Origin of the sequence: Streptomyces sp. NPDC060049, assembly GCF_042736715.1 — a bacterium.
Taxonomy (GTDB): Bacteria; Actinomycetota; Actinomycetes; order Streptomycetales; family Streptomycetaceae; genus Streptomyces.
In genome coordinates this window covers 1-56,740 of sequence record NZ_JBHWVV010000025.1, presented here as the reverse complement: position 1 = coordinate 56,740, position 56,740 = coordinate 1, and the positions used below count along the sequence as shown (strand labels likewise).

Here is a 56,740-nt window from a genome sequence, read left to right as displayed (position 1 = left end):
CCGGCGTCGGCGATGCTCCATGAGGCCGGCTACCGGATGCGCAAGGAGTCCAAGGAGCTCGTGGTCGTCGACCCCGACAACGAGGTGGAGTTCTTCTACCTCCGCCCCAAGGACATCGCGATCTACGTGTCCTCCGGCAAGCTCGACATCGGCATCACCGGCCGCGACCTGCTGCTCGACTCCGGCGCCAGCGCCGAGGAGATCCTCGCGCTGAACTTCGGCCGCTCGACCTTCCGCTACGCCACCATCCCCGGCACCGCGAAGGGCCCCGATGACTTCCACGGGATGACCATCGCGACCTCGTACGAGGGAATCGTCGCCAAGCACCTCGCCGACAAGGGCATCGAGGCGTCCGTCGTCCACCTCGACGGCGCGGTCGAGACCGCCATCCAGCTCGGCGTCGCACAGATCATCGCCGACGTGGTCGAGACCGGCACCAGCCTGCGCAACGCCGGCCTGGAGGTCATCGGCGAGCCGATCATGACCTCCGAGGCCGTCGTCATCCGCGGCAACGGCACCGACCCCGAGGACCCGCGGGCCCAGCAGTTCCTGCGCCGCCTCCAGGGCGTCCTGGTGGCCCGCAGCTACGTGATGATGGACTACGACTGCCGCGCCGAGCACCTGGAGCGAGCCGTCTCCCTCACCCCGGGCCTGGAGTCGCCGACCGTCTCCCCGCTGCACAACGAGGGCTGGGTCGCCGTCCGCGCGATGGTCCCCGCCAAGGAGGCCCAGCGCATCATGGACGACCTGTACGAGCTCGGCGCCCGCGCGATCCTCACCACCTCGATCCACGCCTGCCGCCTCTGACCCAGGCCCCCGCGGGTCCCCCGGCCCGCCGGCGCCCGCCCCCCACACCGCTACGCTCCGCCACCCGAAGGCACCAGACGAACATGGCCGACGCCACCGCCCAGCCCGCACCGCCCGCCCTGCCGGTCACCTTCCGGCCGACCCGCAGCCGGGCCGTCCTGCTGGGCGTCGGCGCCGCCATGTTCGTCACCATCACGGCGATCGCCCTGATCCTCGAAACCCTGCACCCCGGTGAGCGGATCGCCTTCGTCTTCACCGCGGCCCTGCTGACCTCCGTCCTCGTCCTGCTCAGCCGACCCAAGGTGGTCGCGGACCAGGGCGGCCTCACGGTCGTCAACCTCACCAACACCCGGCGCCTGGAGTGGGCGCAGATCCTGCGCGTCAACCTCCGCCCGGGCGACGCGTGGGTCTTCCTCGACCTGAGCGACGGCACCAGCCTGCCCGCCCTCGGCATCCAGCCCGGCGTCGCCAAGGCACAGGCGATCGCCGACGCCCGCGCCCTGCGCGCCCTCGTCGAAGCCCACGGCACCGGCCCGACGAACGACTGAGCCCGGCGGGCCCCGTCGCTGCGTCCCATTGCGGCGGCGATCTCAATGACTACCCTGGTGTGGGGGCGCGACGGTGCGCCCTCCCACCGGCCCCGGACCCCGCGGCCCGTGGGCACCTGCGACTTGAGGAGTGACTCCCTCCAGCAATGGACGGATCGTCCGGTAGTACCCGCGCCGCCCTCCCCATGGGGCCGGCGGCATGACCATCCCGCTACTCCTGCTCACGGCGGCATTCGCCCTGATCCTCGCCAACGGTTTCTTCGTGGCGGCCGAATTCGGCCTCGTCACGGTGGAGAGACCCGAGGCCGAACGCGCAGCCGCCGAAGGCGACCGCCGTGCCCGCACGGTCGTCCGGGCCCTTCGGGAGCTTTCCTTCCAGCTCTCCGGCACCCAACTCGGCATCACCATCACCTCCCTCGTGGTCGGCATGCTCGCCGAGCCCGCCCTCGCCGCCCTGCTGGCCGGGCCGCTCGCCGCGACCGGCCTCCCCGGGGGCGCCGTCCCCGGCGCGGCCGTCGTCATCGGCATGCTGCTCGCCTCCGCCGTCCAGATGGTCGTCGGCGAGCTCGTCCCGAAGAACTGGGCGGTCTCCCGGCCGCTCCAGGTCGCCCGCTTCGTCGCCGGCCCGCAGCACGCCTTCTCCAGCGCCTTCCGGCCGGTCATCGCGGCCCTCAACGCCGTCGCCAACCGGCTCGTCCGGGCGCTCGGCGTCGAGCCCACCGACGAGATGGACTCCGCACGCACCCCCGGCGAACTGGTCTCCCTGGTCCGACACTCGGCCCAGGCCGGCGCCCTCGAACAGGACACCGCCGACCTCTTCGTACGCACCCTCTCGCTCGGCGAGCTCACGGCCCAGCTGGTCATGACCCCCCGGGTCAAGGTCAGCGCCCTCCAGCACACGGCCACCGCCGCCGACGTGCTCAACCTGACGCGCGCCACCGGCCTGTCCCGCTTCCCCGTCTACCGCGAGCGCATCGACGAGATCACCGGGGTCGTCCACCTCAAGGACGCCCTCGCCGTGCCCGAGTCCGAGCGCGCCCGCACCAGCGTCAGCCGGATCTGCGTCGCCCCGCTGCTGGTGCCCGGCTCCCTGCCGGTGCAGCCGCTGCTGGAACGGCTGCGCAGCGAACAGCCCATGGCCGTGGTCGTCGACGAGTACGGCGGCACCGCCGGCGTCGTCACCCTGGAGGACATCGTGGAGGAGCTCGTCGGCGAGGTCCGCGACGAGCACGACCTCGCGGAGGACCAGAGCCCCGAACTGGCCGCCGTACCCGCCGAGGACGGCCGCCCGTCCTGGGAGGCCGACGGCAGCTGCCGCGTGCAGACCCTGCGCCGGATAGGCCTCGAGGTCCCCGAAGGCCCGTACGAGACCGTCGCCGGACTCGTCGCCGACCTGCTCGGCCGCATCCCCGCCCCCGGGGACCGCGTGGAACTGCCCGGCTGGAAGCTCTCCGTCCGCCGGGTCGGCCGCTACCGCGCCGAACGGGTCCGCCTCGTGCGCACCGCCCCACAGGGTTCCGGCGCGCCGGGTCACGTACCCGCCCCCGCCGAGCTGGAAGCGGTGGGTGGCCGGTGACCCTGCTCCAGCTCCTCTTCGCCCTGCTCCTCGTCCTGGCCAACGGCTTCTTCGTCGGCGCCGAGTTCGCGCTCGTCTCCGTCCGCCGCAGCCAGATCGAACCCCTGGCCGCCGGCTCCAAGCGGGCCCGCCAGGTGCTCCACGGCCTGGAGAACCTGCCGCGCATGATGGCCGCCGCACAGTTCGGCATCACCATGTGCTCGCTCACCCTCGGCGCGGTCGCCGAACCGACGGTGGCCCGGCTGCTGGAGCCCGTCTTCCACGCCGCCCACGTGCCCGAGGGCCTGGTCCACCCCCTCGGCTACGCGTTCGCGCTCGCCGCCGTGGTCGTCCTGCACCTGGTCATCGGCGAGATGGTCCCCAAGAACCTCGCCATGGCCGCGCCCGAGAAGACCGCCCTGTGGTTCAGCCCCGGCCTGGTCGCCTTCGCCCGCCTGTGCGGGCCGGTCACCACGGCCCTGGGCGCCTGCGCCACGCTCGTCCTGCGGCTGTTCAAGGTCGAGCCCAAGGACGAGGTCGAGGCCGTCTACACCTCCGCCCAGCTCGGCCGCCTGCTCAAGGACTCCCGGCGGGCCGGGCTCCTGGAACCGGTCGAACAGGAGCGCCTGGAGGACGCGCTCGAACTGGGCAGCCGCCCCGTCACCGACGTCCTCCTCGCCCCGGACCGGCTCGTCACCGTCGGGCCCTCCGTCACTCCGCGCCAGATCGAGCAGCTGACGGTCCGCACCGGGTACTCCCGCTTCCCCGTCCGCGCCGAGAGCGGCGCCTTCATGGGCTACCTGCACGTGAAGGACGTACTGGACCTGGAGGACCGGGAACGGGCCGTCCCCCAGCGGGTCTGGAGGCGGATGACCACCGTCTGCTCGACCCTCCCGCTCGACGACGCCCTCAGCGTCATGCGCCGGGACGCCACCCACCTGGCGCAGGTCGCGGATCCGGCCGGTCGGGTCCTCGGCCTGGTCGCCATGGAGGACGTACTCGAAACCCTGGTCGGCGAGGTGCGCGACCCCGCGCACCGCACGGCTCCGCCCGCCCGCCGGGCGTCGGCGCCCGCTCCCGTCCCGGTCTCGCAGGACGCCCTGGCCCGCTGACCCGCTGCCGGCCGGCTGGAGCCCCCCGCCCTCTACAGGGGTGGGGGCTCCGGCCGTTCCTGGGGGCCCCGGCCCGAAAGGACCTCCCCGTAGGCCTGCATCAGGTCCGCCAGCCGCAGCGTCGACAGATCGTCCCGCGACGGCTCGCCCGCGAAGCCCGCCAGCCGCAGGTCCCGGTAGGCGCAGCTCTTCTCGTACAGGGTGCGCAGGAACCGGCCGTTGCCGAGCTCGTCGATCCAGCCCTGCTCCACGACGTGCCCGCTGATGCTCCGCAGCTCCTCCAGCGCCTCGTCGTCCCACCGGTCGCCGTTGGAGTCCGCGAGCACCCCGCCGATCGAGGAGAGCTCCAGCGGCCGGTAGCTGGGGAAGTCCACCCGCGTGGTGAACCGCGAGGACAGCCCCGGATTGGTGGCCAGCAGCCGGTCCATACCCGCCGGATAGCCCGCCAGGATCACCACCAGGCGGTCGCGGTTGTCCTCCGCGCGCTTCAGCAGCACCTGCAGGGCCTCGTCGCCGTACGCGTCGCCCTTGCTGTAGCCGGAGTTGGAGAGGCTGTACGCCTCGTCCACGAACAGGACCCCGCCGATCGCCGAGTCGATCAGCTCGTTCGCCTTGACGGCCGTCTGCCCGAGGAACTCGCCGACCAGGTCCGCGCGGCCCGCCTCCACCAGATGGTCGCCGCCGAGCAGGCCCAGCGCGTAGAACACCCGGCCCAGGATCCGCGCCACCGTCGTCTTGCCCGTACCCGACGGCCCCGAGAACACGAAGTGCCGCTTCGGCGGCTGCACCGGCAAACCCTGGACCGCCCGCAGCCGGGCCATGTGCAACTGCGCCGAGAGTGCCTTCACCTGCCGCTTGACCGGCTCCAGGCCCACCATCCGCTCGAGCTCCGCGAGCGCCTCGGCCAGCGCCGCCGGATCCGCCGGCCCGGCAGGCAGTCCCACCGGCCCCGGCTGGGCCGGCAGCGCCGTCTTCTGCCGTACACCCGCCGGCCGGCCCGGGCCGGGTCCGGGGGGCGCCCCCGGGCCGTGCCGCGGCTCCGGCGGCTCCGCCGTCAGCGGATCCGGCTCCGACTGCCCGTCCGCCGCGACGTCCTGGACCGGGCCGCCGCCTAACGCCACCGCCGCGAAGTCCCCGCCCGAGGGGGAGGGGCCGTGCCCGCCCAGACCCTCGTAACCCGGGCCCCCCGCGTAGCCGGCCAGCCCGTCGGCGTCCTCGCTGTCCTCGATCGCCGTCAGCCGGGCCGCCGTGTCCATGAACGCCGGGTCCACCCGGTGCACCGCCCGGTAGAGCGGCAGCGCCGCGGCGCTGCGCCCGGTCCCCTCGTGCGCCCGCGCCAGCCAGTACCGCAGCTCCTTGCGCTGCGGCTGCTCGCTGCGGCAGCGCATCAGCGAGGCCGACAGCAGCGGCTCCGCCTGCCCGTACATCTCCAGCCGGACCCGCGCCATCCCGCCGAACAGACCCGCCTCGATGCCCAGCAGCGGGTCGTCCACCAGGGATTCGGTGTGGCGGACCAACTGCTCCCAGTCCTTGACGAGATAGGCCCGGCACGCGTGCAGGAAGCGCACCTGCGGATCGGTGTCCACGGGCGGCAGGGCGGCGAGCGCCTGGTCCAGCTCGGGCACGTGGCGGCCGTCCAGCCAGTGCGAGGCGTGCGCCAGCAGCAGGTCGCGCCGGCTCTCCAGTACGGGCTGTACCCACCAGCCGAGCCAGTACCAGGAGTTGAGGGTCCGCCGGTGGCGGGCCCGCTGCTCCCCGAAGCGGTCCCGGTGGGCGTACATCCGCAACAAGGCGTCGGTGGTGTCGACCCGGAGCGCGTGCAGGCCCAGCCAGGCGTCGGCCATCGCGGGATCCAGTCGTACCGCCGTCCGGAACTCCTCCTCGGCCTGCGGGTAGGCGCCCATCGTGCAGGCGTCGACGCCCCGCAGCCAGGCGAGTTCGGCCGGGGCGTGTGCGCTGCCCACCGCGGCGAAATCCATCACGTCCCCCACAAGCCTGCCCCCGTGGTGCGCGACAACCCCCGCGTCACGCACGCGAGTTGTCCCAGCGCTGATGAAATCAGGGGTGCATCGTACCTGCGGTTACGCACCTTACGTAGGGTGCGTCGAAGACGGGTCGGGTGATCGTCCGCGTCACGCGTGGTGACACAGGGTGAGGTGCCGGCGCGGATTCGCCCGCGCGAGGCCGCCGCGACGTGCGGTCGCCGGGCGGCCCGGAGACAGGACGAAGCCCCCGATCACGGGGGAATGGTCGGGGGCTCCGCATCCGCGGCAGCCTGTGAGGGCCGCGCATTCAGAACGTAGGACCGCTGCCGTCCCCCGGTCAAGCGGTGCGTTCGAGCCTCGGCGTAGTGGACCCGCAGGGGCCGTCAGGCCCGGGGGAGCCCGTGACCCTCGGTGACGGAAGGCGCTGTTGCCGCGGTCCCGGCAGTCCCGGAAGTCCACTCGTATCCCGTACCGCTCTGCCGCACCAGGATGTCGGCGAAGGGGCGTGAAGGATCATCCGAGAAGTGCGCGCGCTCCGCGCGCTCCCATCCGTCCCAGAAGTCGGAGAGTTCACGCCCGTCCCGGTTTCGCCCGCGCCCCCAGGACTCCGCCCGCGGCGTCTCCATCCACAGCAGCCGCGCCAGCCGCGGCCGCAGCGCGCGCCGCCCGGCACCGACGCCCTCGACGAGCAGCACCGGAGCGGGCTCCAGGACCCGCTCCGGGCCGAAGTGGCGCAGGGTCCAGTCGTACGGGGCCCAGTGCGCGGGCCGGCCCGCGGCGAGCGGCTCCAGCACCTGCGCGCGCAGCCGCGCCTCCCAGTCGAAAAGCTCCTCGTGGGTGGCCACCTCGTCCAGGTGCAGTACGGGAGCACCGCCCAGCGCCCGCGCGAGCAGCCCGGCGAGGGTGCTCTTCCCGGAACCGGCGTGCCCGTCGATCCCGATCAGCCGCACCTCACCGAGGGAGGGCGGCAGGGCGGCGAGTTCGCGCGCGAGGGGCCGAAGCGAGGGGTGCGACACGGGGGACTCCACCGCCCCAGCCTATGACCCCCACCCACGCCCCCACCCCCACCCCCACCCCCACCCCCACCCCCACCCCCACCCCCACCCACGCCCCCGCCCTCGGCGCCGCGTCACCCCGACACGGGCCTCCTGCTTCGCCGCCCGGCGGGCGGGAACTGGAAGGGTGGAGCCGTCGACACCGCACCGACCCCTGGGGGCCACGCCGATGACCGCAGCCACACCACGCCGGGCCCTGCTGGCCGTAGCCCTCGCGGCCGCCACGGCGGTCACCGTGCCGGGCGGCCGGGCCAGGGCGGCCGGCCCGGCGCCGGCCGCCCGCCCGAACGCCGGCGCGGGACCCGAGGCCGCGGTCCCGGCGTCCGTACCCCCTGACGCAGCCGCTGCCGCGGCCACCCGCAAGACCGTGGACAACCGGTTCTGGTACTCCCACGCCCACTGGACCGCCGGCACCCACCGGGGCACGACCGCCGTCGCCGGCGCCCGCCCCGGCCTGGAGATCAAGACGGCGGTCGGCCGCAGCGAGTACGCCGACCCGCACACCGGGAAGAAGAGCACCTGGGAGTACGCCACCTGGACCTCCCCGGTGCACGCCTCCGCCGTGCCCGCCACCGAGGCCGTCGCCTCCTGGAACGCCCGTACCCCGGCCGGCACCTGGATCCAGATCGAACTGCGCGGTACCTACACCGACGGCACCGCCACCCCCTGGTACGTGATGGGCCGCTGGGCCGCGGGCGACGGGGACATCCGCCGCACCTCCGTGGACGGCCAGACGGACGGCAAATCCACCGTCTGGACCGACACCCTGGGCGTCGACGCCCCCGCGACCGGGCTGCGGATCAAGGACTGGCGCCTGCGCCTGACCCTCTACCGCAAGCCCGGCGCCCAGCGCGGACCGACGGTGTGGCTCGCGGGCGCCATGGCCTCGGACGTCCCGGACCGCTTCACCGTCCCGGCGTCCGCACCCTCCGGCACGGCCCACGAGCTGAAGGTGCCGAGGTACTCGCAGGAGACGCACGCCGGCCAGTACCCCGAGTACGACAACGGCGGCGAGGCCTGGTGCAGCCCCACCTCCTCACAGATGATCATCGAGTTCTGGGGTCGCAGGGCCAGTACCAAGTCCCTGACGTGGGTCAAGAAGGGCTACGTCGACCCGCAGGTCTGCCATGCCGCCCGCTCCACCTACGACGCCGCGTACAAGGGCTGCGGGAACTGGCCCTTCAACGCCGCATACGCCGCCACCTACCGGCAGCTGGCGGGGGTCGTCACCCGGCTGGGCTCCCTCACCGACCTGGAGACCCTGGTCCGGGCCGGCGTCCCGGTCATCACCTCGCAGTCCTTCACCGCCGAGGAGCTGACGGGAGCGGGCTACGGCACGGCGGGCCACCTCATGACGGTCGTCGGTTTCACCGCGGCCGGAGACGTGATCGCCAACGACCCGCACTCGCCCGACAACCCGGCCGTGCGCCGCGTCTACCGGCGCCGGGAATTCGAGAACAACTGGCTGCGCACGAAGCGACGTAACGCCGCGGGCAAGGTCGTCTCCGGAACCGGCGGCATCTGCTACCTGTACGGACCGGTCCGGCCGAACGCCGCCCAGATCGTCGCGCTGCGAGCGGTCGGAGTGGCCTGAAAATCACGACCACCGGAATGTATGACAAGCGGACCATAGGGGAATAAAGGGCACATAAAGGTTAGACGCTTCACTAGGAGGCGGCCCGACATGACCACCCACTCCATCGAACACCACCCCGACCTCGCTGAGATGCGCACGCGGTTCGAGCGCGTCACCAGCACTCCGGCCGCCCAGGCCGTCGAGGCGCTTGCCCTCCTCACGGGCCTGTTCCTGGCGGCCTCGCCCTGGATCGTCGGATTCAGCGTGCTCAGCTCGCTGGCGATCAACAACCTGATCGCCGGCCTGGCGTACTGCCTGTGCATGGGCGGGCTCGGCTCCGCGTACGAACGCACCCACGCGATGGCGTGGACCGCGGTCGGTCTCGGTGCTTGGACGATCATCGCGCCCTGGGTCATCGCCGGCGAGGTCGACACGACCCGCACCGTGCTGACCAACGTCATCACCGGCGCCGTCGCACTCTGCCTCGCCCTGGCCATGGCGGCCATGGCGGGCCGCGACCGCGCCACCTGATCCGCACGCTCGCTCCTCGCGCCCCCGGCTTCCCTCGTGACCGCCGGGGGCGTGAGGCATGCCACGGCGTGAGCATCGTCTCTACCGCGAACGCCGTCCCCGCTGTCACATTGGAAGGCATGACCGCACACAGCGCCCCCCTGACCTCCGACGCCCGCGACCTGGTCCGTACCGGCGGGCCCGAGGACGGCTCCTCCTCCTGGCTGGAGCACGTACTGGGCTGGACCCTGGTGGTCGTCGTGGCCATGTTCGTCACCCAGGTGGGCTGGTTCTTCTAGGCCGTCTCCTTTCGGATCTTGCCGGGCCGCGGCGATCCCGCCGAGGCCCGGGCCGACCGGCGCGGGAGCGGGGGAGGATCGTCCGGCGGGAGCCCTCCGGTGCGCAGGGGAGGGCGAGGAGGAGTGCGCGCAGGTCTGCGATACTTCGGCCATCCTGTGGCAGTTCGAGGCTAGGGCTGAATTTGAACAATAGTCAACAACGCGGAACGACCGGGCGTTCGCAGGTTCGGCGGGCCGAACTGATAGCGATCGGACGCGCGTTGTTCGCCGACACCTCGTACGACGCGCTCTCGATGGACGACATCGCCAAACAGGCGGGCGTCGCCAAGGGGCTCATCTACTACTACTTCAAGAGCAAGCGCGGCTACTACCTGGCCATCGTCGAGGACTCCGTGGCCGAGCTCGTCGCCCGGGCCGCCGCCGACGGCGAGGTGGTGCCCGCCGCCGAGCGCGTGCGCACCACCATCGACGGCTACCTCTACTACGCCGAGCACCACCAGGCCGCCTACCGCACCATCGTCACCGGCGGCGTCGGCTCCGACTCCGAGGTCCTCGCCATCCGCGACGCGGTCCGCGAGGAGCTCGTCGCGACCATCGCCGAAGGCGCGTACGGCCGCCGATCCGTCCCTCCGCTGGCCCGGCTGGCGCTGGTCGGCTGGCTGTCGGGCGTCGAGGGCAGCACGCTCGAGTGGATCGGCTCGCCCGAGGCCCCGGGGCCCGGAGCGGCGGAAGCAGGCGGAGCGATGAGAGCGGGCGGCCCGGCGGGCACGGTCACGGTGTCGGCGGCCCCCGGCCGCCCCGGACGGGACGAGGTCGGAGCCCTCCTGGTGCGCACCCTGCGCGCGACGCTGACGGTGATCGGCGAGTTCGTCCCCGAGTGCCCGGCCCCGCCCGTCCCCGAGGGCGATCTCCTGCCCGTGACGGGAAGCCCCTGATCGGGCATACTCAACCGCCGCAGCCCCTTGAACTGGTCCTTCCCGTGATCCGGGAGGGACCATCGGCTGTGAGCCCCGAGACCCGGCGTCGCGTAACACCCTCACGCGCCGCCCCGTGCTTGACGAGTGAGGAGAGCGCCGCCATGACCGACCGCGCGCAGCAGCCGGTGGAACGTCAGCTGCCCACCGAGGAGTCCCGCGACCTGCTCGCACTCGTACGCGAGATCGCGCAGCGGGAGATCCGCCCGCGAGCGGCCGAGGAGGAGGACGCCGGCCGCTTCCCCCGGGAGGTCTTCACCCTGCTCTCCGAGTCCGGCCTGCTCGGTCTCCCGTACGCCGGCGAGGCCGGCGGCGGCGACCAGCCCTACGAGGTCTACCTCCAGGTGCTGGAAGAGCTGGCCGCGGCCCGCCTGACCGTCGGACTCGGCGTCAGCGTGCACTCGCTGGCCTGCCACGGCCTGGCCGGCTACGGAACCAAGGAGCAGCAGGCCGCCCACCTGCCCGCGATGCTCGGCGGCGGTCTGCTGGGCGCGTACTGCCTCTCCGAGCCGGGCGCCGGCTCGGACGCGGCCTCGCTGGCGACCAGAGCGGTCCGGGACGGCGACGACTGGGTCATCGACGGCACCAAGGCCTGGATCACCCACGGCGGGGTCGCCGACTTCTACACCGTCCTGGCCCGCACGGGCGTGGACGGGCCCAAGGGCATCACGGCGTTCCTGGTGCCGGGCGACGCGGCGGGGCTGACCGCCGCCGTTCCCGAGAAGAAGATGGGCATGAAGGGCTCGCCCACCGCCCAGCTGCACTTCGACGGCGTACGGGTCCCCGACACGCGTCGCATCGGCGAGGAGGGCCAGGGCTTCACCATCGCCCTCGCGGCCCTGGACGCCGGCCGCCTCGGTATCGCCGCCTGCGCGATCGGCGTGGCCCAGGCCGCCCTGGACGAGGCCCTGGTCTACGCGCTGGACCGCAAGCAGTTCGGCCACCCCATCGCGGACTTTCAGGGCCTGCGGTTCATGCTGGCCGACATGGCGACGAAGATCGAGGCGGGCCGCGCGCTGTACCTGGCGGCGGCGCGGCTGCGGGACGCGGGCAAGCCGTTCTCCCGTCAGGCGGCGATGGCCAAGCTGTTCTGCACCGACGCGGCGATGGCCGTCACGACGGACGCGGTCCAGGTCCTGGGCGGCTACGGATACACGGCGGACTTCCCGGTCGAGCGGCTGATGCGCGAGGCGAAGGTCCTCCAGATCGTGGAGGGCACCAACCAGATCCAGCGCATGGTGATCGCCCGCCACCTGGCGGGCCCCGAGTCCCGCTGAACAGCTCGGACCCGGTCCGGCTGGGCCCGGCAGGCTGGGCGCTGCCCGGCTGCCGCCTGGCCGGCTGCCGCCTGGGCCTGCCGCCTGGGCGCCTGCCGCCTGGCTTTTGGGTGTCTGGCCGCCTGAGCCCAGCTGCCTGCCGCCGGGGCGCTTGCACATGGATCCCGAGCCCGCGCCGCGGCGAACCTCTCCGCTCCCGCGCGGTTCCCGGCCGACGGCGGCGGGCCGGCCAGGGCCTCGCTTTCGGATCTTGCCGGGCTCGCGGTGTTCGGTACGGCACCTGGCCGCGTTGCCGTCGGGGCAGGGGGGTCTCCAGTACGCGGACGCCGCTGCGCCTTGCCGTGTGCGGCACCAGGTACCGCAGGCTCGGCCGACGGATCCGAAGGGGTCTCCCTAGTGCTGTGGCCGGGAAGATTCACCGGGTCGCGGCGCCCGGCACGGCGCCTCGCCGCGTTGTCGGGCCACGGCGGTACGTCCGCTACGAGCCGTGGCCCTCCGCCCCGGGAGCACCTCCCAGCGGTAGCTGGGGGAGATGCACCGCACCGAACACCGCGACCCGGCACGCCTTCCCGGCCACAGCACTAGCCCTCCGAGCGGTCAGCCGCCGCCGAAGAGGGGGCCGCTCGGCCAGATGGGCGAGGAAGCGATCTTGGACCACTCCGGATCGCGCCGCCCGGGCACGGTCCGGCCGTCTTCGGCCCAGCGGGCGAGCAGCGCACTGTAGATGGGCGGGTCGGCGGCGAGCGGAACCGATTCTTCGTGCCCTGCCGCCGGCGTCCGTCGACGACGCCCCGCCCTCGGGCTGGAAGTCTCCATCGTGGTCATGCCGGGCCAACGCGCCACCGGACCCGCGGGTAACCCCGCCCATCCGTTCGACGCTTCAACGGCGCTCCCGTCCCACCGCCCCGACCTGCCGCCGCGCTGCCCCGCCGTTGCTCCGTAGCGCCCCGCTCAGGGTGACTTCCCGTGTCGCAGCCCGCAGCCCGCAGCCCGCAGCCCGCAGCCCGCAGCCCGCGGCCCACTCTGCGCCACCCCGCCCTTGCTCCGTGTCGCCCCGCTCGGTGCGGCCGCCCTGTGTCGCCGCCCCGGCGCCCGCCGCTGCCGCAGCCCCCGCCGGCCAGGCGACCGGCCCAGGCCCGCCCCCCGTCGCACGACGTGTCGCCCTGACAGTCCGTGCCACGACTCTGGCCCCCGACAGGCAATCTGACGTACCGTCATTTTCGCCCAGGTGCCGTCCCGCGCACCCGTCCCAGGAGGTTCGCCATGCCCGCCGACCGGCCTGTTTCGCTCGACGAGTACCCCATCCACCAGGCCCCGTTGTCGATGAAGCACCTCGTCACCGGCGACCGCAACGCATACGACCGCTGCATCTTCCACGTCTTCGACCACGCCGGCCGCGCCGTCCTCATCCTCGGACTCGGCGTCTACCCCAACGCCGGCGTCATCGACGCCTACGCGACTCTCCGCCTGGGCGACGAACTCCTCGCCGTCCGCGCCTCCGACGCCCTCGGCGACGACCGGATGAACCTGGCCGTCGGCCCGCTGCGGATCACCGTCGACGAACCCCTCAAGCGCATCACGCTCAGCTGCGCCGCCGACCCCGCCGACCCCGACGGGCTCGCCTACGACATCACCTGGACCGCCGAGTTCCCCGCGCTCTGGGAGCCGCACCACACCCAGCGCCGCGGCGACCGGCTCATCCTCGAAGGCCGCCGCTTCGTCCAGGCGGGCAACGTCACCGGCACCATCCGCGCCAGGGGTGAGCGGTTCGTCCTCGACGCCGCCGAGTGGACCGGCACCCGCGACCGCAGCTGGGGCGTGCGCCCGATCCCCGGCGAGGACGGCGGCCGGGCCGCCGAGGAGCACCGGCCCGAGGGCTTCCACTGGCTCTGGATACCCGTCCGGTTCGAGGACCGCTTCCTGATGGTCATCGCCCAGGAGGACGCCGACGGCCACCGGAACCTCAGTGAGGCCGTCCAGGTCTTCCCCGAAGGCAGCGGCCTCGGCGACGTCCAGCTCGGCTGGCCGCACACCGACATCCGCTACCGGCCCGGCAGCCGCCATCCGCAGAGCGCCGTCGTCCACCTCACCGACCCGGCCGGACGCAAGCCCCTCGAACTCGGCGTGGAGATCCTGAACGCCTCCCCGCTCGCCGTCGGCGCCGGCTACCCGCCCGCCTCCGACTGGCAGCACGGAAGCTGGCAGGGCCGCGGCTGGACCGACCGCCGCGCGTACGACCTGTCCGACCCCGCCGCCCACCCCATGGCCGCCTTCGGGGTCACCGACCACTCGGCCCGCTTCACCCTCGAGGGACGCACCGGCTTCGGCATTTTCGAGCACGGCAGCTTCGGCCGCCACGACCCGAGCGGCTTCACCGACTACGGCTCCGTGGCCCCGTAGGACGCCACGTCCGCGGCAGAGCCGGCCCCGCCGGCCGACCGGCCGCTCCGGGCCCGGCGTCCGCGGACACCGAGCCGACACCGAGCCGACACCGAGCCGACACGGAGCGGGCACGAGCCGACACGGAGCGGGCACGGAAGAGGCAGCAGCAGCCACGCCAGAGAAGGGGTACCCCATGGCAGGACCGGCACCACGCCCCCGCACCTCCACCCGCGAACCAGAGGAGCTCGCCCGGCGCCTCGCCGCCTGGCTCGACGCCGAACTACCCGGCGCGAAGGTCACCAACGTCTCGGTGCCCGGCTCCAACGGAATGTCCAGCGAGACCCTGCTCTTCGACATAGAGCACCCCGACGCCCCGATCCGCGCCTGCGCCCTGCGCCTCGCCGCCGATCCGGCCGCCTACACCGTCTTCCCCTCGTACGACATGCCCCGCCAGCACCGCGTGATGAGCCTGGTCGCCGCCCACACCGACCTGCCCGTCCCCCGCGTGCAGTGGCTGGAGGAGGATCCCGGGCCGCTCGGGGCGCCGTTCTTCGTCATGGCCCGCGCCGAAGGCCGCGTACCGCCCGACGTGATGCCCTACACCTACGAGGGCAACTGGCTGCACGCCGCGAGCGACGCCGAACGCGCCGCGCTCCAGGAGTCGAGCGTTTCCCTGCTGGCGCGGCTGCACGACCAGTTCCCGCCCGGTGAGGCGGAGTTCCTCCTGCCGGAGGGCGACGGCAGCCCGCTGCGCCGCCACGTGGAGTCCCAACGCGCCTACTACCGATGGGTGGTGGCCGGCACCTCCCGGTCCCCGCTGCTGGAACGGGCCTTCGACCGCCTCGAAGAGCTCTGGCCCCGCGACGAGGGCGGCCCTGCCGTCCTCAACTGGGGTGACGCGCGCATCGGCAACGTCGTCTACGAGGCGGACGGCTTCGAGCCGGTCGCCGTGCTCGACTGGGAGATGGCGGCCTGCGCCCCGCGCGAGGTCGACCTCGGCTGGACCGTCTACCTGCACCGCTTCTTCCAGGACCTGACCGTCGGGTTCGGCCAGCCCGGCCTCCCCGGGTTCCTGCGCCGCGAGGACATCGAGCGCGAGTACGCACGACTGACCGGCCACACACCGCGGGACATGGAGTTCCACACGCTCTACGCCGCCCTGCGGCACGGGATCGTGATGCTGCGCATCGCCTACCGGCAGGCGCACTTCGGCGAGGTGGAGGTCCCGGCGGACCCGGACAGCCTGATCCTGCACCACGCCAGCCTGGCCGCCATGGTGCAGGGGGCGTACTGGTAGTCCGCTCAGGCCGCCTGCGCGTGCTGCCGCATCTGCGGCAGCACCGCCGGGGCGGGTGTCCGTACCGGACGCGACCCGGGGCCGCCGACGTGCGAGAACGGCTGCGTGCGCCAATCCAGGCCCTGCGGCAGCGCCAAGTGCACGACGGGTTCCAGCTCGTGGACTTCGTCGGAACCGAAACCGAGCGTGGGCAGCGCGTCGGAGGCGGGGCGCCCCGTACCCGCGCACACCGTGAGTCCGAAGGGGTTCCACGGGGTCAGGCACAGCGCGTGCTCCGGCAGGTACTCCTCGCCGGCGACGAGGGCGATCGACTGCCCGCAGTCGGGGCAGGTCGCGTGGTGGATCTCGAACGCCTCGGAGTATTCGAGGTAGTCGTCATCGTCGGCGTAGTCGCCCTCGACGGCTTCCAGGGGCTCCGGTTCGATGCGACCGGCGCGCTTGGTGTTCAGCATGGATGTACTCCCCCTTGGGTGGGCCGGGCGGGCAGGTTCCTCGGCCACGGCCACCCCAAGCATTTCCCGCCACTCGGCACGAGTAACCACTTCCGGCCGCCGTACGCCCGCATACCCTTGTGGCATTGGTCACATGACCGCCTCGGGCGCCACCCCAATCCGTGGACACGGCTGTGCCAGAAGCGGTTCAGGGCCGTAGGTTGTGCGGCTATGAGCGCAATGGAGGAGCTGGACCGCCAGATCGTGGATCTGCTCGTGCGGGACGGGCGGATGAGCTACACGGACCTGGGCAAGGCCACCGGACTGTCGACGTCGGCCGTCCATCAGCGAGTACGCCGCCTGGAACAGCGCGGGGTCATCCGCGGCTACGCCGCCGTGGTCGACCCCGAAGCCGTCGGGCTGCCCCTGACGGCGTTCATCTCGGTCAAGCCCTTCGACCCGAGCGCGCCGGACGACATCGCGGAGCGGCTGGCCGGGGTCCCGGAGATCGAGGCCTGCCACAGCGTCGCGGGCGACGAGAACTACATCCTCAAGGTCCGCGTCGCGACCCCGCTGGAGCTGGAAGACCTCCTGGGCCGCCTGCGCGCCCTGGCCCACGTCTCCACCCGCACCACGGTGGTCCTCTCCACCCCGTACGAGTCCCGCCCGCCGCGCGTCTGAGTTCTTACGCGCCGCTCGCGCGGCTCGGCCCTCAGGGGCCTCCCCGGCTTCGGGCCACAGCGCCGGACTCCGTCCGGCGGGGGCGGTCCGCCGAGGCCGCCACGACCCGACCGGCCCGGTCCGGCGGTACCGGGCCGTGCCCGTGCTCTTGGGCGGTCCACCGCGCGCGAGCGGCCGGGGTCCGGGGCAGCGGTGCGAGTACCGCGTCCCAAAGGAGAGACTGTCGGCATGACAGACCGCACCGCCGACTCAGACTCCGCCACCGCCGCCGGAGGCACCCGCACCGTCCTCCTCCGCGGCGGAGAGGTCCACAGCCCCGCCGACCCCTTCGCCACCGCCATGGTGGTCGAGCGCGGCCGCGTCGCCTGGGTCGGCTCAGAGGGCGCGGCCGACGCGTTCGCCCAGGGCGTGGACGAGGTCGTCGACCTCGACGGCGCGCTGGTCACGCCCGCCTTCACCGACGCCCACGTCCACACCACCTCCGCCGGCCTCGCCCTCACCGGCCTGGACCTGTCCACGGCCGCCTCGCTCTCCGAGGCCGTCGCGCGCGTGCGCGCGTACGCGGAGAGCCGCCCGGCCGACCGGGTGCTCCTCGGCCACGGCTGGGACGCCTCCCGCTGGCCCGAGCGGCGCGCCCCGCGCCGCGGTGAGCTCGACGAGGCCACCGGCGGACGGCCGCTCTACCTGAGCCGCATCGACGCGCACTCCGCCGTGGTCACGACCGCCCTGCTCCGGCTCGTACCGGGTGTCGAGGCCGCCGACGACGAGCCGCTGACCCGCGACGCCCACCACGCCGTACGCCGCGCCGCGCTCGACGCCCTCACCCCGGCCCAGCGCGCCGAGGCCCAGCGGGCCGCCCTCGACCGGGCCGCGTCCCTCGGCATCGGCTCGGTCCACGAGTGCGGCGGCCCCGAGATCTCCTCTCCGGAGGACTTCACCGCCCTCCTGGAGCTGGCGCGCACCCGTCCCGGCCCGCGGGTATTCGGCTACTGGGCCGACCTGGACCTCGGCCGGGTCAAGGACCTCGGGGCGGTCGGGGCCGCGGGAGACCTCTTCGTCGACGGCGCCCTCGGCTCGCACACCGCCTGCCTGCACGCCCCGTACGCCGACGCCGGGCACACCGGCACCGACTACCTCGACGCCCGGGTCGTCGCCGGGCACGTCGCCGCCTGCACCGAGGCGGGCCTCCAGGCGGGCTTCCACGCCATCGGCGACGCGGCGATCACCGCTGTCGTCGAGGGGTTCCGGGCCGCCGCCGACAAGGTCGGCCTCGACCGCGTCCGCGCCGCCCGGCACCGCGTCGAACACGCCGAGATGATGACCCCGGCCACCATCGCCGCCTTCGCGGAGCTCGGCCTCACCGCTTCCGTGCAGCCGGCCTTCGACGCGCTGTGGGGCGGCGAGGAGGGCATGTACGCCGACCGGCTCGGCGCCGAGCGCGCCCGCACGCTCAACCCGTACGCCGCCATGCTCAAGGCGGGAGTCCCGCTCGCCTTCGGCTCCGACGCCCCCGTCACCCCGCTCGACCCGTGGGGCACCGTACGGGCGGCCGCCTTCCACCGCACGCCCGCCCACCGCGTCTCGGTACGGGCAGCCTTCGCCGCCCACACGCGCGGCGGCTGGCGGGCCCTGGGCCGCGACGACGCGGGCGTCCTCGTACCCGGCGCCCCGGCCGACTACGCCGTCTGGCAGACCTCGGAACTGGTGGTCCAAGCCCCCGACGACCGGGTCGCACGCTGGTCCACGGACCCCCGCTCCGGCACCCCCGGGCTGCCGGACCTGAGCCCCGGCGGGGACCTGCCGGTGTGCCTGGCCACCGTCGTCGGTGGCCGGGAGGTATTCGTACGGCCACAGGGGTGATCCGTCGGGCCGTGGTTCGGTAAGGGTGGCCGGACCCGGATAGGTTCGGCCGGGTCCACCACCGGACGTCCGTACCGGACGGATCCGTCCGCTCAGCCGCGCCCGCGCCTCGGGGGCGAGGGAAGGTTTCGCCGGAAGGGGGTCCCCCCTGCTCCGAAGGGGCGTGGGGGAGGGTGGCCTCAGGTCGGGGCCCGGCGGTCCAGTAGACAACGGTCAGGCGGCCCGCAGCCAGCGGGAGCCGGTCCGGCCCGAAGGACCGCGGGCCCCGATCGCTGTTCTAAAATCATCCTCTGCGACACGACGTACAGGATGTACGAGAACGCAAAAGGGGAATCAGTGAGCGACGGCGGACAGCGAAGCTACGGACCGCTCGGCACGGCCTTGGTGATCATTCCGACCTACAACGAGGCGGAGAACATCGGGCTGATCGTCGGCCGCGTCCGCGCGGCTGTACCCGGGGCCCACATCTTGGTCGCGGACGACAACAGCCCGGACGGCACCGGCAAGCTCGCCGACGAGCTGGCGGCCTCCGACGAGCACGTGCACGTCCTGCACCGCAAGGGCAAGGAAGGGCTCGGAGCCGCCTACCTGGCCGGGTTCCGCTGGGGCCTGGACCAGGGCTACGGCGTCATCGTCGAGATGGACGCCGACGGCTCCCACCAGCCCGAGGAGCTGCCGAGGCTGCTCACCGCGCTGGAGGGCGCCGACCTGGTGCTGGGCTCCCGCTGGGTGCCGGGCGGCCGGGTGGTCAACTGGCCCAAGAGCCGCGAGTTCCTCTCCCGGGGCGGGTCCACGTACTCCCGGCTGATGCTCGGGGTCCCGATCCGCGACGTCACCGGCGGTTACCGTGCCTTCCGCCGCGAGACCCTCGAAGGCCTGGGCCTGGCGGACGTGGCCTCGGCGGGCTACTGCTTCCAGGTCGACTTGGCCCGCCGGGCCGTCCGCAAGGGGTTCCGGGTGGTCGAGGTCCCCATCACCTTCGTCGAGCGCGAGTTCGGCGACAGCAAGATGAGCAAGGACATCGTCGTGGAGGCCCTCTGGCGGGTCACGCAGTGGGGCCTGAAGGAGCACGCGGGCAAGCTGACCGCGAAGGTCCGCGGCAAGTAGCCCCGCCTTCTCCCGCCGCCGGCCGCCTGCCCCGCCGCCCCCTAGGGGGCGCCCGGTACCTCCGGCTGAGGACGCTTTTATGCCGGCCCGGGCACACTGGGGAGTATGACGACCGGAGTTCCGACCTCTACGGCCCCCCGGCGGCGTTCGCCCGCCCGTACAATGCTTCCCCTCGCCCTCGCGGCCTGGCTGATCCTGGAGATCTGGCTGCTCAGCCTGGTCGCGGGCGCGCTCGGCGGTGGGGCGGTCGCCCTGCTGCTCGCGGGCGGCCTGGTGCTGGGAGCGGTGGTCATCAAGCGGGCCGGGCGGCGCGCCTTCAAGAATCTGGCGGACAGCTTCCAGCAGGCGCAGGCGGGCGCACGGCCCACCGAGCGCCGGCCCGGCTCGGGCAACGGCACGACCATGCTGGCCGGCCTGCTCCTGATGATGCCGGGTCTGCTCTCCGACGCGGTGGGGCTGCTCCTCCTGCTTCCGCCCGTCCGTGCCTGGGCGGGCCGCCGGGCCGCCGGCTCCCTGGAGCGCAAGATGGCCGCCGCGCCCGCCGGCACCTTCGGCGACGCCTTCCAGCAGGCCCGCATCCACCAGCCCGACGGCAAGGTGGTCCAGGGCGAGGTGATCCGTGAGGACCAGCCGGGCCGTCCGGGGCCCGCCTCCGGCCCGTCCGGCCCGGAGACCGGCTACCGCCCGCCGCTCACTCCCTGACCCGTTCCCGATCGACCCGTTCCCGATCCCGATCCCGGTTCGCGAAAGCCGAGGGGCCCCCGCCACAGAGTGTGTGGCGGGGGCCCCTCGGCTTCGTGCTGTCTTGCTGTGGTGCTGTGCTGTCGTCCGGCTGTCAGGCGGACTTGCGGCTGTCCCGCGGATGCACGGCAATGTTCATGGCGCCGGAGCGAAGGACCGCCAGCCTCTCGGCCAGCACTTCCTCCAGCTCCTCGCGGGTGCGCCGCTCCATGAGCATGTCCCAGTGCGTTCGCGCAGGCTTGCCCTTCTTCTCTTCGGGCCCGTCCCCGTCAACCAGGAGTGCCATGGCGCCGCACGCCTTGCACTCCCACTCCGGCGGAATTTCTGCCTCAACCGAGAACGGCATCTCAAATCGATGTCCGTTCTGGCATGCGTACTCCACCGCCTGGCGCGGGGCCAGATCGATGCCGCGGTCCGTCTCGTAGCTGGTAACCACGAGCCGCGTACCGCGGAGAGCTCGCTCACTCATGAATCGTGCCTCCCGGGCTTGTCGCCCACAGGACAGGTGTCGCTGTCGTCGTCATCCGGTCAACGTCCGGTCGGCGGTATAGATTCCCGCTCCGGGTCATGCGTCGCCCGTCGTGCCGCCCCTTGTTGTACCCATCAGTGCCCGTTTTGTCACATCTGGCAGCAGATGTCACCCAGCGTCTTCACTTCGTCAGCACGCAGTAACGGTCCGCCTGGCAGGCCAAAGGCGTACACTACCGGCCCTTCGCTTGAACGTCGAAATTCGTTCCGAATTCGAGTCCAGGGCCCGTAGGTGATCCGCTCGGATCGGCCCGGCTCCGGGCCGATCGCCGCTCAGATCCGCTCGGGTACAGGATTGCCCGCCGCCTCCACCGCGCGCCGCACCGGCACTCTGGCGAGCAGCACGAAACCCAGTGCGAAGAAGAACACCAACGAGATGATCGCGTCCCGGTAGCTTCCGGTGAGCTGGTAGGTGAGCCCGAAGACGAGCGGTCCCACCCAGCTCAGCCCGCGGTCGCTCATCTCGTACGCCGAGAAGTACTCGGCCTCCTTGCCCGCCGGGACCAGGTGTGAGAACAGCGAGCGCGACAGCGCCTGGCTGCCTCCCAGTACCAGTCCGATCATCGAGGCGAGCGCGAAGAACCACATAGGGGTCCGGGCCGGCAGGAAGTATCCCGCGGCCAGCGTGAGCCCCCAAGCGGCCAGGGATACGAGAATCGTCCGCTTGGCTCCGTACCGCACGGCCAGCCGGCCCATCCCCAGCGCACCCGCCACCGCCAGGACCTGCACCAGGAGGACGGCCACGATCAGGGTGGACTGCTCGAGCTGCAGCTCCTCCTTGCCGTAGATCGAGGCCTGGGAGATCACCGTCTGCACGCCGTCGTTGTAGATCAGGTAGGCCAGCAGGAACGACAGGGTCAGCGGGTAGCGCCGCATGTCCTTCAGGGTCGCGACGAGCTGCTTCCAGCCGCTGACGGCCGGCCCCGCCCCCGGCTCCCGGACCACGACCCGGTCCCGCAGGCGCCGCAGCGGGATCAGTGCGAAGGCCCCCCACCACAGGCCCGCCGAGGCCAGGCAGATCCGTACCGCCTCGCCCGTGGACAGGCCGAAGGAATCGTGGCCCGTGTAGAGCACCAGGTTCACCACGAGCATCACGGAACCGGCGGTGTAGCCGAAGGCCCAGCCGCGCGAGGAGACGGTGTCCCGCTCGTCCGGCGTGGAGATCTGGGGCAGGTACGCGTTGTAGAGCACCATCGAGACGGACAGTGAGGCGTTCGCCACGATCAGCAGCAGGCCGCCGAGCAGGTAGCGGTTGCCGTCCAGGAAGAACATTCCGGCCGTCGCGGCGGCGCCCGTGTACGCGGCCACCGCCAGCATCGGCTTCTTGCGGCCGGTCCGGTCGGCGACGGCCCCCACCAGCGGCATGAGCAGGACGGCGAGGATCACCGAGATCGACACCGAGTAGGCGAAGAAGGATCCGGCCCGCACCGGGATGCCGAGCGGGTGCACGAAGCCCTCGCTGTCCGAGGCGGCCTTGGCTATCTCGGTCAGGTACGGCCCGAGGAACACCGTGACGACGCTCGCCGAGTACACCGAGACGGCGAAGTCGTAGAAGTACCAGCCGTGCTGCTCGCGTTTGCGGGCGGCGGCCGTTCTCTCGCCCTCGGCCCCCGGTTCCGCTTCTGCCGTCGTCCGCGCACTCATCGGTGCCCCCTCGCTGGTCCCCGTACCGCCGCGGCGGCCTCGCCGGGCACGGAGGCGGCGGGCTCGTCAGGCCCAGGCCCCGCGCCGGTCCAGCACCGTGCGCAAGATGTCGATCCGGTCGGTCATGATGCCATCGACTCCCATGTCGAGGAGAGCCTCCATGCGTTCCGGTTTGTTCACGGTCCACACGTGCACCTGGAGCCCCCGGGCGTGGGCGGTCCGCACGAAGCGCCGGTCCACCACCCGGACGCCCCCCTGGGACTGCGGAACCTGCGCCGCCACCGCGCCCGCGCGCAGGGCCGCCGGGATCGCGAACGAGCGCAGCCGCAGCCCGAGCACCCCGCGGACCCCGTAGGAGGTCGCCAGGCGGGGGCCCGCGATCTTCTGCGCCCGGGCCACCCGGGTCTCCGAGAACGAGCCCACGCACACCCGGTCCCAGACCCCGGCCCGCGCGATCAGGTTGACCAGCGGGTGCAGGGCGGACTCGTCCTTGAGGTCCACGTTCCACCGGGCGTCCGGGAACTCCTCCAGGAGGTCCTCGAAGAGGGCCAGCGGCTCGGTCCCGGCGACCCGGGCCTCACGGATCCGGCTCCAGGGCTGCTCGCGGATGCGGCCGTGCCCGTCGGTGACCCGGTCCAGGGTCGCGTCGTGGAAGGCGACCAGCTTGCCGTCGGCGCTGGCGTGCACATCGGTCTCGAAGTACCGGTACCCGGCGTCGGCGGCCCGCCGGAACGCGGCGGCGGTGTTCTCCAGCCCGTCCGCGGCCCCGCCGCGGTGCGCGAAGGGGATCGGACCCGGGTGGTCGAGATACGGATGGCGAAGTCGTACGTGCGTCACCGCGGCAGTATGCCCGCTGCTCCCCGGGGGCGGGAGAGCCCCGATGGCCGCGCGACGAACGCCACATCCCCCGCGCCCGCCCGCCGCCCCGGGCCGCCTGGCCCGCCCGGCTCGGACCGTGCCACCCTGTAACCGCAGACCGATCCAATACCGGCTCCCCGTGGGCCGGCAGGGGCCAATTCGACGAAGGTGGACCGGACCCATGGCGCAGTGGACCTCGGCCGTAGGTGCCGCACAGCTCGGCCGGCTCATCACCTCCCAGCAGGGGCGGCCCGCCGTGCCCGGCGCGCGCAAGCCGCCCGCGTACCGCTCGCTCGCCGACGGCATCCGGCTGCTCGTCCTCGAAGGCCGCGTGCCCGTCGCCGCCCGGCTCCCCGCCGAACGGGAGCTCGCCGTCGTGCTCTCCGTCAGCCGCACGACCGTCGCCGCCGCCTACGAGGCCCTGCGCGGCGAGGGGTTCCTGGAATCGCGCCGCGGCGCCGGCAGCTGGACCTCCGTGCCCGCCGGCAACCCGATGCCGGCCCGCGGACTCGAGCCCCTGCCCCCCGAGTCCCTCGGCTCGATGATCGACCTCGGCTGCGCCGCGCTGCCGGCCCCCGAGCCCTGGCTCACCAAGGCCGTCCAGGGCGCCCTGGAAGAGCTTCCGCCCTACGCGCACACCCACGGGGACTATCCGGCCGGGCTGCCCGCCCTCCGCCGCATGCTCGCCGACCGCTACACCGAGCGCGGTATCCCGACCATGCCCGAGCAGATCATGGTCACGACCGGCGCCATGGGCGCGATCGACGCCATCTGCAGCCTCTTCGCCGGGCGCGGCGAGCGGATCGCCGTCGAATCCCCCTCCTACGCCAACATCCTCCAGCTGATGCGCGCCGCCGGGGTCCGGCTCGTGCCCGTGGCCATGGGGGAGGGGCTCAGCGGCTGGGACATGGACGTCTGGCGCCAGGTGCTGCGCGACTCCGCTCCGCGCCTCGCCTATGTCGTCGCCGACTTCCACAACCCGACCGGGGCGCTCGCCTCCGACGAGCAGCGCCGCGCGATGGTGGAGGCGGCCCGTTCGGCGGGCACCGTGCTCGTCGCCGACGAGACGATGATCGAGCTCCAGTTCGACCCGGCGATGGAGATGCCGCGCCCGGTCTGCTCCTTCGACCCGGCCGGCTCCACCGTCATCACCGTCGGCTCCGCCAGCAAGGCCTTCTGGGCCGGCATGCGCATCGGCTGGGTGCGCGCGGCCCCCGACGTCATCCGCAGCCTCGTCGCGGCCCGCGCCTACGCCGACCTGGGCACGCCCGTGCTGGAACAGCTGGCGGTGAACTGGCTGATGCGCACCGGCGGCTGGACCCAGGCCGTCGAGATCCGCCGCGAACAAGCGCGGGAGAACAGGGACGCGCTGGTGGCGGCGGTGCGCCGGGAACTGCCGGACTGGGAGTTCCGGGTCCCGCTGGGCGGCCTGACCCTGTGGGCCCGCGCGGGCGGGCTGTCGGGCTCCCGGCTGGCCGAGGTGGGGGAGCGGGTCGGCGTACGGGTCCCCTCGGGGCCCCGGTTCGGCGTCGACGGCGCCTTCGAGGGCTACGTCCGGCTCCCCTTCACCGTCGGCGGCCCCGTGGCGGAGGAGGCGGCGGCCCGGCTGGCGGCCGCGGCCCGGCTGGTCGGCACGGGGGCGGGCGGCGGCGGAGCGGAGCCGCCGCGCACCTTCGTCGCGTAGGTGCGGGCGGGGCGACCCCACACGTCTTACGGGGCGTCAGCCGGGACCTCGGGGGTTTCCGAGGCGTCGACGGCTCCGGACGAGGGGCCCTGGGCCTGGGCCGGGGGATGGACGATGTGCAGTGCCTTTCCCTGCGGGACGTGGTCCGGGACGGGCCCCGGCGCCGCCCGCCGCTCGGGCAGCAGGTCCAGTACCGCCTGCCGGTGCGCCGGGTGGGTGGCGTCGTCGTACGGGTCCGGGGTGGCGGGCACCTGCAGCCGGTGCACGGGACCGGAGCCGAGCCGGGCGTAGCCGCGCCCGGGCGGCAGCTGGGCCGTCGGCGTGGTGTGCGGGGGCAGGCCCAGTACGTCGGCGATCTGCTGGATCGTGGCGGCTCCGAGGACCACCCGGGCCCTCGTGTGCTGCCAGACGGAGTCGTGCAGCAGCTCCAGGTGGTCGAACTGCTCGGCCACCACCACCGTGATGTGGGCGGCGCGTCCGTGCCGCAGCGGAACCTGGAGCTGCGCGAGCGGATCCGGGCCGCCCTCGGCGGTGGCCAGGTGGGCCAGCACGCTGGGGCGGTCGAGCAGGATCCACAGCGGGCGCCGGGTGTCCTCGGCGGCCGGCCGGCCGGTCTCGCGGGCGCGGTGGATGGCGATCAGTCGCCGCTCCGTCTCGCGCGCGGCCCAATCCAAGGTGTTCAGTGCGCCGGTCGGCCCGCATTCCACGGCGAGGACTCCGGTGCGGCCGGCGAGGCAGGAGTACTCGCCGCTGCCGCCGCCCTCGACGACCAGTACGTCGCCGCCGTGCCGCAGGGCCTGCAGGGCGATCGAGCGCAGCAGGGTGGACGTCCCGCTGCCGGGCTGGCCGACGGCCAGCAGGTGGGGCTCGGTGGAGCGGGAACCGGTGCGCCAGATGACCGGCGGCATGTCGCGGGGCTCGTCGCCCTCCAGTACGGGAAGGGTGCGCTGCACGCTGCCGGGGTCGGTGAAGCCGAGCACGGCCTCGCCGGGCGAGGTCACGAATGGCTGGGCGGCGATGCCTGTCGGCAGCGCCGCCAGCACGCTCAGGTCGAGCTGGTTGCCCTCCTCGTCCCATTCGAAGAGGTACTCCCGTCCGCGCCCGGACTTGGCGTGCAGCAGTGCCTCGATCCGGGCCCTCGACGCGGCCTCGCCGTCGGTGAAGTAGGCCGGGTAGCGGATGTGGAGCCGGGTGACGCGGCCCGCCTCGTCGAACTCGTAGCCGCTGAAGGCCTTGTCCCAGTCCCCGCCGTGGGCGAAGAGCGGACTCGGATCCTCCGGGATGGAGAAGTACGGCACGAGGGCTTCGTAGAGGGAGCCGAGGCGTTCGGTCTCGGCATCGTTCGGCCCGGTCTTCGCCGGGATGCGGTCGCGTCCCCGCCAGGCCGCCGCCGCCATGAGGGTGATCAGGGCGGCGAGGGGTCCGTAGGGGACGAGCGCGACCACGAGGACGCAGGCCGCTCCCAGGAACAGCGCGGGACCCCGCTTGTCCTTGGGGGTGCCGCTCCATTTGCGCCGCCCGGCCGAGGCCAGGACGCGCAGGCCGCGTCCGATGGTGAGGAGCGGATGGAGGACGTCCGTGGCGCTGTCGGCGGCCGTGCGAGCGAGGTCGCGGCCCCGGGTCAGCGACACGGTGCCGCTGCTGAGGATGCGGGGAAGTGGGCGCCTGGCCACGGGCGTCTCCTGGAGTTGTGGATGCTTCGGGTGGGTGCCGGAGGCGGGCGCTAGAGCTTGATCCCGCCGAGGAGGCTCGCGAGGCTCGCCGTACTCGCCGTGATGCTGGGGGCGATGGCCGAGCCGGCGAGGAAGAAGCCGAAGAGCGAGCACACGAAGGCGTGCGTCAGCTTCATGCCGTCCTTCTTGAAGAAGAGGAAGCAGATGATGCCGAGCAGTACGACACCTGAGATCGACAGGACCATGAGAGCTTCTCCTGGTAGGTGGGGACAGTCACCATCAGTACTTCCAGGCTCACAGGAAGTATCAATGCGACAAAAGGTGCATATGGGTGAATCCAGGAGATTTTCACTTGACCGGCCCAGCCCGGCTGGCGCGCCGGGCGCCGCGGGCGCATGGAGTCCCAGGGTGATCATTGCCTCGGCCCTACCTGCTCATGTGCAGGTCCGGGCGCTACGCTGGCGATTCATCCGTACGGACGCATTGCCGTGCGCACCCCTGCCCCGTGAAAGGCGGTACGACCGATGAGCGAGCACGTCGAGAACAGCTCCCAGGGCTCCCCGGACGTTCCCGACGAGGACGTCATCGAGCTGGCCACCAAGATCTTCGACCTCGCCCGGCAGGGTGAGACCGCGACGCTGGCCGCCTACCTCGACGCGGGCGTCCCGGCGAACCTCACCAACGACCGCGGCGACACCCTCGTCATGCTCGCCGCCTACCACGGCCACGCCGACGCCGTCACGGCCCTGCTGGCCCGCGGCGCCGAGGCCGACCGCGCCAACGACCGGGGCCAGACCCCGCTCGCCGGAGCGGTCTTCAAGGGCGAGGAAGCCGTCATCCGCGCGCTGCTCGCCGGCGGCGCCGACCCGAGCGCCGGAACGCCCTCCGCCGTGGACACGGCCCGCATGTTCGCCAAGGCCGACCTGCTGGAACTTTTCGGAGCCGTGTAGTCCGCTTTTGGCGGTTTCCAGCCGGTCCGTTGGCCGGTCCAGACCTCACGGGTTGGTCACGGCGGCCTTAAATGTGGTCGCGGCGCACAAACCGCCTGGGTCATCATGGCGTCGGATTCGATTCGCGGGCAGGACGGACGGGCAGGAGCGGGCAGGACACAACGGGTGTCCGACCCCCACCCCTGCCGGGGGACCCGGCCGCCCGGCCGCGGAGCACCGACGAGAGTGAGAAGGCAATGGTCTACATCGAGCGGAACAAGACGGCGACGGCGGACGTCCTCACATGCTGTTACGCGGCCCTGTGAATTGCGATTCCCGGTTGCGTCCCCAGCTTGATTTGAGGCCATTCCCATGTTCGAACCAGTCATAGCGCCTAGTGGCACCCTGCTCGGGCTCCTCCAGCGGGGCCGCGGTGACGGCACGCTGCACGCACTCGCGGCGCCCAGGGCAGAGGCCCTCGCGGCGCTCAACCAGTGCGTGACCGGCGATCCGCGCCGGGACTGGCAGGTCGAGAACCGCTCCTTGTACTACGCCCGCCTGTACGTGGACCTCGACGGCCCCCTGGGCGAGATCGAGGCCCACCTCTTCGGCGTCGACGACCTCGTCGACGAGGACGACCGCCGCACCGGCCTCGCCCTGTCCGTCCTCGGACACCTGGCCTCGTACGGCCGCGACGACGCGCTCATGCTGCTGCGCCGCTACGCCGCCACGGGCGCCAACTGGGCCTGGGCCCTCGACGAGCTCGCCCTGCGCGACGACGACGAGGGACTGCGCTCCCTAGCCGGCCCCGTCCTCGACCGCTTCCCCGCCACCGCCGAGGGCGAGGCGCGGCTGGCCGCCGCCGTCCGCGACGCCTACGAGCCCAGACCCTGGCGCCTGTGGGAGGAAGCACCCGGCGCCCCCGCGTACGCCGCGCGGCTGCGCGCCGCCCGCCAGCAGGGCTCCTTCGACCGCTGGCAGCGCCAGCTCACCCCGCGCGGCCCCCAGCCCGGCTGGGGCGTCCAGGCCGTCTTCGACTGGGCCGCCGACGGCTTGCGCCGCGGCACCCCGCTGCACGTGCCCGCCGCCCGCTGCCTCGCCGCCGTGGCCGCCCCCGAGGACCGCTCCGCGATCCTCGCCGCCGCCGCCGGCGCCCGTGGCGAGGCCGCCCGGGCCACCGCCCTGCACCACCTGGTCCTCGCCGAACCGGATAACCCGGCCGTACTGGACCTCATCGAAGCCGCCGGTGACGAGCCGGCCGTGGCCGCCTACGAGCGCATGTGCGGGCCCGGCGCCGTCGAGCGGGCCCGGCGCTGGGTCCACCGGCCCGACGCCCTCGGAGCGGCCGCCGCGACCCTGCTCGCCGCCCGTGGCGGAGCCGGGGACGCCGCCCTGGTACTGGGAGCCCTGCGCTCCACGGTCCGCGGCCAGGGCCCCGACTCCGTACCGCTCTTCGCCCTGGTCGACGGAGCCGGCCGGCTCGCGATCGGCTGCGCGGCCCCGGTGCTGCGGCACATCTACCGGGAGACGTCCTCCTCCCACCTGCGCGGCCGGGCCGCCCGGGCCCTGGCGGCCACGGACCCCACCTTCGCGGCGGGCTTCGCGGTGGAGTGCCTCTGGGACTGCGAGGAGACGACGCGCGAGGTGGCCGCCCACCACGCCGAGACGGCCGACGCCCGCGTGGCCCCGAGGCTCCGACGCCTCGCCACGGACCCGGCGGAGGAAGAGGACGTGCAGTCGGCGGTCCGCAGCCGGATCGCCCCGGAGTCGGCGGTGTAGCCACGGGCCCGGCGTGCCCGCGTCCGCCGCTCACACCTGCACGAACCGCACCCCCGCCCCCGGCCGCGCCTGCGCGGCGCGGTCCAGGGCGGGGCCCGCGGGGACCACGCCCACGACCGGGTAGCCGCCCGTCACCGGATGGTCGGCCAGGAAGACCACCGGCAGGCCGTCGGGGGGGACCTGGACCGCGCCGAGCACCATGCCCTCGCTCGGCAGCTCGCCGGCCCGTGCCCGGGCCAGCGGCGGGCCCTGCGTGCGCAGGCCGATGCGGTTCGAGGCCGGCGAGACGACGTACCGCGCCCGCAGCAGCCGCCCCGTCACCGACTCCCGCCCGAACCAGTCGGCCCGCGGCCCCAGGCGCAGCGGGAGCACCAGTTCGAAGGGCGGGCCCGGCGCCGCCAGGGCGTCCACCCCGGCCACCGGATCCGGACCGGGCGCCCCCACCGGCAGCAGCGCCCCCGCCGCCAGGACCGGCGGGCCCAGGCCGGACAGCAGGTCCGTCGAGCGACTGCCCAGGACCGGCTCGACCGCGAAACCTCCCCGCACCGCGACGTAGCTTCGTACTCCCGGCTCCGCCCGGCCCACCTCCAGCTCCACCCCGGCGGGCAGCAGGACGGGGGCTCCCCAGGCGGCCGCGCGCCCGCGGACCCGTACCCCGCACGGGGCGCCGGTGACCGCCACGACCAGCGGGCCGCCCAGGGCGCGCAGGGCCACGCCGTCCACGGTCGTCTCCAGGACGGCGGCTCCCGGCGGATTGCCCAGCAGGCGGTTCGCCAGCGCGCGCGCCCCCGTGTCGAGGGCACCCGACCGGGGGACCCCCAGGTGTGCGTACCCGGGCCGGCCCCCGTCCTGGACGGTCGTCAGCGCGCCCGGCCGCAGGACCTCCAGGGCCCTCATGCCGCCACCCGCGCGAACCGCACCCGCACCCCCGGCGCGAACAGCGCCGCCGGCTCGCGCGCCGGGTCCCACAGGACCGCGTCCGTGGACCCGATCAGCTGCCAGCCGCCGGGGGATGAGCGCGGGTAGACCCCCGCGTACTCGCCCGCCAGCGCCAGCGAGCCCGCCGGGACGGCCGTGCGGGGCGTCGCGCGCCGGGGCAGGCGCAGATGCTCGGGAAGCCCCGTCAGGTAGCCGAAGCCCGGCGCGAACCCGCAGAAGGCGACGCGGAAGACGATGCCGCCGACGATCCCCGGGACCTCCTCGGGGCGCACCCCCCACAGCCCGGCCACCTCCGCCAGGTCCGGCCCGTCGTAGCGCACCGGGACCGTCACCGGCGGCGGCTCCGCGTCCGCCGCCGGCGCGGCGGGCTCCCAGCGGGCGATCCGCGCCCCGAGGGCGCCCGGCTCCCGCACGCCGTCCAGCAGCACGGTCCGGGCGGCGGGCACGACCTCCCGGACACCGCCCAGCTCACCCGCGTCCCGCCGGCGCAGCAGCTCCGCGTGGAGCGCGGCCACCTCCTCGGCGGAGTCCACCTCCAGCAGCAGGGCGTCCGCGCCCACGGCCAGGGCGCGCACCGTCCCGCTCACGCGAAGGCCTCCACGCGGACTCCGGCCGCGCCGAGCGCTTCCCGCACGCGCAGGGCCAGGTCCGCGGCCCCCGGCGTGTCCCCGTGCAGGCACAAGGAGCGGGCGGCCACCGGGATCCGCGACCCGTCCGCGGCCGTCACCGCCTGCCCGGCGGCCATCGCGACCGCTCGGGCGACCACCGCGGCCGGGTCGTGGACCACGGCGCCCGGCTCACCGCGCGGCACGAGGGTGCCCGCCGGCGTGTAGGCCCGGTCGGCGAAGGCCTCCGGGACGGCCGGCAGCCCGGCCCCCTCGGCGGCGGCCAGCAGGAGCGAACCCGGCAGGCCGAGCACCGGGAGACCCGCCCGCCCGGCCGCCAGCAGGACGCCGCGGACCACGGCGCCGGCCTGGTCCGCGTCGTACACGGTGCGGTTGTAGAGCGCGCCGTGCGGTTTGACGTAGGACACCCGGGAGCCGGCCGCCCGGGCGAAGACCTCCAGCGCCCCGATCTGGTACGCCACCTCGTCGGCCAGCTCGCCCGCCGGCACGTCCATGGCGCGGCGGCCGAAGCCCGCCAGGTCCCGGTACGCGACCTGCGCGCCGATCCGGACCCCGCGCGCGGCCGCCAACTCGCACACGCGGCGCATGATGGACGGGTCGCCGGCGTGGAAACCACAGGCGACGTTGGCACTGGTGACGACGGACAACAGGGCCTCGTCGTCCGTGAGCGTCCACCGCCCGAAGCCTTCACCGAGATCGGCGTTGAGGTCGATCACGGAGGTGACCGCGGGGGTGTCCGGTGTGATCATGGAAGCCATGCGGTGAGCGTAGAACAGGGCGCGCGCCGCGTTCTCGCGCCGACGCGGACGCCGGCCGGCAGGATCGGGCCGAACCATCCCGTTTGGGATGTTGTCAGGGTCAGCGCCTAGTCTTTGCCCGTGACTCCCCATGCCCCGGCGAAGACCCTTCCCTCCCCGGCGCCGGGCCCCGCCGCCGACGAGGGCCTGGCCCGGCGGCTGCGCGCCCTCGCCTGCACCGCCCCGCTGCACGACCTCGACGTACGCAAGGCCAATCTGGCCGGCGAGTACGGGGTCTACGCGATGGCGGAGGTCGCGCTCTCCGCGATCGACCTGGTCACGCTCAACATGGACTTCGACACCGGCGCCGACCACGAGCAGATAGTGGCCAGGCTCCTGCCGCGCGTCGCCGCCCAGGCGCCGTCGCGCCCCGCGGCCGAGCACGAGCGGGTGGCCCGCTGGGTGCTGGAGAACCTGATCAACGTCGGCAGTGTCGACCGCGGCTTCCGGGCGATCTACGGCACCTTCGGCCCGGACGGGGTCTACGTCCGCCGGGACTACGACTTCAAGCTGATCGAGGAAGTCCCGGGCTACGGCGGCGCCGTGTACCTGCGCACGACCGACGAGGCCGTCAACGTCCTCGTCGGCGCCCTGGACACGGACGTCACCAGCGCCCAGATCGCCGCCGAGGTCAAGCTGGACGTCCTGATCAGCCGGGGCCGGCTCGCCGACGCCCAGCTCGCCGCCGAACAGGCCCGCTACCGGACCGTCCAGTACGCCGAGACCCTGCGCCGCACGCTCGACGCGACCCGGCGCAACGTGCGCGCGGTGGACTGGCTGGTGACCGTCCCCGACATGATCGCCGAAGCCCTCGACCACGTCGCCGACCGCTACCGCCACGAGAACGCGATCCTCACCAACATCCGCAAGGCACGGGACGAGGCCGAGGAACCGGACAACAAGCGGCGCGCCGCAGAGCTGGTCGACATCGTCAAGGACTGCATCCGCCGCCACACGCAGCTCCAGTCCCGGCTGCTGGACGCCGGCCCGCTCTTCCGCGCCGAACAGGACCGCCAGGCCTTCGCGGCCCCCGCGCCGCGCACCGGCATCGACCTCTACGGGCAGCTCGTCGCCCCCGTCCTGCCGCTGCCCGTCGCCGACGCCTCCCGGGTCACGGACGCCTTCTTCGCCGCGGGCGCCGGCCTGCGGACCCCCGTCGCGGTCCGCGTCGCCGACCTGGTCGAGATCCTGCTGACCCCGCCGGTCGAGCGGGAGCACCTCGGCGCGGAGATGCCCGAGCCGGACCTGATCGCCACCCCCGACGACAGCCGTTTCAGCGAGGAGCAGCTCGCCGCCGCCATGAAGCTCCTGGAACTCCCGCACGACGCCCCGCGCCGGCTGTCCGGCCTCCTGGCCGAGGCCCGCCGCTCCGACCCGGACCTGCCCTACCTGGTGGCCCTGCTGGCCGTCCACGCGGCGAGCCCGGCGGTCGGCACGGCCTACCGCCAGGGCGAGGAACGGCTGCTGTTCGCGGTGGACGACGGCACGGAACTCGACGACCCGGAGTTCGGCGGCGCGGACCTCATCGTCGGCACCGCCCTCCTGGACGCGGCCGCCATGACGGCGGACCGCACGGAGGCGGCATGACCCCGCCCCCGCCTGGTCGCCGAAAGGGCGCCCCCACCTCCGGCCGGCCCGCGCCGCCCGCCGCACCGGCGCCGCAGTGCTCCCGGCCCGCCGCACCGGCCGCCGCCCGTGCGGCCCGAGACGCCGCGCCCCCCACCCACCGCACCGGAATCACCCGCACCGGAATCACCCGCACCGGGAACGTCCGCACCGGAATCACCCGCACCGCCGAGGAGACGCACCCGTGAGCGACCACCACGCCGAGCACCCCGCGTGGAGCGAGCCCGACGCGCAGCCGGCCGTCCCGGCCGCCCCGGGCCACCAGGCCGCCGCGCCCGTGACCCCGGCGGACGCCGCCGACGCGGCCCGGCTCGTCGCGTTCGGACTCCAGCCCAAGCTGCTGCCCGCCCGTGACGCCGAGTACGCCGAGCTGCTGCGCCGCTACCGCGAGGACCCCGCCTTCGGCCGGCTCGCCGACGCCGTCGCCACCGGGCTCGGCCTCGTCGTCCTGGAGGTCTCCCCGCGCGCCGGAATGGCCGTCGCCGCAGGCGAGGACTCCGTCTTCGCCGTCCGGATGGGCGACTACGCCCGCCGCGCCGCCGCCGACTCCGCCGACCGCTTCCTGCACGGCCTCGCCCATCTCGCCGTCGCCGCCCTCGCCTTCCCGCGGCCCGAGGACCTCGCCGACGACGGCTACATCGGCCGGATCACCGTCAACGGGGTCGACGCCTTCGTCCGGCAGACCTGCCGCCGCCTGGAGGAGCGCGCCGAAGAGCTCGGCGAGAACACCGACCCCGCCTCCGACGCCCCCGGTCTGGAGGCCGCCTGGCGCGTCTACGCCCGCCGCAGCGCGACCGGCGCCACCAAGGACGCCCGCCGCCTGGCCGGCTCCACCACCGGCATCGTCGGCAAGGCCGCCGCCTTCCTCACCGACTCCGGTTTCCTCCAGCGCACCGGCGACGAAGCCGGCGGCACCTACCGCACCACCCCCCGCTACCAGCTCCAGGTCCGCGACATGGCGGGCAGCGCGGCCATGGCCGAGCTCCTCGAACTGGGCGTGGTCCCCGTCAGCGACGGCTCCGCGACCCTCCTGCCGCCGCCCGACGGCGACGACCTGGACCTCGCGGCCGACGCCGGCCTGCCCTTCCACGCCTGAGACCCCCGCTCCCGGTCCGCCCCGAGCCACCCGCCCTCCGTACGCCCTGCGCCACCCCGACACCACGAGAGTCCGCCGCCATGTACGAGCTGTCCCGGATCCGCCTCTACTCCATCGGGCCCGCAGGCGCGCGCTACGCCGACACCGTGCTCGACCTGCGCGGAGTCGGCCGGCCGGTGCCCCACCCGGCGCCCACCCAGGCGGAGTTCTTCGAAGACGAGCCCACCGGCCCGCCGCGCCGCCCCGCGCCCGCCGGTGTGCTCTTCCTGGAGAACGGCGGCGGCAAGTCCGTCCTGCTCAAGCTGATCTTCTCGGTCATGCTGCCCGGCCACCGCAACACCCTCGGCGGCGCGAGCTCCGGCGTGCTGCGCAAGTTCCTGCTCGCCGACGACTGCGGCCACGTGGCACTGGAGTGGCAGCACACCCAGACCGGCGAGTGCGTGGTCGTCGGCAAGGTCAGCGAATGGCGCGGCCGCCAAGTCTCCAACGACCCGCGCAAGTTCGCCGAGGCCTGGTACTCCTTCCGCCCCGGACCCGGGCTGAGCCTGGACAGCCTCCCCGTGGCCGAGGCCACCTCGGTGCGCCCGCCCGTCGAGGGAGTCTCCGGGGCCCGGGGCCGCCGCCGCACGATGAAGGGCTTCCGCGACGCCCTCACCGAAGCCGGAAAGGCCTACCCGCACCTCGAGGTGTACTTCGAGGAGATCCACGACCGCTGGAACGAGCACCTCACCGAGCTCGGCCTCGACCCCGAACTCTTCCGCTACCAGCGCGAGATGAACGCCGACGAGGGCGAGGCCGCCGGCCTCTTCGCGGTGAAGAAGGACTCCGACTTCACCGACCTGCTGCTGCGCGCCGTCACCGACACCCGCGACACCGACGGGCTCGCCGACCTCGTCCACGGCTTCGGCAACAAGCTCGGCCGCCGCGCCGAGCTGATGGCCGAACGGGACTTCACCGCGGGCTCCGTGGACCTCCTCACCAAGATCGTCGAAGCGGCGGGAACCCGTACCCGGCTGCGCGAGATCCACGCCGGCGCCGAACGCCGCACGCGCTCCCTCGCCCGGCGGCTGTCCGCCCGCGCCACCGAGGAGCGCGGCCGCGCCGCCGACCTCGCGCAGCAGGTCACCGGCGCGGCCCACGAGGTCACCGCCGCCGAGTCCGCGCGCTCGCGCAGCGCCGCCGTCTCCGCCGAACTCGCCTACCGCCACGCCTCGCTGGCCCTGACCGTCGCCGACAAGGCCGCCGCCGCGCAGCGCCGCGAGCTCCTCGAAGCCCGTACCCTGCACGCCGCCTGGCAGGCCGCCGAGAACGTCCTGCGCCACCGCGCCGCCGCCGACCGCTCCGCCCGGGTCGCCGCCGCGATCCTGGAGGCCGAGCGGGACGCCGCCCCGGCGCTGGCCGCCCGCGCCACCGCCGCCACCGACCTCGTACGCGCCCTGCACACCGCCGCCGAGCAGGGCGAACGGGCCGCCAACGAGGAGGAGGAGCGCTCCGCCGTCCTCCAGGAGACCGGCGAGGCCGCCCACCGCGACGCCACCGCCGCCGCCACGGCCGCCCAACGGGCCCGCAGCGAGGCCGAGCACCTGCGGGCCCGCCTCGCCGAGGTCCAGCAGGAGACCGCCGAGGCCGTCCGGGCCGGCTGGCTCGACGACTCCGCCCCCGACGCCGACCCCGCGCGCGCCGCCCTGGCCGCCGCCGACGCCGAGAAGACGGCCGTGGCCGCCTGGCACGAGTCCCGCGAGAGCGCCCGCGCAGCGGCCGAAGCCGCCCGCGAGGCCGCCGGCACGGAGTCCCGCGCCGAACTGACGGCCGCCCGCGCGGCGGACGCCGCCGACGCGGCCGAGGCCGCCCACGACGCCGAGCACCGGGCCGCCGCCGCGCTCGCCGGAGCCCCGCGCCTGGCGGCCCTCCTCGGAGCCCCCGAGGCGGCCGGAGCGGGCGCAGCCCCCGCCGGGGCAGCGGACTCCCCGGACCGCCCCGAAACCGCCGACGGACTCACGGTCGCCGACCTCGACCGGGGCGCCGACGACCTGCGCACCCTGCTCACCGACGCGGTCGCCTCCGCCGAACGCCAGCTCTTCGAACTGCGCACCGCCGCCGCCGACGACTCCCGCATCCTCGGCGCCCTCGGCGACGGCGGCCTGCTGCCGCCCGGCCCCGACGTCCTGGCGACCGTCGAGTACCTCGGCGAGCACGGCATCCCGGCCCTGCCCGGCTGGCGCTACCTCGCCCAGTCGGTGGACCCGGCCGACCACGCCGCCGTCCTCGCCGCCCGCCCGGAACTGGTCGACGGCGTCGTCATCACCGACCCGGACACCCACACCCGGGCCCGCGAAGTCCTCTCCGGCGCGGCCCTGCTGCCCCGCTCGACGGTCGCCGTCGGCACCGCCGCCGCCCTGCTCGCGCCCGTGCCCCCGGCCGGGGACTCCGCCGACGCGGTGTTCCTCGTACCGCCGAACCCGGCCATGCACGACGAGCACGCCGCCGACGAGGAGCGCCAGGCGCTGCGCGCCCGCGCCACCGCCCGGGACACCGAGATCCGCGAGCTCGCCGCCCGCCTCTCCGGCGACCGCGAGCTCGCCGCCCGGCTCGCCTCCTGGCGCACCGGCTGCCCGCCCGGCCGTCTCGCCGAGCTCGCGGAGCAGGCCGCCGCGGCCCGCGCCTTCGCCGAGGAGGCGCAGGCCGAGCTCACGCAGGCCCGTGCCGTACGCGCCGACGCCGACGAGGCCGCCGCCGAGGCCACCCGCCTCCGCGAGGAGCGCCAGGACGCCGCCCAGCGCGCCCGCCGCGTCGCCGACGTACTCGCCGGCCTCGCCCACCGCCTGCGCGAGCGCGCCGGCTGGCAGGCCAGGCTGCGCGAACTCGCCGAGGACGCCGCCGAGTCCGAGGCCCGCGCCGAAGCCTGCCTCGACCGCGCGCGGGCCGCCGACGAGGACCGCCGTGCCGCCCAGCGCGCCGCCGACGACGCCCGCCGCACCGCCCGCGCCCTGCGGGCCGAGCGCGCCGAGATCGCCGGCGCCCCCGAGCCGCTGCCCGAGGTCCCCGCCGGGGAAGCGGGCGCCCGCAAGGCCCCGCTCCCCGACCTCCGCGAGGCCTACCGCGCAGCCTCGCAGCTCTACGAGAAGGTCGGCGTCGGCGCCGACCTGCGTGCCGAGCAGGCACGCGCCGAGAGCGACGAGAGCGCCGCCCTCGCCGAGCTCGACCGTCTGACCAACAAGGTCCGCACCCGCGCCGCCCAGCTCCTCGAAGGCACGGACGGCGCCGACGGCCCCTCCCGGCAGGCCGCGGCCGCCCGCGCCGAAGCCCTCGTACAGATGCTGGAGACCCGCGCCTCCACCGCCAGCGAGCAACTCGGCAGGCTCCGGGGCGAGGCCGAACGGCACGCCCCCGCCGAGGGCGGGGCGCACACCGAACTGCCCGAGGAACTCATCCCCGAGGACGTCGGGGCCGCCCAGGCCATGCTCCGTACCGCGACCGCCCAGCTCGGCGCCCACACCGCCGCGGTGGAGTCCGCCCGCGCGGCCCACGCCGACCTGCTGCGCGCCCACCGCACCGCCGAGGAGGGCGCGGGCGGTTTCGACGAGACCGCGGCCATGCTCAGGGACCTCCTGCGCGACCACACCCACCAGGACGACGAGCAGGAGCCGGTCGCCCACCCCGGAACCCTGGAGGAGGCGCGCCGCTCCGCCACCGAGGCCCGCCGCGCGCTACGGGCCTGCGCCGGCGACCTGTCGGCCGCCGAGTCCGCCGTCCGTGAGGCGAGCGACATCCTGGTCCGGCACGCCAACGCCAACCGCTACGAGCAGGTACGCACCCCCGCGCGCCAGCAGATCCGCGAACTCCCCGCCTCCGCGCTGCCCGAGCACGCGGCGTCATGGGCCGTCGCCTTCGCGCCCCGGCTGCGCGTCCTGACCGACGAGCTGGCGCAGCTGGAGCGCAACCGCGACAGCATCGTCGACCGGTTGCGAGGACTCGTGGAGTCGGCCCTGGCCACCCTGCGCTCCGCCCAGCGGCTCTCCCAGCTCCCCGAGGGGCTGGGGGAGTGGTCGGGCCAGGAGTTCCTGCGCATCCGCTTCGAGGAGCCCGACCAGGCGACCTTGACCGAGCGGCTCGGCGAGGTCATCGACGAGGCGACCCGCGGCGCCGTGAAGAAGAACAGCACCGCCTCCTTCGGCGAGGGCCGCCGCGACGGCATGTCGCTGCTGCTGCACGGGGTCCAGGCCGCCCTGGAGCCCAAGGGCATCGCGGTGGAGATCCTCAAGCCGGACGCGGTGCTGCGGGCCGAGCGGGTCCCGGTCGGACAGATGGGCGACGTCTTCTCCGGCGGCCAGCTGCTCACGGCCGCGATCGCGCTGTACTGCACGATGGCGGCGCTGCGCAGCAACGACCGGGGCCGGGACAAGCACCGGCACGCGGGCACGCTTTTCCTCGACAACCCGATCGGCCGCGCGAACGCCACGTACCTGCTGGAACTCCAGCGGGCCGTCTCGGACGCGCTCGGCGTCCAGCTGCTCTACACGACGGGCCTGTTCGACACCACGGCCCTCGCCGAGTTCCCGCTGGTCATCCGGCTGCGCAACGACGCCGACCTGCGGGCCGGGCTGAAGTACATCAGCGTCGAGGAACACCTCCGCCCGGGCCTGCCCCAGCAGTCCCCGGACGAGGAGACGATCCACGGAGAGATCACGGCGACCCGCATGTTCCGCCGCAGCACCCAGCCCTCATAACGTGACGCGCCGCTCGCGCGGCCCGGCCTGTCCGGGGCCGCGCGGGTCATCCCCTCCCGGTGCCGGTCCGGTACCGCCCGTCGGCGGTGGGCGCGGGCCAGGCGGCGCCGGCCGCTTCGCCGCGCTCGCGTATTCGCCACGCCGGCCGAGCCTGCCCGTCCGCCCTGCGCCGTTCCCGCGGAGCGACCCGCGCCGTGCTGCTCGGCTCCGAGACGACCCCGTACCGCTGGTTCCACATCTGCCGGGTGATCACCACGTCGAGCACCGCCCAGGTGGCCACCACGGTGCCCGCTATCCCGGTGAGCACCAGGGGGAAGGCCAGCCAGGACCCGGTGATCGTCAGGAAGAACGCCACCGTCGCGTCCGTCAGCGTCACGGCCACGATCAGCACCGCGCGCACGGCGGACTCGCGCACCGGGTCCGGCATCCGCTGCCGCCCCGGTCCGTCCACCCACAGGGACCGCTCCGGCGCGCCGGACCCCGCGCCGCCGTCCTCGTACCTTTGCCCCATGCTCTCCCGCCTGCCCCCGGGTGCCGCCGGTCATGCCCGCCTCGCACTAGTAGACGTACGGGGCGGTCGGGAGATTCCCGTACCGCCGGCGCGCACACCGCCCCGCGAACGGCACGGATCGAATAATTCCAGCCATCCATTCTCATGCGGGAACTGACGCCGCACCAGGTGTCATGTGCCACATATCGGGCTGCTCTCGGCAGGAGGTATCGGACAACTCGTGATCTACGCCCGGGTGTCCGGCCGAAAACGTCCGGACACGCCTTCGAACCTTCGTCGTGGCAGTAGTAGGCTCACGCCGTTTAAATGAGGGAACACCGACCCCCGACAACGGGGTTGAGCTGGGGAGGCTGGGGAGGCCATGCGCTTTCGCGGGAAATCCATCCGCCGGAAGATCGTGGCGTTGCTCCTTGTGCCGCTCGTCTCCCTGACCGCCCTGTGGGGCTTCGCGACGGTGCTCACGGGCCGTCAGGCCGTCCAACTCCTCGATGTCGCTTACGTCATCGACAAGGTCGGCTACCCCATCGAGGACGTCGTCCGCGTCATCCAGAAGGAACGCCGCCAGACCCTGGTGGTCATCGGCGACCCCCGCGCCTCGACCGCCACCGCCGAGCTCGCCAAGCGCCGCAGCGCCACCGACGAGGCGATAGCGAAGATCACCACCGAGGCCGAGGACCCCGAGGTCGTCGACGAGCTCAGCCCCGCCACCGGCAGGCGCCTGCGCTCCATCCTCGACGCCTTCCACGGCATCGGAGCGCTGCGCGGCGCCGTGGACTCCTCGGGCTCGCTCGACACCGGCCAGGCCCTGGAGCTCTACAACCGGCTCGTCGACCCCTGCTACGAGTTCCTGCTCAACCTCCACGCGCTCGAGAACGTGGAGATGGACAAGCAGGGCCGCGCCCTGGTCGGCATCACCCGGGCCCGCGAGACGCTCTCGCGCGAGGACGCGGTCGTCGCGGCGGCCCTCGCCGCCCGCAACGTCGACGCGGCCGACATCCGGCGCGTCACCGACTTCGTCGCCAACCGCAAACTGCTCTACGAGTTCAACCTCGCGATCCTCCCGACGGCCGACCGGGAGCAGTTCGAGCAGTACTGGAACAACCCCGAGAGCCGGGCCCTGCGCGAGGCGGAGGAACGGTTCATCGCGGCGGGTACCGGCAAGACCGCGCGCAACGTCGCCCCCGCCCAGTGGGACGGCGCCGCGCAGAAGGTCCTCGACGACCTCGCCGAGATGGGCACCGGCGCCGGAGACCGCTACCAGGAGCGCGTCGAGCCGGTGGCCATGAGCGTCCTGGTCCAGGCCGCCGTCGCCGGGATCCTCGGCTTCATCGCCCTGCTCGTCTCCCTCGTCCTGTCCGTACGCATCGGCCGCGACCTGATCCGTGACCTGTCCCGGCTCCGCAAGGAGGCCCACGAGGTCTCCGGCGTCCGCCTCCCCGGCGTCATGCGCCGCCTCGCCGCGGGCGAGCACGTGGACGTGGAGACCGAGGCGCCCCGCCTCGAGTACGAGAAGGACGAGGTCGGCCAGGTCGGCCAGGCCCTCAACAGCCTCCAGCGCGCGGCCATCGAGGCCGCCGTCAAGCAGGCGGAGCTGCGTCGGGGCGTCTCCGAGGTCTTCGTCAACCTGGCCCGCCGCAACCAGGTGCTGCTGCACCGCCAGCTCACCCTGCTCGACACCATGGAACGGCGCACCGAGGACACCGAGGAACTCGCCGACCTCTTCCGCCTCGACCACATGACCACCCGCATGCGCCGCCACGCCGAAGGCCTGGTGATCCTCTCCGGCGCCGCGCCCTCCCGCCAGTGGCGCAAGCCCGTCCAGCTGATGGACGTCGTACGGGCGGCCGTGGCCGAGGTCGAGGACTACGAGCGCATCGAGGTCCGCCGGCTGCCGCGCCTGGGCATCGTCGGCCCGGCCGTCGCCGACGTCACCCACCTCATCGCCGAACTCCTGGAGAACGCCACCGTGTTCTCCCCGCCGCACACGGCCGTCCAGGTCCTCGGCGAGCGCGTGGCCAACGGCTTCACCCTGGAGATCCACGACCGGGGCCTCGGCATGACCCCCGACGCCCAGCTCGACGCCAACCTGCGGCTGGCGGAGACTCCCGAGTTCGAGCTCTCCGACACCGACCGCCTCGGCCTCTTCGTGGTCAGCCGCCTCGCGCAGCGCCACGACGTCAAGGTCGGCCTCCAGCCCAGCCCTTACGGAGGCACCACCGCGGTGGTCTTCCTCCCCGCCGCCCTGCTGACGGAGGCTCCCGACACCAACGGCACCGGCATCCGGCTGGCCGGCGGCAAGGCCGTCGGCGGCGCCACCCGACCCGGGCCGGCGGCCGTCGAGGGCGTGCCCGCCGACCGCAGGCTCCCGGCGGGCACGGAACTGCGCGGCCCCGTCGAGCTGGAGGCCCCGGTCGGCATGCTGGGGCTGGACGACCCCGCCACCGTCCTGGACGAAGCCCCCACCGGCATCGCGGGCCCCACCGGGGCCGCCGCGACCGGCGCCGGCTCCAAGGGGGGCCGGCCCGCCATGGCGACCCTCGACGACGAGACCCCGCCGAACGGCACCTCGCGCAGCGCCCTGCTCGGCCTGCGCCCGGCGGGCCGCCCGCACGCGGAGCGGCACACCGAGCGCGGCGGCGCCTGGAAGGGCGACCGCATCGCGGACCGCAGGGGCGACCGGGCCACCGAAGCCTCCGGCGAGCGCGGGGGATTCCGTACGGCCGAGCGCGCCGTGGACGCCGCCGCGGACCGCGGCGGCGCCCGCCTCGCGGACCGCCACTCGGGCCGGGACGGCTTCCACGACCGGGACCGCGACCGCAACCGCGAGACCCTGCCCCCGACGGGCCCGGTCCGCCTGGAGCCCGCCCGCCAGGACCCCGCCCGCCCGGACGCCCCCCGCACCCCGGGACCCGTACCGCTCCCGCGCCGCCGCCCCGCTCCGACCCTGGTCGCCGAGCACGGCCGCCGCGTGGAGCCCCGCCCCGTCGCGGCGGTGCCGGACCCGGCCCCGGACGGTACGCGGTCCGGCCCGCCCGCGTCCGGCGGCGGCGCCCCCGCCGCGGGGCTGCCCCGCCGGGTCCGCCAGGCCAACCTCGCGCCCCAGCTCAAGGACACCCCGGCTCCCGCACCGGCAGCCGCCGATCCGGTGGCCGACCGCGACGCGGACGACGTACGGCGCCGCATGTCCGCGCTCCAGCGCGGCTGGACGGCGGGCCGCGACCAGCACGCCCGCCGACAGGCGCAGGAGGAGTTGGCACGACGCGCGCCACAGGCACAGCAGGACCCACCGCACGACGCACGGCGCCACGCACCACCGCAGTCCGGGACCGAGGCCGGCACCCCTGCCGCCGACGGCCCGGGATACGAGAACGAGGGGGACGGCCGATGACCGCACCGCAGTCCGGCAACGACACCAGGGGCCGCGGCTCCGGCTCGCTCAACTGGCTCCTCGACGAGCTCGTCGACCGGGTCGCCAGCATCCGCAAGGCGGTGGTCCTCTCCGGCGACGGCCTGCCCACCGGCAGCTCCCAGGACCTCACCCGGGAGGACAGCGAGCACCTGGCGGCCGTGGCCTCCGGCTTCCACAGCCTGGCCAAGGGCGTCGGGCGCCACTTCGACTCGGGCAGCGTCCGCCAGACCGTGGTCGAGCTGGACGAGGCGTTCCTCTTCGTCATGGCGGCCGGTGACGGCAGCTGCCTGGCGGTCCTCGCCGACTCCGACTCCGATGTCGGCCAGGTCGCGTACGAGATGACGCTCATGGTCAAGCGCGTGGGTGACCACCTGGCGACCGCCCCGCGCACCGGGCTGCCCGCCGGAGGGTGAGTCGGACGGCATGAGCGATCCAGGCCAGGACCACCCCGCCCGCATCCCCGGCGCGGTCGCCGGCGGGAGCCCTGCGCAGGCGCCCGCCGCGGCCGGAGACCAGTGGTTCGACGACGAAGCGGGTCCCGTCGTACGCCCGTACGCGATGACCCGCGGCCGAACCAGCCACGCCGGCCAGCACCGGCTCGACCTGATCGCGCTCGTGGTCGCGGAGTCCGCGGCCGACGACCCGGTCTGGGACGCGACGCTGTCCCCGGAACACGCCCACATCCTCGGGCTGTGCCGGGAACGTCCCCAGTCCGTCGCGGAACTCGCGGCGGACCTCGACCTCGCCATCGGCGTCGTACGCGTCCTGATCGGCGACCTCGCCGCCGACGAACTGGTCCACGTGACCCGGCCGGTACCCCCGGCCGAACTGCCCGATGAATCCATACTGCGTGAGGTGATCGATGGCCTTCGGGCGCTCTAGCCGCACCGGCGCCATGCATGCCGTGTCGCCGGTCGAGCCGCTGACCTTGAAGATCCTGGTCGCGGGCGGCTTCGGGGTGGGCAAGACCACCCTGGTCAGTGCGGTGAGCGAGATCAGACCGCTCCGGACGGAGGAACGCCTTTCCGAGCCGGGGCGCGCGGTCGACGACACCGGGGGGGTCGAGGGCAAGAGCACCACGACCGTGGCCATGGACTTCGGGCGCATCACGCTGCGCGAGGACCTGGTGCTGTACCTGTTCGGCACGCCCGGCCAGGACCGGTTCTGGTTCCTGTGGGACGAGCTGGCCCAGGGCTCGCTCGGGGCCGTGGTCCTCGCGGACACCCGCCGCCTCGCCGACTGCTTCGCCGCCATCGACTACTTCGAACGGCGCGAGATCCCCTTCGTCGTCGCGGTGAACTGCTTCGACGGCGCCGACCGGCACCCCGTGACCTCGGTGCGCGAGGCACTCGACCTCGCCGCCGAGGTCCCGGTGCTGCTGTGCGACGCGCGGGACCGCGAGCTGGTCAAGGACGTCCTGGTGGGGGTCGTGGAGCACGCCATGACCCTGTCCCGCGCCCGTCGGGGGAGCCCGTAGCGGGCACCGGCATGGAGGCGGCCCGTACCCCCGCCGACTGGGGTACGGGCCGCAGCTCTCATGGGGGGTTGTGGGGGTCCCGGGTCGGGCGAGCGGGACCGTGGAGCGAGTGTGAACCCGCCGCGGGGGGTCGTCAAGCGTTCGGACAACAGCGGCTGTTCAGCGGGTCCGCCCTCGCGCGCCCGCCCGGCACGCGGCCGGTGGCACCGTCCGCCTGGCGGTGCCACCGCACGCGCTACCGGACGGCGACGACCGCCGACCCGTGGCCGAACAGCCCCTGGTTCGCGGTGATCCCGGCCCGCGCGCCCGGCACCTGCCGCTCGCCCGCCGTCCCCCGCAGCTGCCACGTCAGCTCGCACACCTGCGCGATGGCCTGCGCCGGCACCGCCTCCCCGAAGGAGGCCAGCCCGCCGCTGGTGTTGACGGGGATCCGGCCGCCGAGCGCGGTCGCGCCCTCCCGTACGAGCTTGGCGCCCTCACCCTCGCCGCACAGGCCGATGTCCTCGTACCACTCCAGCTCCAGCGAGGTGGACAGGTCGTACACCTCGGCGAGCGAGAGGTCGTCCGGGCCCAGCCCCGCCTCCTCGTAGGCGGCCCGCGCGATCGAGGACCGGAAGGAGCCGGGCGCGGGCGCCGCGGCCGTCACCGAGTCCGTGGCGATGTCCGGCAGGTCCAGGACCGTACGGGGATAGGTGGGCGTCACCGTGGACACGGCCCGGATCCGCACCGGGTCCGCGATCCCGCGCGAGCGCGCGAAGTCCATGCTGCTCAGAACGAGCGCCGCGCCGCCGTCGGAGGTGGCGCAGATGTCGAGCAGCCGCAGCGGATCGGCCACGACCGCCGAGGCGGCGACCTCCTCGGCCGTCACGGCCTTGCGGTAGCGGGCGTTCGGGTTCAGCAGCCCAGCCGCCGCGTTCTTCACCTTGACCTGCGCGAAGTCCTCACCGGTGTCCCCGTAGAGGGCCATGCGGCGGCGGGCGTACAGGGCGAAGTACGCCGGGTTCGTGGCCCCCAGCACCCGGAAGCGCAGCCAGTCCGGGTCGTCCGGCCGGTCCCCGCCCGCGGGGGCGAAGAACCCCTTGGGGGCCGCGTCCGCCCCGACCACCAGCACGACGTCGGCCAGCCCGGCCAGGATCTGCGCGCGGGCCGTCCCGACGGCCTGGGCGCCGGACGCGCAGGCCGCGTAGACGCTGGTCACGCGGGCCCCCTGCCAGCCGAGGGCCCGGGCGAAGGTCGCCCCGGCCACGTAGCCCGGGTAGCCCGACCGCACGGTGTCGGCCCCGACGACGGACTGCACGTCCGTCCACCGGAGCCCCGCGTCGGCGAGCGCGGCCCGGGCGGCGGCGCGCCCGTACTCGACGAAGCTGCGGCCCCACTTGCCCCACGGGTGCATGCCGGCGCCGAGGACGGCGACGTCGGTCGCGGCGCTCATCGGCCCGCCTCCACGGGCCGGAAGTGCCAGGTCGTCCACGTGGTGCCGGCGGCGTCCTCGTTCAGCACGCCGGGCACGACCTCGACCTCCATCCCGACCGCCAGATCGGCGACGCCCACCCCGGGAGCGGCCTGCCCGAGCACGACCATGCCCTCGGCCTCCAGCTCCACGGCGACCAGGGTGTACGGGCTCCAGGGCGCGTCCGGGTCGGACACGTACGGGGCCGGCGGCCGGTACCGCCCGTCGGTGTAGGACCAGACCCGGCCGCGCGGGGACAGCGGCGTCTCGGTGATCTCGCCGCCGCCCGGGCAGTGCGGATTGCGGCAGTACGCGTCCTCGCGCGGGAAGAACACGGCGGCGCAGGCGGAGCACCGGGTGCCGAGCAGGCGGAAGCCGCCCTCCGTGCCGTCCCCGGTGAACCACCCGTCGACGACGGGTGTGCGTGTGCGTTCCAAGACCCCTCCCGAAAGCAGAATCTGACGAACCGTCAGGAGTCTGTCACGGGAAGGCGCCACCGGTCACCCGTTCTCGGCGAGCCACTTGCGCGCGATCTCGCCCAGTTCCGCGTCCCGGCCGGCCAGCATCATCCGGATCATCTGCGCGTCCCCGCGCAGCGACCACCCCGGATTCCCGAAGGTGGCCGGGTTGTTCCCCTCGATCAGGAAGTGCGCCGGCCAGGCGGTGCCGTAGCCGATGAGGGGCAGTGCCGCGACGTAGCGCCGCCGGCCGCGCGCCAGCCCGTAAGCGGCGAGCGCGAGACCGGTAAGGGTTCCCGCGAGGTGGACCCAGCGGGTGGCGGCGCGGGAGTGCATGGCGACGTAGTAGGGCCAGAATTCCTCGTACGAGCTGAACGTCATGCCGGCACGGTACTCACGGCCCGACGGCCGCGACAGAGACGGGGAAGTCGAAGTAGGTGTCCGGGAACGCCTCCGGCCGGTAGGTGAAGTGCCACCACTCCTCGGGCAGGTTCACGAACCCCTGGGCGCCCAGCGCCCCCCGCAGGACCTCCCGGTGATCGCGGGCGGGGCCCGTGACGCGGGGGTCGTCGGTGTGCGCGAGCGGATCGAAGAAGTCGAAGGGCGTCCCCATGTCGACGGGTTCGCCGCGCAGGTCCGTGAGCGTCACGTCGACCGTGCTCCCACGGCTGTGCCCGGACCTCTCGGCGATGTATCCCTCCGCGATCAGCCGGTCCTTCTCCACCGCGGGATAGAACTCCGCCTTGGTCCCCTGGTCCGCCCCGTCCCCGGCCCACCGCACGAACCGGTCCACGGCCCGCTGCGGCCGGTAGCAGTCGTACACCATGAGGGAGTACCCGCTCCGCAGCACCTCGCGCTGCGCCCGCCGGAGCGCCTCGGCGGCGGGCCGGGAGAGCAGGCAGACGGGCTCCTCGTAGCCGTCCACGACGGCGCCCGTGAAGTTGTGGTCCGTGGCGTAGCGCATGTCCTGGCGGATCGTCGGATCCACCCGGGCCAAGGCCGTGAATCCGGGGGCCGCGGCCCCGCTCAACAGCGCTCCCACACAGCTCGCAACAGCCAGCATCCGCATGCCCCTTGGCATACCATCGCCGCATGCCGGCACACCTGAGGGACTCGCACTGCTCCACCTGCGGAGCACGGTTCGATTCGGCCGACTGGCCCCGTGCGTGCCCCGAGTGCGGCGCCGTCGCCTACCGCAACCCCCTCCCGGTGGCGGTCGCCCTCCTCCCCGTCGAGGACGAGGCGGGCACAGGCCTGGTGGTCATCACGCGCACCATCGAACCGGCCTCCGGCGGCGTCGCCCTGCCCGGCGGCTTCATGGACTTCGGCGAGGACTGGCGCGAGTCGGTCGTCCGCGAACTCCGCGAGGAGACGGGCATCCACGCCCCCGCGCGCGACGTCACCCTGGCCGACGCCCACACCTCCCCGGCCGGCCACCTGCTCGTCTTCGGACTCCTCCCGGCCCGCCCCGCCGCCGCCCTGCCCGCCTCCGCCGCCACGGACGAGACGACGGGCTGGCACGTCCTGCGCAGCCCGGAGGAGCTGGCGTTCCCGCTGCACACGAAGGTGGCGCGGGAGTGGTTCGGCGGCCGGTACGCGTGAACGGTCCGCCGCGGCGCCTGCCCCAAGGGCTGTCCCGCAAGCCCCGGCGGGCGCACGACGACAGCTACGGCACCTCGCCGCGTTGTCGGAACGCCCGAATACGCCCGGTGTGCGGACGCTCCTCCGCCTTGCGGGGCACCGCATCTGACGCCGCGCGCTGATCCACCGGGGATTACGGGACAGCCCTTAGACCGGCTTCTTCGGATCTTGCCGAGCGACAACATCCGAAAGAGAAGGCCCGGGCGTCACCCGCGGCGCACCGGACCCGACGGCCCGAGCCCCCGCACCACCACTGCCTCCACCCGCTCCCCGGCCCCGTCCTCCACCACCACCGCCTCCCCCGACCACCGCACCGCGTACCGCTCCACCGTGCCCGGCTCGAAACCCGGACCCGGGTCGCGGATCACCACCCCGCCGCCCGTGCACCCCCGCGCCGGGGCCCACACCTCCAACGCCACCGACCCGTCCGGCGCCCGGACCGGCAGCAGCGAGCCCGCCCGGGCCAGCACGGGGATCCGGTCCGCCGGAGCATCCAGCAGCACCTGGCCCGGGCCCTCGTACGCCTCGCCCGTCACCGTGTCGTACCAGCGTCCGCGGGGCAGGCGCACCGCCCGCCGGTCCGCCCCGCACTCCAGCACCGGAGCCACCAGCAGCGCGTCGCCCAGCAGGAACGCGTCCTCGCAGTCCCGCAGCGCCCGGTCCTCGGGCGCCCCCCACCACAGGGGCCGCACGTAGGGGGCTCCGGTCCGCCGCGCGAGGTGGGCCAGCGTCACGAAGTACGGCCGCAGCCGCTCCCGTTCCGCGAGGACCGCCCGCGCCGCCGCCGTCGCGTCCGGCCCGAACTCCCACGGCTCGCGCCGACCCGCCCAGATCGCCGAATGGGTCCGGAACAACGGCAGGTAGGCGCCCAGCTGCAGCCACCGCAGATACAGCTCGGGAGAGGGCGAACCCCAGAACCCGCCCACATCGGGCCCCGAGTACGGCACCCCGCACAGGCCCAGCCCCAGGACCAGCGCCAGCGAGGCCCGCAGCCCGCCCCAACTGCTCTCCACGTCCCCCGACCACGTGCCCCCGTACCGCTGCATCCCCGCCCACCCCGAGCGGGAGAAGAGGAACGGCCGCTCGTCCGGGCGCAGTCGTACCAGGCCCTCCCAGCCCGCCCGCGCCATCCCGAGCGCGTACACGTTGTGCGCCTCCCGGTGGTCCCCGCCCGCCCCGTCCAGGACGTGCCGCGCGGAGCGGGGGAGCGTCCGGTCCCCGAAGGGGGCGAAGGACACCGGCTCGTTCATGTCGTGCCAGACGCCGGCGAAGCCCTGCGCGAGGCGCTCCGCGTACAGCCCGCCCCACCACTCCCGCGCCGCGGGATCGGTGAAGTCCGGGTACGCGCACTCGCCCGGCCACACCTCGCCGCGGACCTCGCGGCCTCCCCCGTCCCGTACGAAGGCCCCGTGCGCGCCGACCGCCAGGCCCGAGGTGTGGACCGCGTCGCCCGCCTTGACCGCCGGGTCGACGATCGAGATGAGCCGCACCCCCGCCCCGGCCAGCTCCCCGGCGAGGCCCGGCAGGTCGGGGAAGGCGTCGCGGTCCACGGTGAAGACCCGGTGGCCGTCGTAGTGGTCGATGTCCAGGTGGAGGGCCGAGAGCGGCAGCCCCCGCTCCGCGTACCCGGCCACGATGCGGCGTACCTCGGTGGCGCTCCCGAACCCCCACCGCGCGTGCTGGTAGCCGAGCGCCCACTCCGGCGGTACGGCCGCCGCGCCGGTCAGCCCCGACCAGCCCTGCAGCACGCGCGCCGGCGGACCCACCAGCACCCAGCACCGCAGGGGCCCGCCCTCCATGCGCAGTTCGCAGGACCCCGGCCGGTCCGCTCCGGAGCCGGCGCCCTCCTCGCCCTCCCGCAACACCACCCGCCCGTCCCATGAGTTGTCGTGGAACACCAGGTGGGTGCCCGCGTCCGCGACCACCAGCTGCACCGGCATGGTGATGTACAGGGGGTCCACGCCCGGCCCGACCTGGCCCTTGGGATCCGTGTTCCACAGCCGGTACGAGCCGTCCCCCAGGCGGGGCCCCGCCGCCCGCCCGCCGAGCCCGAAGACCCGCGCGTCCGCCGGCACCTCGCTCCGCAGCAGCCACCGCGCCGGCCGCGCCCCCGCCGCTTGCGGCCCGCCGTCCGCCCGGTCCGCGGGACCCCCCTCCGGGGGCGCCGGCTCCCACCAGCGCGGCGGCAGCTCCCGGCGCAGCACCGCACCGCCCGGCGTGCGCACCTCGACGGCCCCGTGCCGGGACACCGCCACGGTCACCCGCTCGGAGACCACCCGCCAGCCGCCCCCGGTGTCCGGCTCCAGCACGGCGCGCGGATCGGGTCCGGGCCCGTCGCCGGCCACCGCGTAGGACGGCGTGGGCGCGGCGCCGTCCCAGCCCCAGAACACCGCCCCGCCCACGCCGACCCGTACCAGCAGCTCCGAGCGGGTGAACCGCAGCACGCCGCCGCCCGGCCGGGGCTCCGTACCCGTCAGCAGGCCCGGCACCCGCGCCCGCTCCGCGCCCCGGGGTGCGAGCCCCACCGCGTCCACGCGCCGGTTGCGCCAGGCCGAGCGCCAGGCGCGCCGCCCCCGCTCACTGCCGAGGTCCCGCACCGCACGCACCAGCTCACGACCGTCCATGGCGCCCAGCCTGCCACCGGCACCCGGCCCAGAAGGCGGCGTTCAACTGCCGTTCACTCGCAAAAGGATCACAACCGACCGGCGATGGCGGCTCTGGTGCGGATGTCGATCACATGGCATCGTCCCTGTGAGCCTCCGCGCGGACACCCCCCGCGCGGTGGCACCGTACGAACACCACACGACACGCCCACGAAGCGCGAGCCGCAGACGTGACCGGGAGCCCACCCATGACCGCAGCCACTCCATCCGAGCCCCTCTGGGCGCCTGGCCCCGACCGGATCGCCGCGGCCCGGATCACCGCCTTCCAGGCCTGGGCCGCCGAACACCACGGCGCCCCCGCCGACGGCGGCTACCCGGCCCTGCACAGCTGGTCCGTCGACGAGCTCGACACCTTCTGGCAGGCCGTGGCCGAGTGGTTCGACGTACGCTTCACCACCCCCTACGAGTCCGTCCTCGCGGACCGGTCCATGCCCGGCGCCCGCTGGTTCCCCGGCGCCACCCTCAACTACGCCGAGCACGCCCTGCGCGCCGCCGAGGACCCCGCGCGCGCCGCCGACGCGGCCCTGCTCCACGTGGACGAGACCCACGAGCCCACCCCCGTCACCTGGGCCGAGCTCCGCCGCCAGGTCGGCGCGCTCGCCGCCGAACTGCGCGCGCTGGGCGTACGCCCCGGCGACCGGGTCAGCGGCTACCTCCCCAACATCCCCGAGGCCGTCACCGCACTCCTCGCCACCGCCGCCGTCGGCGCCGTCTGGACCTCCTGCGCCCCCGACTTCGGCGCCCGCAGCGTCCTGGACCGCTTCCAGCAGGTCGAGCCGGTCGTCCTCTTCACCGTCGACGGCTACCGCTACGGCGGCAAGGAGCACGACCGCCGCGACACCGTCGCCGAGCTGCGCGCGGAGCTCCCCTCCCTGCGCGCCGTCGTCCACATCCCGCTCCTCGGCACGCCGGCCCCCGCGGGCGCCCTCACCTGGGCGGACCTCACCTCAGCGGACACCGAACCCGTCTTCGAGGCGGTCCCCTTCGACCACCCCCTCTGGGTCCTCTACTCCTCCGGCACGACCGGCCTGCCCAAGGCCATCGTCCAGTCCCAGGGCGGCATCCTCCTCGAACACCTCAAGCAGATCGGCCTGCACTGCGACCTCGGCCCCGAGGACCGGTTCTTCTGGTACACCTCCACCGGCTGGATGATGTGGAACTTCCTCGTCTCCGGCCTGCTCACCGGAACCACCGTCGTGCTCTACGACGGCAGCCCCGGGTTCCCCGACACCGGTGCCCAGTGGCGCATCGCGGAGCGGACCCGGGCCACCCTGTACGGCACGTCCGCCGCGTATGTGATGGCCTGCCGCAAGGCGGAGGTCCACCCCTCCCGCGACTTCGACCTCTCCTCCGTGAAGTGCGTGGCCACCACCGGCTCCCCACTGCCCCCGGACGGCTTCCGCTGGCTGCACGACGAGGTGGCCGAGGACCTCTGGATCGCCTCGGTCAGCGGCGGCACCGACGTCTGCAGCTGCTTCGCCGGCGCCGTCCCCACCCTCCCGGTGCACATCGGCGAGCTCCAGGCCGCCTGTCTGGGCACGGACCTCCAGGCCTGGGATCCCGCGGGCAAGCCCGTCACCGGCGAGGTCGGCGAGCTCGTCGTCACCAACCCCATGCCGTCCATGCCGATCCGCTTCTGGAACGACCCCGACGGCAGCCGCTACCGCGACAGCTACTTCGAGATGTTCCCCGGCGTCTGGCGCCACGGTGACTGGATCACGATCACCGACCACGGCTCCGTCGTCATCCACGGCCGCTCCGACTCCACCCTGAACCGCCAGGGCGTCCGCATGGGCTCGGCCGACATCTACGAAGCCGTGGAACGGCTCCCCGAGATCAAGGAATCCCTGGTCATCGGCTTGGAAGAAGCGAACGGCGGCTACTGGATGCCGCTCTTCGTCCACCTCGCGCCGGGTGCCGTCCTCGACGAGGACCTCCGTGGCCGGATCAAGGCGACGATCCGCGAGCAGCTCTCCCCCCGGCACGTCCCGGACGAGATCATCGAGGTCCCGGGCATTCCGCACACCCTCACCGGCAAGCGCATCGAGGTCCCGGTCAAGCGTCTCCTCCAGGGCGCCCCCATGGCCAAGGCGGTCAACCCCGGCTCCGTCGACAACCTGGACCTCTTGAGCTTCTACGAGGAGCTCGCCCGCACCCGGAGCTGACCCCGGGGCCACTGTCAGTGGTGATGATTACTCTGAGTGAGCAAGCGATCGCACGCTCAGGGGGACCCCATGCCACACTCGAACGACAGCACGACCGGAACGACGGCGGGACGGCCCGCCCGCACCAGCAGGCTCCGCACGCTGCGCCGCGAAGTCCCGAGCACGGTCGGCCTCCTGGCCGACGCCGGGGACTTCGCGGCCATGCGCGCGTACCGCAGCTTCGCCTTCGACGACCACCGCGACTACCTCGACCACGTCGAGCGCCTGCTCCGCTCGCTCGCGGCCCAGGGCATCCACACCACCGTCGCCCTCTTCGACCCCGAGGACTACGCCGAGTACTGCGCCCGGCAGGGACTCGATCCGGACACCTCCGGCGGCCGCACCCGGTTCACCGCCGACCTGGCCGGCGGCAGCGGACTCCCCTACACCGGACAGCCCGTCGACGAGCTCGTCCCGCTCCTCGTGGACGAGGCCGTCCGCCAAGCCACCTGGGAGTACGCCACCACCCTCCTGGCCGGAATCGGCAGCTGCGCCGACTGCGGACAGGACATCGGCACGGCCTCCTTCGAGCGCGCCGCCGACGCGCTCAAACACCTCGTCGACCGGGCCGGCCCGGGCCACCACCACCTCGTGTGCAGCGTCCCGGCCGAGGACGAACAGCTCCTGGCCATCCTGCACGCCGACGCTCCCGGGGCCGGTCCGCCGCGGATCGAAGGCCGCCAAGGCCTCGATTTCGTGACCGTCCTGGCCGCCGGCCTCGCGCTGGGGGGACCCGGGGGAGTGGTCCTGCGCAGCACCGCCGAGGGCCTTCGGGACCGGGTCCACGGCTGGCGCCTGGACCGGGGCCGCCTCGTCCCCCTCTCGGCGGCAGCCGTCTTCAACGCCTACTGCACCGACGCCGACACCGGCGAACCCGTGGCCCCCGAACCGGGCGTCGAGTACTGCCCCGGCTACGAGGTCGACGAACCAGGCCCCCACCACTGACGCGGACGGCCAGGGAACCGGCGTCCGGAAACGGCCGGGGGGCCCTCGCCACACAGGCGAGGGCCCCCCGATCGACAAGACACCGTCAGGCTACTCGCCGGACAGCACCGCCTGGGCGGCCACCCGGGCCTCGTCGGCGCTGTCCGCGGCACGCGCGGCGGCGGCCGCCCGCTCGCACTGGGCGAAGGTGTGCTTGGCGAGCGTCGCCCGCACGTAGGGAATGGAAGCGGCACCCATCGACAAGGAGGTGACACCCAGACCCGTCAGCACACAGGCCAGCAGCGGGTCGGAGGCGGCCTCGCCACAGACGCCGCAGCTCTTGCCCTCGGCCTTGGCCGCGTCGGCCGACATGGCGATCAGGTCGAGCAGCGCGGGCTGCCACGGGTCCTGGAGCCGTGACACGGCACCGACCTGGCGGTCGGCGGCAAAGGCGTACTGCGCGAGGTCATTGGTGCCCAGCGACAGGAACTCGACCTCCTGCAGGATCGAGCGCGCCCGGAGCGCGGCGGAGGGGATCTCCACCATGGCGCCGAACTTCGCCCGCAGACCGGCCTCGCGGCACGCGTCCGCGAAGGCCTTGGCGTCGGTCCGGTCGGCCACCATCGGGGCCATGACCTCGAGGTGGACCGGCAGCCCCTCCGCGGCCTTGGCCAGCGCGGTGAGCTGCGTGCGCAGCACGTCCGGGTGGTCGAGCAGCGAACGCAGACCACGGACACCCAGGGCCGGGTTCGGCTCGTCGGCCGGGGTCAGGAAGTCGAGCGGCTTGTCGGCGCCGGCGTCCAGCACACGTACGACCACGCGCCCCTCGGGGAAGGCCTCGAGCACCTTGCGGTACGACTCGATCTGCTTCTCTTCGGTCGGCGCCTTCTTGCTGTCGTCGAGGAAGAGGAACTCGGTGCGGAACAGGCCCACACCCTCCGCCCCCGCCTCGACGGCGGCCGGCACGTCCGCCGGACCACCGATGTTGGCCAGCAGCGGCACCTTGTGACCGTCGGACGTCGCGCCCGGACCGGACGAAGCGGAGAGAGCGGCCTTGCGCTCGGCGGCCGCGGACTCCAGCTCCGCCCGCTTCTCCGGGGACGGGTCCACGAACAGGTCGCCCGTGCTGCCGTCGACGGCGATCAGGGTGCCCTCGGCGATTTCGCCGGCACCCGGCAGCGCCACGATGGCCGGCACGCCCAGCGCCCGCGCGAGGATCGCGCTGTGGCTGGTCGGTCCGCCTTCCTCGGTCACGAAACCGAGGACCAGCGCCGGGTCGAGCAGAGCGGTGTCGGCGGGAGCGAGGTCACGCGCGATCAGCACGTACGGCTCGTCGCTGTCCGGCACGCCCGGCATCGGCACGCCGAGCAGGCGCGCGACGATGCGGTTGCGCACGTCGTCCAGGTCGGCGACGCGGCCGGCCATGTACTCGCCGGCCCCCGCGAGGAGCTCGCGGTAGTGGGAGAACGCGTCGTACACACCGCGCTCGGCGGTACTGCCGACGGCGATCCGCCGGTCGACGTCCGTCATGAGCTCGGGATCCGTGGCGATCATCGCCTGGGCCTCGAGCACGTGCTGAGCCTCGCCACCGGCCAGCTGGCCGCGCGCGATCAGGTCGGCCGACACAGCCTTCACGGCCTGACGGGCGCGCCCCTGCTCGCGCTCCGCCTCGTCCGCGTTGATCTGCTTCGCCGGCGGCTCGAGGACCGCCGTGCCCATGTGCCGAACCTCGCCGATCGCCACACCGTGGCTCACGCCGACGCCTCGCAGCGTTGTCTCCATTTCACCCGTCTCCGATTGAGCGACGGCCACGCCGCCGCGATGGATGTCCGACTCGCCTATGGAGGCGGACACGTCACTGCCAGCTGAAGAGGACGTCCGAAGGCTTGACGTCTCCGGAGTCGACCACATCGGAAAGGGAGTCCGCGGAGGCCTCCAGCGCCACGATGGGGCAGACGGAAGACTTGCCGGCGGCCTCGACGGCGACCGGGTTCCAGCGGATGACGGCCTGGCCGCGGCTCACGGTGTCGCCCTTGTTGACGAGGAGCTCGAAGCCCTCGCCGTTGAGCTGCACGGTGTCGATGCCCAGGTGCGTGAGGACACCGTGTCCTTCGTCGTCGACGACGACGTACGCGTGCGGGTGCAGGGAGACGACCACACCGTCGACGGGGGCCACCGCCTCCGAGGGCTCCTGCACGGGCTTGATAGCGGTGCCGGGTCCCACCATCGCGCCGGAGAACACCGGATCGGGCACTGCCGCGAGTCCGATGGCGGTCCCGGCGATTGGGGACGTCACGCTGGTCATGGGGGGCCTCCCAGGGGTGGGGCTTCATCGTGTCGCCGTCACTACCTGTCCTGGACGGCGTACTTTGAGAAGGGTAAGTCATGAGACGTCCCGGTTCCGCCCGAACTGCACCTCTTGTCCAGAGGTCAGGACGGAGGTCCCGAGGGGGTCGGACGACAACCTAGTGGACTAGACCATACGCCTGAACCGATTTGCCTGGGCACTAGCGGGCCTGTACTGTCGTGTCTCCCGCCAGGAAGCCCCGCGTGAACATCTCGCGAACGGCTGATGGACGGGCATCCTCCTCTTCATTGCAGATCTTGATCTCGACGCTTTTCCGCGTGCCCATTCGGCAAAACGGAGAGTGGTCAGGGAGACGGAAAAGGACTGATAGAGTCGGAATCGCCGAAAAGGAAAGCGCGAAAGCGAATAACCTCGGAGGCGAAAAACAAGCGAGACCGGCTCTGATAGAGTCGGAAACGCAAGAACGAAGGAAGCGCCCGGAGGGCCCGGAAACGGGAACAAAGGAAGCGTCCGTTCCTTGAGAACTCAACAGCGTGCCAAAAATCAACGCCAGAAGTTGATACCCCGTCCATTTCGGTGGATGAGGTTCCTT

48 protein-coding genes (1 of these 48 cut by a window edge) are annotated in these 56,740 nt (G+C 73.9%); 28 read left to right on the top strand and 20 right to left on the bottom strand.

Annotated features, from left to right (window positions below; genetic code table 11):
- The 4 genes from hisG to ACFWBY_RS33305 form a co-directional block, all read left to right on the top strand.
- On the top strand, positions 1–807 hold the 3' portion of the coding sequence (gene hisG / locus ACFWBY_RS33320) for an ATP phosphoribosyltransferase (RefSeq protein WP_385340656.1). The gene continues 42 nt to the left of window position 1, outside the view; the window shows 807 of its 849 coding nt (coding positions 43–849); its start codon lies off the left edge, out of view; its stop codon occupies positions 805–807.
- An 83-nt stretch (positions 808–890) separates the two neighbouring features.
- A complete protein-coding gene (locus tag ACFWBY_RS33315) occupies positions 891–1,355 on the top strand; it encodes a PH domain-containing protein (protein ID WP_385340654.1) in 465 nt (154 codons plus the stop codon).
- Positions 1,356–1,554: 199 nt separating this feature from the next.
- Positions 1,555–2,931 (top strand): hemolysin family protein, encoded by a 1,377-nt coding sequence (locus tag ACFWBY_RS33310; protein ID WP_385340652.1) that lies wholly within the window; start codon positions 1,555–1,557, stop codon positions 2,929–2,931.
- Positions 2,928–4,022 (top strand): hemolysin family protein, encoded by a 1,095-nt coding sequence (locus ACFWBY_RS33305; RefSeq protein WP_385340650.1) that lies wholly within the window; start codon positions 2,928–2,930, stop codon positions 4,020–4,022. Before ACFWBY_RS33310 ends, ACFWBY_RS33305 begins: the two co-directional genes overlap by 4 nt.
- 32 nt (positions 4,023–4,054) lie before the next feature.
- Here ACFWBY_RS33305 and ACFWBY_RS33300 read toward each other — a convergent pair whose 3' ends face one another.
- Both ACFWBY_RS33300 and ACFWBY_RS33295 read right to left on the bottom strand, forming a co-directional pair.
- Positions 4,055–6,001, bottom strand: coding sequence for an AAA family ATPase (locus tag ACFWBY_RS33300; protein WP_385340667.1), 1,947 nt, complete (start codon positions 5,999–6,001; stop codon positions 4,055–4,057).
- 389 nt (positions 6,002–6,390) lie between these two features.
- A complete protein-coding gene (locus ACFWBY_RS33295) occupies positions 6,391–7,035 on the bottom strand; it encodes a uridine kinase (RefSeq protein ID WP_385340648.1) in 645 nt (214 codons plus the stop codon).
- A gap of 196 nt (positions 7,036–7,231) precedes the next feature.
- Between ACFWBY_RS33295 and ACFWBY_RS33290 the strand changes: the two genes are divergently transcribed.
- The 5 genes from ACFWBY_RS33290 (at position 7,232) to ACFWBY_RS33270 (ending at position 11,698) form a co-directional block, all read left to right on the top strand.
- Positions 7,232–8,656, top strand: coding sequence for a peptidase C39 family protein (locus ACFWBY_RS33290; RefSeq protein ID WP_385340647.1), 1,425 nt, complete (start codon positions 7,232–7,234; stop codon positions 8,654–8,656).
- 90 nt (positions 8,657–8,746) lie between these two features.
- Complete coding sequence (locus tag ACFWBY_RS33285) at positions 8,747–9,169, top strand: SPW repeat protein (RefSeq protein WP_385340645.1); 423 nt, start codon at positions 8,747–8,749, stop codon at positions 9,167–9,169.
- 119 nt (positions 9,170–9,288) lie between these two features.
- Positions 9,289–9,447 carry an SCO1431 family membrane protein gene (locus ACFWBY_RS33280; protein ID WP_385340644.1) on the top strand — a complete coding sequence of 53 codons (159 nt, stop codon included), beginning with the start codon at positions 9,289–9,291 and terminating at the stop codon, positions 9,445–9,447.
- 182 nt (positions 9,448–9,629) lie between these two features.
- Positions 9,630–10,382, top strand: coding sequence for a TetR/AcrR family transcriptional regulator (locus ACFWBY_RS33275; protein ID WP_385340642.1), 753 nt, complete (start codon positions 9,630–9,632; stop codon positions 10,380–10,382).
- 143 nt (positions 10,383–10,525) lie between these two features.
- Positions 10,526–11,698, top strand: a complete 1,173-nt coding sequence (locus ACFWBY_RS33270; RefSeq protein ID WP_385340640.1) for an acyl-CoA dehydrogenase family protein — start codon at positions 10,526–10,528, stop codon at positions 11,696–11,698.
- 597 nt (positions 11,699–12,295) lie between these two features.
- On the opposite strand, the gene ACFWBY_RS33265 is transcribed toward ACFWBY_RS33270, so the two are convergent.
- The gene (locus ACFWBY_RS33265) at positions 12,296–12,514 is read right to left on the bottom strand and encodes a hypothetical protein (protein WP_385340638.1); all 219 of its coding nucleotides are present in this window, start codon (positions 12,512–12,514) and stop codon (positions 12,296–12,298) included.
- 447 nt (positions 12,515–12,961) lie between these two features.
- Here ACFWBY_RS33265 and ACFWBY_RS33260 point away from each other — a divergent pair, with 447 nt between their 5' ends.
- Positions 12,962–14,098, top strand: a complete 1,137-nt coding sequence (locus ACFWBY_RS33260) for a hypothetical protein (RefSeq protein WP_385340636.1) — start codon at positions 12,962–12,964, stop codon at positions 14,096–14,098.
- Positions 14,099–14,273: 175 nt separating this feature from the next.
- A complete protein-coding gene (locus ACFWBY_RS33255) occupies positions 14,274–15,377 on the top strand; it encodes a phosphotransferase family protein (protein WP_385340635.1) in 1,104 nt (367 codons plus the stop codon).
- Positions 15,378–15,382: 5 nt separating this feature from the next.
- On the opposite strand, the gene ACFWBY_RS33250 is transcribed toward ACFWBY_RS33255, so the two are convergent.
- The gene (locus ACFWBY_RS33250) at positions 15,383–15,829 is read right to left on the bottom strand and encodes a hypothetical protein (RefSeq protein WP_385340633.1); all 447 of its coding nucleotides are present in this window, start codon (positions 15,827–15,829) and stop codon (positions 15,383–15,385) included.
- A 219-nt stretch (positions 15,830–16,048) separates the two neighbouring features.
- On the opposite strand from ACFWBY_RS33250, the gene ACFWBY_RS33245 reads away from it, so the two are divergent.
- The 4 genes from ACFWBY_RS33245 (at position 16,049) to fxsA (ending at position 20,158) form a co-directional block, all read left to right on the top strand.
- Positions 16,049–16,489, top strand: coding sequence for an Lrp/AsnC family transcriptional regulator (locus ACFWBY_RS33245; RefSeq protein ID WP_365918508.1), 441 nt, complete (start codon positions 16,049–16,051; stop codon positions 16,487–16,489).
- 228 nt (positions 16,490–16,717) lie between these two features.
- Positions 16,718–18,349, top strand: a complete 1,632-nt coding sequence (locus ACFWBY_RS33240; protein WP_385340632.1) for an amidohydrolase — start codon at positions 16,718–16,720, stop codon at positions 18,347–18,349.
- A 336-nt stretch (positions 18,350–18,685) separates the two neighbouring features.
- Positions 18,686–19,456 (top strand): polyprenol monophosphomannose synthase, encoded by a 771-nt coding sequence (locus ACFWBY_RS33235; protein ID WP_385340630.1) that lies wholly within the window; start codon positions 18,686–18,688, stop codon positions 19,454–19,456.
- A gap of 105 nt (positions 19,457–19,561) precedes the next feature.
- Complete coding sequence (gene fxsA, locus ACFWBY_RS33230; RefSeq protein ID WP_385340628.1) at positions 19,562–20,158, top strand: FxsA family membrane protein; 597 nt, start codon at positions 19,562–19,564, stop codon at positions 20,156–20,158.
- Positions 20,159–20,291: 133 nt separating this feature from the next.
- Here the strand turns inward: fxsA and ACFWBY_RS33225 are convergent, their stop codons facing one another.
- From ACFWBY_RS33225 to ACFWBY_RS33215, 3 genes are all read right to left on the bottom strand, one after another.
- A complete protein-coding gene (locus ACFWBY_RS33225; RefSeq protein WP_007262928.1) occupies positions 20,292–20,666 on the bottom strand; it encodes an RNA polymerase-binding protein RbpA in 375 nt (124 codons plus the stop codon).
- A 332-nt stretch (positions 20,667–20,998) separates the two neighbouring features.
- A complete protein-coding gene (locus ACFWBY_RS33220) occupies positions 20,999–22,369 on the bottom strand; it encodes an MFS transporter (protein ID WP_385340627.1) in 1,371 nt (456 codons plus the stop codon).
- A gap of 66 nt (positions 22,370–22,435) precedes the next feature.
- Complete coding sequence (locus tag ACFWBY_RS33215) at positions 22,436–23,206, bottom strand: glycerophosphodiester phosphodiesterase family protein (RefSeq protein ID WP_385340625.1); 771 nt, start codon at positions 23,204–23,206, stop codon at positions 22,436–22,438.
- 202 nt (positions 23,207–23,408) lie between these two features.
- On the opposite strand from ACFWBY_RS33215, the gene ACFWBY_RS33210 reads away from it, so the two are divergent.
- A complete protein-coding gene (locus ACFWBY_RS33210) occupies positions 23,409–24,911 on the top strand; it encodes a PLP-dependent aminotransferase family protein (RefSeq protein ID WP_385340623.1) in 1,503 nt (500 codons plus the stop codon).
- 26 nt (positions 24,912–24,937) lie between these two features.
- Here ACFWBY_RS33210 and ACFWBY_RS33205 read toward each other — a convergent pair whose 3' ends face one another.
- Positions 24,938–26,584: a hypothetical protein gene (locus tag ACFWBY_RS33205; protein ID WP_385340621.1), complete on the bottom strand. Its 1,647-nt coding sequence runs from the start codon at positions 26,582–26,584 to the stop codon at positions 24,938–24,940.
- Positions 26,585–26,634: 50 nt separating this feature from the next.
- The gene (locus ACFWBY_RS33200) at positions 26,635–26,829 is read right to left on the bottom strand and encodes a hypothetical protein (protein ID WP_030031218.1); all 195 of its coding nucleotides are present in this window, start codon (positions 26,827–26,829) and stop codon (positions 26,635–26,637) included.
- Positions 26,830–27,108: 279 nt separating this feature from the next.
- Between ACFWBY_RS33200 and ACFWBY_RS33195 the strand changes: the two genes are divergently transcribed.
- Together ACFWBY_RS33195 and ACFWBY_RS33190 are read left to right on the top strand one after the other, a co-directional pair.
- The gene (locus ACFWBY_RS33195; RefSeq protein ID WP_385340619.1) at positions 27,109–27,534 is read left to right on the top strand and encodes an ankyrin repeat domain-containing protein; all 426 of its coding nucleotides are present in this window, start codon (positions 27,109–27,111) and stop codon (positions 27,532–27,534) included.
- Between the two features lie 351 nt (positions 27,535–27,885).
- On the top strand, positions 27,886–29,292 hold the full coding sequence (locus tag ACFWBY_RS33190) for a HEAT repeat domain-containing protein (protein ID WP_385340617.1): 1,407 nt from the start codon (positions 27,886–27,888) through the stop codon (positions 29,290–29,292).
- Between the two features lie 30 nt (positions 29,293–29,322).
- Here ACFWBY_RS33190 and ACFWBY_RS33185 read toward each other — a convergent pair whose 3' ends face one another.
- Genes ACFWBY_RS33185 through ACFWBY_RS33175 form a run of 3 tightly spaced genes read right to left on the bottom strand, consistent with a single transcriptional unit; the run spans position 29,323 to position 31,615 of the window.
- Entirely contained in the window at positions 29,323–30,189 is an 867-nt protein-coding gene (locus ACFWBY_RS33185) for a biotin-dependent carboxyltransferase family protein (RefSeq protein WP_385340615.1), read from the bottom strand.
- The gene (locus ACFWBY_RS33180; protein ID WP_385340613.1) at positions 30,186–30,818 is read right to left on the bottom strand and encodes an allophanate hydrolase subunit 1; all 633 of its coding nucleotides are present in this window, start codon (positions 30,816–30,818) and stop codon (positions 30,186–30,188) included. Before ACFWBY_RS33180 ends, ACFWBY_RS33185 begins: the two co-directional genes overlap by 4 nt.
- Positions 30,815–31,615: a LamB/YcsF family protein gene (locus ACFWBY_RS33175; protein ID WP_385340611.1), complete on the bottom strand. Its 801-nt coding sequence runs from the start codon at positions 31,613–31,615 to the stop codon at positions 30,815–30,817. The genes ACFWBY_RS33180 and ACFWBY_RS33175 overlap by 4 nt, the downstream gene beginning before the upstream one ends.
- Before the next feature lie 120 nt (positions 31,616–31,735).
- On the opposite strand from ACFWBY_RS33175, the gene ACFWBY_RS33170 reads away from it, so the two are divergent.
- The 3 genes from ACFWBY_RS33170 (at position 31,736) to ACFWBY_RS33160 (ending at position 39,103) form a co-directional block, all read left to right on the top strand.
- Positions 31,736–33,241, top strand: coding sequence for a hypothetical protein (locus ACFWBY_RS33170; protein WP_385340610.1), 1,506 nt, complete (start codon positions 31,736–31,738; stop codon positions 33,239–33,241).
- A 223-nt stretch (positions 33,242–33,464) separates the two neighbouring features.
- Entirely contained in the window at positions 33,465–34,376 is a 912-nt protein-coding gene (locus ACFWBY_RS33165; RefSeq protein WP_385340608.1) for a hypothetical protein, read from the top strand.
- Positions 34,377–34,456: 80 nt separating this feature from the next.
- Positions 34,457–39,103: a hypothetical protein gene (locus ACFWBY_RS33160; RefSeq protein WP_385409741.1), complete on the top strand. Its 4,647-nt coding sequence runs from the start codon at positions 34,457–34,459 to the stop codon at positions 39,101–39,103.
- Between the two features lie 46 nt (positions 39,104–39,149).
- On the opposite strand, the gene ACFWBY_RS33155 is transcribed toward ACFWBY_RS33160, so the two are convergent.
- Entirely contained in the window at positions 39,150–39,614 is a 465-nt protein-coding gene (locus ACFWBY_RS33155; protein ID WP_385344024.1) for a hypothetical protein, read from the bottom strand.
- A 397-nt stretch (positions 39,615–40,011) separates the two neighbouring features.
- Between ACFWBY_RS33155 and ACFWBY_RS33150 the strand changes: the two genes are divergently transcribed.
- The 4 genes from ACFWBY_RS33150 to ACFWBY_RS33135 are packed head-to-tail and all read left to right on the top strand — an operon-like array spanning position 40,012 to position 44,500.
- Complete coding sequence (locus ACFWBY_RS33150) at positions 40,012–43,002, top strand: nitrate- and nitrite sensing domain-containing protein (RefSeq protein WP_385344021.1); 2,991 nt, start codon at positions 40,012–40,014, stop codon at positions 43,000–43,002.
- Positions 42,999–43,436, top strand: coding sequence for a roadblock/LC7 domain-containing protein (locus ACFWBY_RS33145; RefSeq protein ID WP_385344018.1), 438 nt, complete (start codon positions 42,999–43,001; stop codon positions 43,434–43,436). The genes ACFWBY_RS33150 and ACFWBY_RS33145 overlap by 4 nt, the downstream gene beginning before the upstream one ends.
- A gap of 10 nt (positions 43,437–43,446) precedes the next feature.
- On the top strand, positions 43,447–43,905 hold the full coding sequence (locus tag ACFWBY_RS33140; RefSeq protein WP_385344015.1) for a DUF742 domain-containing protein: 459 nt from the start codon (positions 43,447–43,449) through the stop codon (positions 43,903–43,905).
- Positions 43,886–44,500 (top strand): ATP/GTP-binding protein, encoded by a 615-nt coding sequence (locus ACFWBY_RS33135; protein ID WP_385344012.1) that lies wholly within the window; start codon positions 43,886–43,888, stop codon positions 44,498–44,500. Before ACFWBY_RS33140 ends, ACFWBY_RS33135 begins: the two co-directional genes overlap by 20 nt.
- A 235-nt stretch (positions 44,501–44,735) precedes the next feature.
- Here ACFWBY_RS33135 and ACFWBY_RS33130 read toward each other — a convergent pair whose 3' ends face one another.
- The 4 genes from ACFWBY_RS33130 to ACFWBY_RS33115 form a co-directional block, all read right to left on the bottom strand.
- Positions 44,736–45,932, bottom strand: coding sequence for a lipid-transfer protein (locus ACFWBY_RS33130; protein ID WP_385344010.1), 1,197 nt, complete (start codon positions 45,930–45,932; stop codon positions 44,736–44,738).
- Positions 45,929–46,387, bottom strand: coding sequence for a Zn-ribbon domain-containing OB-fold protein (locus ACFWBY_RS33125; protein ID WP_385344007.1), 459 nt, complete (start codon positions 46,385–46,387; stop codon positions 45,929–45,931). The genes ACFWBY_RS33130 and ACFWBY_RS33125 overlap by 4 nt, the downstream gene beginning before the upstream one ends.
- Before the next feature lie 63 nt (positions 46,388–46,450).
- Positions 46,451–46,789, bottom strand: coding sequence for an Mpo1-like protein (locus ACFWBY_RS33120; protein WP_385344004.1), 339 nt, complete (start codon positions 46,787–46,789; stop codon positions 46,451–46,453).
- Between the two features lie 13 nt (positions 46,790–46,802).
- Positions 46,803–47,471 carry a M15 family metallopeptidase gene (locus ACFWBY_RS33115; RefSeq protein ID WP_385344001.1) on the bottom strand — a complete coding sequence of 223 codons (669 nt, stop codon included), beginning with the start codon at positions 47,469–47,471 and terminating at the stop codon, positions 46,803–46,805.
- 29 nt (positions 47,472–47,500) lie between these two features.
- On the opposite strand from ACFWBY_RS33115, the gene ACFWBY_RS33110 reads away from it, so the two are divergent.
- Positions 47,501–48,010 carry an NUDIX domain-containing protein gene (locus ACFWBY_RS33110; RefSeq protein WP_385343998.1) on the top strand — a complete coding sequence of 170 codons (510 nt, stop codon included), beginning with the start codon at positions 47,501–47,503 and terminating at the stop codon, positions 48,008–48,010.
- A gap of 245 nt (positions 48,011–48,255) precedes the next feature.
- Here ACFWBY_RS33110 and ACFWBY_RS33105 read toward each other — a convergent pair whose 3' ends face one another.
- Positions 48,256–50,673, bottom strand: coding sequence for a glycoside hydrolase family 31 protein (locus ACFWBY_RS33105; RefSeq protein WP_385343995.1), 2,418 nt, complete (start codon positions 50,671–50,673; stop codon positions 48,256–48,258).
- 227 nt (positions 50,674–50,900) lie between these two features.
- On the opposite strand from ACFWBY_RS33105, the gene ACFWBY_RS33100 reads away from it, so the two are divergent.
- Both ACFWBY_RS33100 and ACFWBY_RS33095 read left to right on the top strand, forming a co-directional pair.
- Positions 50,901–52,877 (top strand): acetoacetate--CoA ligase, encoded by a 1,977-nt coding sequence (locus tag ACFWBY_RS33100; protein ID WP_385343992.1) that lies wholly within the window; start codon positions 50,901–50,903, stop codon positions 52,875–52,877.
- Positions 52,878–52,946: 69 nt separating this feature from the next.
- Positions 52,947–53,861: a hypothetical protein gene (locus tag ACFWBY_RS33095; protein ID WP_385343989.1), complete on the top strand. Its 915-nt coding sequence runs from the start codon at positions 52,947–52,949 to the stop codon at positions 53,859–53,861.
- 90 nt (positions 53,862–53,951) lie between these two features.
- Here the strand turns inward: ACFWBY_RS33095 and ptsP are convergent, their stop codons facing one another.
- Together ptsP and ACFWBY_RS33085 are read right to left on the bottom strand one after the other, a co-directional pair.
- Complete coding sequence (gene ptsP / locus ACFWBY_RS33090) at positions 53,952–55,622, bottom strand: phosphoenolpyruvate--protein phosphotransferase (RefSeq protein ID WP_385343986.1); 1,671 nt, start codon at positions 55,620–55,622, stop codon at positions 53,952–53,954.
- Between the two features lie 73 nt (positions 55,623–55,695).
- Positions 55,696–56,145, bottom strand: a complete 450-nt coding sequence (locus ACFWBY_RS33085; protein ID WP_385343983.1) for a PTS glucose transporter subunit IIA — start codon at positions 56,143–56,145, stop codon at positions 55,696–55,698.
- Positions 56,146–56,740 lie beyond the last annotated feature (595 nt).

Coding starts and splice junctions, on each gene's coding strand:
- ACFWBY_RS33315 (WP_385340654.1), top strand. CDS start 891: ATGGCCGACGCCACCGCCCAGCCCGCACCGCCCGCCCTGCCGGTCACC.
- ACFWBY_RS33310 (WP_385340652.1), top strand. CDS start 1,555: ATGACCATCCCGCTACTCCTGCTCACGGCGGCATTCGCCCTGATCCTC.
- ACFWBY_RS33300 (WP_385340667.1), bottom strand. CDS start 6,001: ATGGATTTCGCCGCGGTGGGCAGCGCACACGCCCCGGCCGAACTCGCC.
- ACFWBY_RS33290 (WP_385340647.1), top strand. CDS start 7,232: ATGACCGCAGCCACACCACGCCGGGCCCTGCTGGCCGTAGCCCTCGCG.
- ACFWBY_RS33285 (WP_385340645.1), top strand. CDS start 8,747: ATGACCACCCACTCCATCGAACACCACCCCGACCTCGCTGAGATGCGC.
- ACFWBY_RS33280 (WP_385340644.1), top strand. CDS start 9,289: ATGACCGCACACAGCGCCCCCCTGACCTCCGACGCCCGCGACCTGGTC.
- ACFWBY_RS33270 (WP_385340640.1), top strand. CDS start 10,526: ATGACCGACCGCGCGCAGCAGCCGGTGGAACGTCAGCTGCCCACCGAG.
- ACFWBY_RS33265 (WP_385340638.1), bottom strand. CDS start 12,514: ATGGAGACTTCCAGCCCGAGGGCGGGGCGTCGTCGACGGACGCCGGCG.
- ACFWBY_RS33260 (WP_385340636.1), top strand. CDS start 12,962: ATGCCCGCCGACCGGCCTGTTTCGCTCGACGAGTACCCCATCCACCAG.
- ACFWBY_RS33255 (WP_385340635.1), top strand. CDS start 14,274: ATGGCAGGACCGGCACCACGCCCCCGCACCTCCACCCGCGAACCAGAG.
- ACFWBY_RS33250 (WP_385340633.1), bottom strand. CDS start 15,829: ATGCTGAACACCAAGCGCGCCGGTCGCATCGAACCGGAGCCCCTGGAA.
- ACFWBY_RS33245 (WP_365918508.1), top strand. CDS start 16,049: ATGGAGGAGCTGGACCGCCAGATCGTGGATCTGCTCGTGCGGGACGGG.
- ACFWBY_RS33240 (WP_385340632.1), top strand. CDS start 16,718: ATGACAGACCGCACCGCCGACTCAGACTCCGCCACCGCCGCCGGAGGC.
- fxsA (WP_385340628.1), top strand. CDS start 19,562: ATGACGACCGGAGTTCCGACCTCTACGGCCCCCCGGCGGCGTTCGCCC.
- ACFWBY_RS33225 (WP_007262928.1), bottom strand. CDS start 20,666: ATGAGTGAGCGAGCTCTCCGCGGTACGCGGCTCGTGGTTACCAGCTAC.
- ACFWBY_RS33220 (WP_385340627.1), bottom strand. CDS start 22,369: ATGAGTGCGCGGACGACGGCAGAAGCGGAACCGGGGGCCGAGGGCGAG.
- ACFWBY_RS33210 (WP_385340623.1), top strand. CDS start 23,409: ATGGCGCAGTGGACCTCGGCCGTAGGTGCCGCACAGCTCGGCCGGCTC.
- ACFWBY_RS33200 (WP_030031218.1), bottom strand. CDS start 26,829: ATGGTCCTGTCGATCTCAGGTGTCGTACTGCTCGGCATCATCTGCTTC.
- ACFWBY_RS33195 (WP_385340619.1), top strand. CDS start 27,109: ATGAGCGAGCACGTCGAGAACAGCTCCCAGGGCTCCCCGGACGTTCCC.
- ACFWBY_RS33190 (WP_385340617.1), top strand. CDS start 27,886: ATGTTCGAACCAGTCATAGCGCCTAGTGGCACCCTGCTCGGGCTCCTC.
- ACFWBY_RS33185 (WP_385340615.1), bottom strand. CDS start 30,189: ATGAGGGCCCTGGAGGTCCTGCGGCCGGGCGCGCTGACGACCGTCCAG.
- ACFWBY_RS33175 (WP_385340611.1), bottom strand. CDS start 31,615: ATGGCTTCCATGATCACACCGGACACCCCCGCGGTCACCTCCGTGATC.
- ACFWBY_RS33160 (WP_385409741.1), top strand. CDS start 34,457: ATGTACGAGCTGTCCCGGATCCGCCTCTACTCCATCGGGCCCGCAGGC.
- ACFWBY_RS33155 (WP_385344024.1), bottom strand. CDS start 39,614: ATGGGGCAAAGGTACGAGGACGGCGGCGCGGGGTCCGGCGCGCCGGAG.
- ACFWBY_RS33145 (WP_385344018.1), top strand. CDS start 42,999: ATGACCGCACCGCAGTCCGGCAACGACACCAGGGGCCGCGGCTCCGGC.
- ACFWBY_RS33140 (WP_385344015.1), top strand. CDS start 43,447: ATGAGCGATCCAGGCCAGGACCACCCCGCCCGCATCCCCGGCGCGGTC.
- ACFWBY_RS33135 (WP_385344012.1), top strand. CDS start 43,886: ATGGCCTTCGGGCGCTCTAGCCGCACCGGCGCCATGCATGCCGTGTCG.
- ACFWBY_RS33130 (WP_385344010.1), bottom strand. CDS start 45,932: ATGAGCGCCGCGACCGACGTCGCCGTCCTCGGCGCCGGCATGCACCCG.
- ACFWBY_RS33120 (WP_385344004.1), bottom strand. CDS start 46,789: ATGACGTTCAGCTCGTACGAGGAATTCTGGCCCTACTACGTCGCCATG.
- ACFWBY_RS33115 (WP_385344001.1), bottom strand. CDS start 47,471: ATGCTGGCTGTTGCGAGCTGTGTGGGAGCGCTGTTGAGCGGGGCCGCG.
- ACFWBY_RS33110 (WP_385343998.1), top strand. CDS start 47,501: ATGCCGGCACACCTGAGGGACTCGCACTGCTCCACCTGCGGAGCACGG.
- ACFWBY_RS33105 (WP_385343995.1), bottom strand. CDS start 50,673: ATGGACGGTCGTGAGCTGGTGCGTGCGGTGCGGGACCTCGGCAGTGAG.
- ACFWBY_RS33100 (WP_385343992.1), top strand. CDS start 50,901: ATGACCGCAGCCACTCCATCCGAGCCCCTCTGGGCGCCTGGCCCCGAC.
- ACFWBY_RS33095 (WP_385343989.1), top strand. CDS start 52,947: ATGCCACACTCGAACGACAGCACGACCGGAACGACGGCGGGACGGCCC.
- ptsP (WP_385343986.1), bottom strand. CDS start 55,622: ATGGAGACAACGCTGCGAGGCGTCGGCGTGAGCCACGGTGTGGCGATC.
- ACFWBY_RS33085 (WP_385343983.1), bottom strand. CDS start 56,145: ATGACCAGCGTGACGTCCCCAATCGCCGGGACCGCCATCGGACTCGCG.